This is a genomic window from Kitasatospora sp. NPDC048545 (assembly GCF_040651155.1).
Lineage (GTDB): Bacteria > Actinomycetota > Actinomycetes > Streptomycetales > Streptomycetaceae > Kitasatospora.
This window is the reverse complement of sequence record NZ_JBEZIQ010000067.1, coordinates 1-49,946: the sequence shown is the minus strand read 5'-3', so window position 1 is coordinate 49,946 and position 49,946 is coordinate 1. Positions and strand designations below refer to the sequence as shown.

Here is a 49,946-nt window from a genome sequence, read left to right as displayed (position 1 = left end):
GGGCCGAGCAGGGCGGACCCGGCCCACGGCAGCGCGGGCGTGCCGCGGGAGGCCACGTACTTCGGGATCCGGTTGAACAGCTCGGCGAACCCGCCCTCCTGGTGCGGCCAGTGGGCGGCGAAGATGTCGTACGTCCGCCGGCCGAGCAGAAGGGCGTCGGTGCCCTCGTACGCGGCGACGATCTGCGCCCCGGTGGTCTCGTTCAGCAGGGGTACCTGCCAGCCGCCGAACGGGAACCCGACCGGATCCTCGTCGGGGCCGCCGGGCGCCTGCCCGACCAGGTCGAGGGTGGTGAACAGCTCGATGTGGATGAGGCCCATGTCTGTACTCCCGATGAGTCGGCCGTACCTGTCGGGATGTAGACCGGCCGGGGCCGCAAAACTCATCGCCCCGCGGGCACCCGGTTTTCGCACCTGGCGTCCGCCTCGCCCGGCACGCCGCCGCACGGGCCCGCGCCCCTCACGGAACGAGCGCCGTTCGCATGCCTTCCACTGCGAGCAGGGCCGGTCGCGCGGTCCCACGACCCGGCATCGATCAGCTCACGGAGCGCCGCCGCATCGTGGTGCCGAACTCGGGGCGGACCGGCCGTCCCGCCCGCACGGGAAGGGGATCGCGCAGCCTGGCCACGTACCGCCGGTACGCCCGCGCCTCGGCCGAGACGCCCTCGACGGCGGCGAGGCGGTCAGGGAACATCACTCCTCCCGCGTGCAGTCGGGCATCCGTCCCGAACCGGTTGCCGTGCAGACGGCCGGTCACCAGCCGGCCCTGGGTCCGGGGAAGCAACTTCGACCGGCCCGCCACCACCGGGCCGCGGGCGACCTGGAACCAGACCTCGCGCCGGTTGCCGAACAGCACGACACTCTCGCGCAGATCACGCACGTCGGTGTACACGTCGAAGTCCCAGTCGCCCGGAGCTCCCCCCGAGCCGTAGCACCCACGAAGGTGGTGCATGAACCGGGGCAGGCCGACCGGGGCACCGAACGGAATCACCGCGTCGGCAAAGGGCTCACCGGCGATGAAGTAGATCCTGAACTCCAAGCCGTACAGGCGCCCGCGGACCTTGTTCCTGATCCACAGCGAGAACGTCTCCGCGTCGCCGTAGCCGAACCGGTCCTCGGCGCGGACATGCCGGCTCAGGTGCCTGAACGACAGTGTCTCCGGATCGGCCGACAAGCCAGGGATCCGTTCGACCGAGCCGTGCAGCAGATAGAGGCACATCAGGTCAACCGGATGCGTGTCGTGCGCCAGCCGCGTAAGGAATCCGTCGGAAAAACTGTCCCGCAAAGGTGTCTCCAGCCCGTCCCGCCCTCTGCCACATCGTGGGCCCGGGGTGAATCTACGGCCTTCGGGGCCAGCGGAACAGCAGGTATCGGCACACCGTCTGTCTCCCTCTGACGGAAACGCGAAAGCCGTCGCCGGACTCACTGCCCACGATCGCTGGTTGTCGTCACTGCAGGTCCGCGTTGGGTGGGAGTCCGCGGGGGGTGCTAGAAATCCCTGGTGGATGTTTCCCCCGAGTCGCCGACGTTGCGTGTGTTCGTGGCGTTGGCTCCGCCCGATGACGCCAAGGAGGAGTTGGCCCGCGCCCTGCAGCCCGCGTACACGATGTATCCGGGGCTGCGGTGGAACCGGATCGAGGACTGGCACATCACCTTGGCGTTCCTCGGTGAACTGCCGCGTACGGCAGTGCCGTTGCTGCAGTCGGTGCTGGCGGGCCAGGCGGTGTCGCGCCCTGCTCTGCGGCTGGGCCTGCGCGGGGGAGGCCACTTCGACGGGCGACTGCTGTGGAGCGGGATCGGCGGGGACCTGGAGGGCCTGCACCTGCTGGCCGCCGACGTCCGGAAGCTGGTCCGGTCCTGCGGGATCGACTTCGCCGAGCGCCCGTTGCGCCCGCATCTGACGTTGGCGCGGTCGCGCCGTGAGGATCCGGTCAGCGTGCCGCGGGCGGCGGCCGGGCTCGCCGGGTTCGTGGGTCGGCCGTGGCCGGCGGAGCGCCTCCACCTGGTCGGCAGCAACATCGCCCGGGGCCCGGGGACGATCCGCTACCGCGACATCGAGGCCTGGCGGTTCGGCACCGCGGCGCGCGCCGCGGACGACAGCGCCTCCGCCGGGTCGTAGCCCGCGGACGGGCCCCCTCGCCCGCCTCGGCCCGGCCCGGCCCGAGCCCGATCCGTCCGGCGCGGGCCGTTCATCGGTGGTCCGTTGCCGCGCTGGTGCGGGCTCCGCAGGGCCGACCCCCCGCCGGAGCCGGGTCGGGTGCCGCACGGGGCGGGCGCGGGCCCGGACGCGGGCTCGCCGTGTGCGGCACGGGGCGCGGGGGCTATCCGATGGCGATGACGGGGTGGTCGGCGGGGTTGATCCAGCGCATCGTGCGGTTCATGAAGGCGGCGGGGACGGCGACGCAGCCGGCGGTGGGGCCGGCCTGGGGGCCGAGGTCGTGGAGGAAGATCCCGGCGCCGCGGCCCTTGACGGCGGGGGAGGTGTTGAAGTCGATGACCAGGGCGTTGTCGTACTGGACGGGGTAGTTGATGAGGTGTTCGCTGCCGAGGGGGCCTTGTTCGGTGAGGTGGAAGCCGCCCTGGGTGTCGGTGCGCATCTGGTTGTAGTGGGCGGAGGTGGGGTCCTGGACCCACCAGTCGTGGGCGGTGACCTGGTGGTAGGGCATGGTCGTGCCGGGGTCGGGGGCGATGCCGAAGGCCTGGGTGAGGGTGTAGGTGCCGGTGGGTGTGGTGCCGGTGCCCTGGACGCGGGTGGGGCCGTCGTGGAGGCCACCGGAGCCGACGCGTGCGTCGGTGGTGGAGTCGAGGGAGTGCCAGAGGCCGTCGCGTCGTTCCCAGAGGGTCACGGTGGCGCGGGTGCCGTCCGCGTGGACCGTGATCACCTGGTCGGCCGGGCCGGCCGCCACGGGTACGGGGAACGGGGCGTCGTCGGCCCACGCCTTGGGGGCGGTGCCCGCGCTGCTTGCGGTGAGGGCGATGCCGATCGAGAGGGCCACGCTCGCGCAGCGGAGTGCCGTGGCACGGCGGGCGGCGGACGGTGTCCGTGAGACGGCCATGAAGGGGTCCTTCCTGGTGCGGACGACGGGGGCGATGGGGTGCACGGGCCGGCGGCGGGCGGCAGGTGCCATCGGTCGGTGCACCGACCGGCTGACCCGGCTCGGGGCGGGGCGGGGCCCCGGCACTGGCCGGTACGGACCGTGCCAGCGCCATGATCGGCTTGCCGGGGCAGCGGTGCCAGTACCGACACCACCGGGCCCGGGCGCAGTGTCCACCGTCGACCCGCAGTCCCGGCACAGCCACGGGACCGGCACCCACCGCCAGGACGGATACGGGGCCCACCCCGCCCTGGAGCCAGGGACCACGATCTGCACCGACGCCGCACTGACCCCCGGTCACGGCGACGACCACCACGAGGCCACCGTCGCACCCGGCCGGGGCGGGCGGACGCGGAGCGAGCGCGGTCGTGGTCACGGCCTGCGAGTCGTGAGCGAGGGGCGGCAGGTCGGCGGCGCACAGGATCAGCAGTGGGGTGGCGGGTAGCCTGGACGCTCGTTCGATGAGGAGTACGGCGAATGACGTTCTGGAACCAGTGGCGGGTGGTCGTCGACGAGGCCGACCGGGCCCAGTGGGTGTGGGAGCCGTTGAGGAGTGTGGGCCCGCTGCGGTTCGGTATGGCGCACGACGACGCCACGGAGGCAGTCGCAGGCTTCCTGGAGCCTTCCCTGCGCAGCACGAACCACTACGGCGACGTGGTGAGTTACGAGTTCGCCCTCACCCACGCGCCGGGCGGCCCCGCGCTCACGGCCTACTACGACGCGGGCCGCCTGACCTGCGTGGCCGTCAACGCACGGCGCGGGCCCCAGGTGGCCCTCGACGGGCTCCGGCTGGTCGGCCGCGTACCGTCCGAACTCGAAGCCGCCTTCATCGAGTACACGACCACTCACGGCCACGAGCTGCGCTACGGCCCGCACGCGGACCCCGGTACCGAGACCCTCGGGGTGGTCCTCCGCGCCCAGCGCGCCGGAGATGTCGTACTCAGCCGGCCCGTGTTCGTCGCCCACGACTGGGCCGATCGATGCGTTCACGTCCCGGAAAGCCGCATCCCTGACAGCGAATGGACCGACCGCCACTACTGACTGGCCCTGCCCGGAGCCGAGAACCGGTGGGACGACGAGGGCCGGGACATCAGCCGCCGTGCCGACGACCTCACCAGCGGGTGATCACCCGGCGACCCCGTACCCTCAGGCGGTGCCGACGGTCTCGGTCCGGACGTCGTACGGGCGCAGGCCCCGGTTCTCGTAGTTGCGCAGGGCGTTCGGGTGATCGTCGGTGTCGGTGTGCAGCCGGACCCGCCGGACGGACTCGGCGCCGAGCGGTTCGGTGGCCCATGCCTGGCGCAGCGCGAGCGTCAGCGCGTAGCCGCCGAGGCCGCGGCCGACGTGCTCCGGGACGAGCCCGAAGGTGGTGATCTCCACGTCGCCGTCCGGGTGCGGCTCCAGGTTTGCGACGCCGGCGGGTTCTCCGTCGTGCGTCAGCAGCCAATACCGGCGCCGGGGGTGCTCGGCGAGGTGTGACGCCCAGTCGGCTGCGGTGCGGGCGGTGCTGCGCCAGCCGTGCGGAATCGCCCGGACGGCCATCGAGCTGTGGCACCACCCCGGGCGGTCCCGCGTCCGTAGGACCGCGACCGAGCGGTTCAGTCCGCGGGTGAGCGGGTGAGCGGGTGAGCCGGCGGGGCGGGTGTTCGGCGTCGACGGGTGCGGTGCGTTGCCTCGGGTGGCTGGAGCACGGCAGGGGGCGCTCAGCCGTCCGCGGAGCGCGCGGCCGTGCCGGAGGTCAGCCGCCAGAGTCCGGCCACCTCGTAGTAGATGCCGTTCACCACCTGCAACAGCAGCAGCGTGACCGGCCAGAGCAGCGCGCCGAGGCCGGGCACCACGTCCACCGGCAGGGAGTAGGCCATCACGACCCGCGCGGCCGCATCGAGCAGCATCGCCACGCCCCAGATCGCAGTCGAGACCCGCCAGATCCGCCGGAAGGCCGGCTCGCGTTCCCACAGCACGTCCCAGGAGGTGCCGTCGGAGCGGAACCGCCCCTCCAGCAGGGGGCGGCCGCCGTGGAAGAGCAGCGGGCGCCTGGCCCTGATCGAGATCAGGAACCAGAGCCCGGCGACACCGGTCAGCCAACCGTCCTTGGCCAGCAGGAACCGGGGGCTGCCGCCGACCAGTGCGGCTGCGACGCCGAGCAGCATGGTCCCGGCGACGAAGCCCGCCATGCCCTCCAGGCTGCGGGTGTGCAGCCACTGCACCGCTGTGGTGAGCGCCGGCAGGAAGGCGCCGGCCAGCAGCGCGACGAAGACGCTGACGCCGGCGGCGCGCAGGCCGTAGTACAGGGCGATCGGGACCACGATGTCCCGGACGACACCGAGCAGCAGACGCCGGCCGCTCGGCCGTGGCGGTACCTCGGGGGTCGTCACCGCGGGCTCCTTCGTGTGGTCATGACGTCCTCCGGGTCGCGGGAAGGGCCGGAGCGGTGATCTCACGGACGCAGCCGTCCGGGTTCGGGCGGGGCGGCTGCGCCGCATCGATTGCCACGTGTCACTTGCACGGGTGACTTCTTCCGCGCTGGATGACGACTGAACCCGAGGCCGCGTCCAACCGCTCGGGATGACGGCGTCCAACGCGACGCACGGGAGCCGCGGGGGCGGAGTGCAGCGGGTCGGTGACGGTGCCCCGGGAGCGGGGTGACGGGGTTCCGGCACGGGAGGAGAGCCCACGGACGGGCGCGTCAGGCGCAGCCGGGCCCGGCCCGTCCGCCACACGCCGCCAGGACGGTGAACAAGCCGCTCCGGCGGGGCCGTCTGCGGGGGCGCGCCTCCGCACCGTGTTACCGATTGCTCCGGGGCCGCCCCCGCCGGGGCCGCTCGGACACCTCAGGATCGGAGTGCACGTCATGGAATCGAACGTCGGTCTGCTGGCCCGCATCGAAGCCCGGCCGGAGCATGCGGACGCCGTCGAGACGCTCCTGCGCGGAGCCCTGGACGCGGCCCGCTCCGAAGAACGGACCGTGACCTGGTTCGCCTTCCGGGAGAGCCCGACCGTCTTCGGGATCTTCGACACCTTCACCGACGAGGCGGGCCGCACCGCCCACCTGAACGGACCGATCGCCGCCGCCCTCATGGAGATCGCCCCCACCCTGCTGGCAGGCGCCCCGGACGTCCGCCCCGTCGACGTCCTGGCCGTCAAGTCCGGGTGACACCGCGGATGCGGATGCCTGCGGCAGGGCAGTGCCGACCGCCCGGGCACGCGAGGGGCGAGCGCGCCCGCGCGCCCTCGTGGATCGTCCGGTGCTTCGCCGTCGGTCACAACCCGGTGGCGCCCTCGGTGATCAGGAGCGTGCCGATCACCGCGAGGATCCGTGCAGGAGTGTGCGCAGGGTGTCGAGGCAGGCGGTGATCGCGGGTTCGTCCGCCGTGTCGTGGCGGGTGGCGATCCCGATCGTGCGGGCGAGGGCGGTGTCGGTCACCGGCAGCGCGGTGAGGGCGGGCGGCAGGTGGGCGGCCGCCATGCGGGGGGCGAGGACGGTGTGGCCCCCGCTCGCGGCAAGGGCGATCATGGCGGTGAAGTCGGTGCAGACGTGTCGGACCCGGGGAGTGAACCCGGCGGAGCGACAGGCGTGGAGTACGGCCTCTCCGCACGCGCTCTGCGCCGGGGCAGTGATCCACGGCGTGTCGGCGAGCTCCGCCAGGTCGACGGGGGCGCGGTCCGCCCGGACGGCCGGGTGGTCGCGGGGCAGGACCGCGACCAGCGGGTCGGTGCACAACGTCCGGGTTGCCACGCCCGGTAGCGGGGGAGCGGCCAGGTTGTCGTACCGGTAGACGAGGGCGGCGTCCGCGCGGCGCTGGAGCAGCAGGCGTACGGCGGCCTCGGGTTCGGCCTCGGTGATGTGGAGCTGCAGGTCCGGGTGGGCGGCCTCCAGGGCCGTGGCGAGCGGGGCGGCCACCGGGGCCAGGGCGCTGGGGAAGCAGGCGAGGCGCAGGGGACCCGCGGGGTGCCGGGCCGCGGCGAGCAGGCGGACGCGGGCGTGTTCGAGTGCGGCGAGCACGTGCTCGGTGTCGCTGGTCAGCCGACGGCCTGCGGCGGTGAGGTGGACCGAGCGGCCGGTGCGTTCCAGTAGGCGGGTACGGGTCTCCTCCTCCAGGAGCCGCAGCTGCTGCGAGACGGCGGAGGGGGTGACGCCGTGGAGGTCGGCGACGGCGGTGACCGTGCCGTGCACCTCCAGGTCACGGAGCAGGACGAGGCGCCTCACATCGAGCATCAGTCCATCTTAAGGCCAGGTTGTAGGAGATGTAGCTGGACGCGAGTGTCCCCGCCCGGCGACCCTGGCTGTCGTCTTCCCGTCGTCGAGCAGTGCCAGGAGTGCTTCGTGCGTGCCACCGTCATCCACGGCCCCCGTGACGTCCGGATCGAGGAGGTGCCGGACCCGGTGCTCCGGCACCCGACCGACGCAGTGGTGCGGGTGGTGAGCGCCTGCATCTGCGGCAGCGACCTGTGGGCCTACCGGGGTGTGGCGTCCCGGGTGGCCGGCCAGCGGATCGGCCACGAGTTCCTCGGCATCGTCGAGGAGACCGGCTCCGAGGCGACCGGGGTCACCCGCGGTGACTTCGTGGTCGCGCCGTTCGTCTGGTCCGACGGTGTCTGCGACTACTGCCACGACGGCCTGCACACGTCCTGCCCGCAGGGTGGTTTCTGGGGCGAGGTCGGGTCCGACGGCGGCCAGGGCGAAGCCGTCCGCGTCCCGTTCGCCGACGGCACCCTGGTCAAGCTGCCGAAGGAGGCGGCCGGTGAGGAGAAGCTGCTGCCCGGCCTGCTCGCGCTGTCCGACGTGATGAGCACCGGCCACCACGCCGCCGTCACCGCCGGTGTCCGGCCGGGCAGTACCGTCGTGGTGGTCGGCGACGGCGCGGTCGGCCTGTGCGGGGTGCTCGCCGCGCAGCGCCTCGGCGCCGGCCGGATCATCGCGCTGGGCCGCCACGAGGCGCGCACCGCGATCGCCCGTACCTTCGGCGCCACCGATGTGGTGGCCGAGCGCGGAGAGGCCGCGGTCGAGGCGGTCAGGGAACTGACCGGCGGTCAGGGCGCGCACGCCGTCCTGGAGGCGGTCGGCACCGAGGAATCGATGCGCACCGCGATCTCCGTCACCCGTGACGGTGGCGCGGTCGGCTTCGTCGGCGTGCCGCACGGCGGCAGTGCCGGTGTCGACATCTCCCGGATGTTCGACGGCAACATCTCGCTGCGCGGCGGCGTGGCCCCCGCCCGTGCGTACATCCCGGAGCTGCTGCCCGACGTGCTGTCCGGTGCGATCGATCCGGGTCTGGTCTTCGACCGCACCGTCGGTCTCGACGGAGTGCCGGACGGCTACCGGGCGATGGACGAGCGAACCGCGCTGAAGGTGCGCGTCACCTTCTGAGGGCCGGCCACCGGGCGCATCGGCGACCCGGGGTGTCCCGACACACCGCGCCGGGTGCGATCCGGCCGGTGCCCGGGTGGCGTGGTGGACGCGCAGGCCGGGCCGTCGAGCGGGTGGCCTTCGGGTGCCGATGTGGCGGTGGGCACTGCTCGACCACCGGTGGTACCAGGCCGGCACGGCCGGGACACGGCTCATGGGACCGTACGGCGTGCGTGACGCCGACGGGTTCCTCGGGGAGGAGGCGGGCGACGCGCCCGTCACGGTGATCCGGCAGGTCGTGGCGGACACACGCTGAGCCGTGACCGACGCCACCGGCGAACCGGCGCAGGCGTGTGCAGGCCCGCCGGGGTGACACCGGTGGTGTGTCAGGCCACGTGGCACCGGCGACCTGCGCTTCCTGGCTCAGGGCGGAGGCGGCAACTTCCTGCCGACAAGGTCCCCTCCTCGTCAGGGAGCAGATTGTGACGTCCACACTGCCGTCTGCCGTCTGCCGTCTGCCGGCGGTCCGCCGGGCTCGGGCGCAGGCGTGCCCCGCACCGGTTCGGTGGCCCGCCGGAGCCGGGCACTGGCCATCGCGGCCGGCCTGTTCTGCACGGCTGGAATCGCTCCGCTGGCGCTGACCGCGCCCGCCCACGCGCAGGGCACCTGCACGGTGTCCGGCCCCACCACCACCTGCACGTTCGTGTTCACCGGCGCCGAGCAGACGTTCACCGTCCCAGCCGGTGTCACGCAGGCCGACGTCACGGCGACCGGTGCCGCCGGCGGCCTGGAGGACAACGGCGTCGGCGGCGGCCGGGGTGCTCAGGTGTCCGGCACGCTCACCGGGCTGTCCGGCGGACAGACCCTCTACGTCGAAGTCGGCGGCGCCGCCGCCAACACCAGTTCGTGCGCCGACGGCGCGCCGCCTCCAGGAGGGGCCGGGTCCCGGCGAGCGGGGCGAGCAGGCGGGCGGGGTCGTGGTGGCCGAGTGCGTCCAGCAGGCGTTGCACGGCGAGTGCCGCCGAGGTGGCGAGGCCGTCCAGGGCGCTGATCTGTCCGGCGAGGCGGCGCAGGTCCGCGGCGTTGTCGCGGGCCCGGGTGGTCACCGCGCGGTCGGCGGCGCGCTGGTCGCGTGCGGCCCGGACGCGCTGCTCGCCGGTGCTGCCCACCTCGGTGCCGGCGTCGCTGTCGGGGCGCATGCGCAGGTAGCGGCGCTCGGCGGCCTGTCGGCTCCGGACGCCCATCGGTTCGGCGAGGTCGGTCCAGGTGGCGCCGGCGCCGCGGGCGGTCTCGATCAGGCCGGTCTCCCAGCCTGCGAGTTCCTCGCGGAGGTGGCGCAGCATCAGGAGCGCGGACAGGGCCTGCTGCGGGTCGCGCTGGTCCGCGGTGTCCGCAGGCGCGTGGCGGGCCGTGCGGGCGGTGGCGTCCATCATGCGCAGCGCGGCGGCGGCCAGGAACGAGGCCGGCCCTGTCCCGGCCGCCACCGCCTCGGCCGCCGGTCCGGTCGGCCCCCGGGGGACGGACGCCTCGTCGTCACACGAAATTCACGGGCCGGGGTCTACTCGCATAGACGGTGGTGGGTCATCCTGGTGCGGTACCGGTCCTCGAAGCCCGCTCCTCGCGCAGGATCTGCGGGCGGGGGCGCTGCGCGGATCGTCCCTCGCGCCGGAGCACTGCCGCGTCACCGCACGTCGCACGACCCCGTGGTCCGGGGCCGGTCCTTTTTCGTCCGGTGCCGGGCTACCCGTCCGCCTGCCGAGGCCCCCCGGATCCGGGGGCCGGGTCGGAGGTCCACCATCGTCACCGGGAGATGCAGATGAAGCCACGCACCGCAGCCGTCGTCGTTGCCCTGGCCCTGGCCGGCCTCGCCGTCTCGGCGCCCACGGCCGGCGCCAGCGGTACCAAGCTGTCGCAGTCGACGGCCGCCGGTCAGTTCAGCAGCGCCGGCATCACGTGGAGTTCCAGCGGGGGATGTACCACCAGGTCCAACTCCACCTGCACCTCGTTCGAGCAGATCAACTCGGGCACGGTGAGCGCCATCATCACCCTCAAGCGGGCCAGCGGCTGTGCCATCAACATCACGGGCGGGACCGAGGTGGGCCACGCCTCCGGCACCTACAGCCACTACAACGGCTACAAGGTCGACATCGCCCGCAGTTCCTGCATCGACGGCTACATCCAGAACAGCTTCACCTACATCGGCTACCGGGGCGACGGCTACCCGCAGTGGAAGGCCGCCTCGGGCAACCTGTACTGCAACGAGGGCAGCCACTGGGACATCCTCGTCTACTGACGCCGACCCCCGGGAGCCGGCCACCGCGCCCGCACCGGACTCCCGCGAACGTCGCGCGCCGCGCCGCCGCCCGCATGCGCCCTTGGGGAGTGCGTGCCGGGATCCGGGGACCGCGCTCCCGGCCCGCCTCGGGCCGGGACGCGCTGACCGTGACGGAGCAGCGCGTGGCCGAACTGGTCGTGCAGGGGCTGTCCAATCCCGACATCGCCGCGATGCTGCTGCTTTCGCGCCGCACGGTGGAGACCCATGTCTCCCACATCCTCGGCAAGCTCGGTGTCCGCTCCCGCCGCGAGGTCGCCGCAGTGACCGCGGGCACCGGGGTGGAGTCGCCGGTCCGCGGTCCGGCGACCGTTGCGGGGCACGTTCCGCGCCGGCCCCGTCCGCGCGGCCGGGAAGTCCACCGAGCCCCTCTCAGAACCGCAGCTGACCCCGGCACCTGCGGGGAGGGCGCCGGACTGGCCGGGGGGCGTAATCCCACGGACTTACGTCGCGCACGAGGTTTCGCCGCCGGGCCGATGCCGGGAAGGTGCCGGCCACGGCACGGTGGTCCCATGGCTCGTACCGAGAAACTCACGACACATCAGCAACGCTCGCAGATCGAGCGGTTGGCCTCCGGGGTGGCCGCGCTGTGCCTGGCCTCGGTCATCGCGGGGCTGTTGCCGGCGCCCGCCTCCGCGGCCGGCGCGGCCGGCGCGGCCGGCGCGGACGGTCCGACGGCGGGCGGCGACGGCTACAGCGCGCAGATCCGCCGGACCGAGTACGGCATCCCGCACATCCAGGCCCACGACTTCGGTGGCCTCGGGTACGGCTACGGCTACGCCTTCGCCCAGGACAACCTGTGCGAACTCGCCGACCAGGTCGTGACACTGCGAGGCGAACGCTCCCGCTTCCTCGGCCCCGACGCGTTCTACCAGGGCAGGACCACCAACCTGGAGAGCGACACCTACCACCAGGGCCTGCGGCAGGCCGGCACCGTCCGGCACCTGCTCGACCGGCCGGCCCCGCTCGGCCCGACGGCCGAGCTGCGGCAGATGGTCGAGGGCTACGCGGCAGGCTACAACCGCTACCTGCACGACACCGGCGTGGAGCGACTGCCGGACGCCTCCTGCCGGGGCCAGGCCTGGGTCGGTCCGATCACCGCCGAGGACATCTGGAGCCTGGTCTACGAGCTGAACACCAGCTCGGGGATCAGCAGCCTCCAGCAGTCCATCGCCACCGCGATCCCGGGCGCCCAGGCCGAGCCCTCTGCAGCCCCCGACGCCGCGGCCGCGCCGGCCGGGGGCCCCGGGCACGGCCCGGACCTCGGCAGCAACGGCTGGGCACTCGGCCGGGACGTCACGCAGAACCAGGACGGGATGCTGCTGGCCAATCCGCACCTGCCCTGGTCCGGCGGCATGCGCTTCTACCAGGTGCAACTGACCATCCCGGGGGTCATGGACGTCTCGGGCGCGGGCCTCTACGGCACGCCGGTGGTGGAGATCGGCCACACCCGGGGGCTCGCCTTCACCGAGACCTCCAGCTTCGCGGACCATGCGACCCTGTACCGACTCCCGTTGGTGCCCGGCGATCCGACCAGCTACCTGGTGGACGGCAAGGCCGTACCGATGGACAGGAAGGACGTCCGGGTCACCGTCCGCGGCGCCGACGGCACGCTCTCGACCGTGAGCCGCACCCTCTACAGCTCCCGTTTCGGCCCGGTGCTGGCCGACCACTGGTCGGGCACCTACGCGTACGCCGTCCGCGACGCCAACGCCGAGAACCTGCGCTCGATGAACCAGTGGTTGGCGCTCGACCGGGCGCAGAGCCTCGGCGAGCTGAAGCAGGCGGCCAACACCTACCAGGGCGATCCGTGGAACTACACGGTCGCCACCGATGCCACCGGGGAGACGTACTTCACCGACGCCTCCAACGTGCCGCACGTGACCGACGAGCAGCTCAAGCAGTGCAGCCTGCCCGAGCTGCACGACCTGCCGACCGTCCTGGACGGCTCGACGGCAGCCTGCGACCCGGGCAGCGACCCGGACGCGGTGGTGCCCGGCATCTTCGGCCCGGCGAACCGCCCCGAGCTGGCGCGGACCGACTACGTCGCGAACTCCAACAACAACCCGTACCTCGCCAACGCGAGCGCCCCGCTCACCGGCTATCCGAGCATCTACGGCACCGACCGCGGGCTGGCGCCACGCCCCCAGCTCGGGCTGCAGATGATCGCCGACCGGCGGGACGGCAGCGACGGGCTCGGCGCTCCGGGCTTCACCTTGCCCAGCCTGCAGGCGACCATGTTCGGCGACCGCAACCACAGCGCGGAGCTCGGCCGGGACGACGTGGTCGCGATGTGCCGGGCCAACCCCGTCCTGCCCGCCGGCGACGGCAGCTCGGTCGACGTCGGCGCAGCCTGCGACGTGTTGGCCGGGTGGAGCACGCGGGACGACGCGGACGGTCACGGTGCCGTCCTCTGGGAAAGGTTCTACCGCGGGCTGTTCCGGCGCTACGTGGACCCCTTCGTGCGGGTGCCGTACGACCCCGCCCAGCCGCTCACCACCCCGCGCGGTATCAAGGGCGACAGCGTCACCGCCCGACACGCCCTGGCCGACGCCGTCCAACAGCTCGCGAAGGACGGGACGGCGCTGGACGCCACCATCGGCGCCGTCCAGCGGTGGGCAGGCGTCCCACTGCACGGTTGCGACGGGACCGAGGGCTGCTTCAACGCCGTCGAGGCCTCGGCCACTTCGGGCACCACCGGCGCCGTCCGGCCCGCAGACCTCACCGGCGCGTACGGCACCAGCTTCGTCATGGCCACCGAACTGACGCCGGCGGGCCCGCGCACCCGCACCCTGCTCACCTACGGAGAGTCCGTGAACCCCGGATCGCCGCACTACACCGACCAGACCGCGCTGTTCTCGAAGAAGCGCTGGGTCACCGAGCGGTACACCGAGGCCGAGATCAAGGCCGACCCGTGCCTGCAGATCACCAGGCTGCACCGCTGAGATCGCCAGTGCTGTTCTCGGTGTGCCCGCCGCCGCATTTTCGCCGAGAGCACCGAGGCGCGCGACCGACTCGCCGGCAGATATGCCGAGTGGCTGCCATCGACTCGGCAGGGGACGTGAGCTGCAGCAGCGTCAGGAAGACGAGGCTGACTCCTGGCGGCCGGCCGAACCGGTGTGGTTCCTCGGCGAGGAGCCGCACCGGTGGCAGCCGTGCCGGAGGTGTCCGGCCCGGGCCCGGTGCGGGTGCCGTCCTCGCGCCCTGCGGGTTCCGTGCCCGGGCGGGTCTGCTTCAGCTGGTCTTCCAGGCAAGGGGCTTGTTGTCCTTGTCGAGCCACACGAGGTACTGGAGGGGCTTGTCGGCCGGGGCGAGGTAGATGGCGCACTCGTGGTCGCTCTGGCCCTTGACGAAGTCCTTGCCGCCGTGGGGGACGTCGCTCTCGCACTTCGGGAAGGCGCTGAGCAGGTCGACCTTGCGGGCTTGGGCGGTGTCGCTGACCATGGCGCGCAGGCGCAGGTTGAAGTAGGGCTCGTAGATCCCGTTGCCGCCGGTGTGGGTGTAGGTGACGCGCACGTAGTACGGCGTCTTGCCGGCCATGTCCTCCGGCTTGAGGAAGTCGGCGAGGTCGGCGATGTCGCCCTTGACCACGCTGGTGGGGCCGATGCTGAGGGAGATGTCGCCCTTCTGGCTGTCGGTGAAGGTGCCGTTCGCGGTCCCGGCCGGCGGGAGGGCGTCGGCGAAGCGGCTCGGGGCCGTCGGGGTGGCGGTCGGCGCGGCGGCGGTGATGGTGGGCAGTGCGGTGGCGGCCGTCGAGGGCGAGGCGGTGCCCGGGCTCACGGTGGTGGTGGGCGCCGCGCCGGTGGATGCCGCGCCGGCGGGGTTGTCGCTGTTGTCGGGGCCGCAGGCGGTCAGGAGGAGGGCCAGTGCGGCGGCGGCCGGGATGGCGGCGGAACGGAGTACGGATGCGGAGCGCAAGGGAAGTCCCCCGGGAGAATCACGGTCGGCCCAGCTGAGGTGGATGTCCCTCGTCGGTGCGGGCGAGCCTGGCGGCGGCCGTGTCGTACGGCCCTCAGGGATCCTCCATCGGATTGCCCGGGCGCCACATGAGTACGCGTACTCACATTCGGCGCGCACCGGAACCTCCGCTGTCGATGCCCGGGGAGATGGCTCAGTGCCTGTTCGCCGCCCGGGACGACGGGGCATCCGAAGCCGACCGGGTTGTCGTCCTCGCCGCCGGCCTTGTCCAGCCGATGGCGGAGGAGCTGGAGCTGCTTGCCGACGATGCCGATCCGGCCCGGCACATGACAGCCGACGGAGTCGTCTCCGCCGATGGGTAGTCCCGCTGCCCGCCGCCCGGAGGGCAGCGGGCGACCGAGGCGGTTGCTGTCAAACGGGGTTCGCTCAGCTGTGGTTGACGCTGGGTGCGGCCTCGCGGGTCATCCGTACGTTTGGCAGCCTTCCTTGCCAGAGCTCTCGCTCGCCCGTGATCTCGAATCCGTGGCGCTGGTAGAAGCGGACCGCGCTGTCGTTGTAGTCGGTGGCCCACAGACAGATGGGTGCGGCTGCGGCCCAGGTGAGGAACTCGGTCATCATGCGGCCGCCGAGTCCCTGGCCCTGGACGTGGTTCAGCAGGTACATCGGTCCGAGGGTGACCACCTCGCTGCGGCGCCCGCAGAGAACGCCGACGATCTCGGTGTCAGAACGGACAACACGGCAGAACAGCAGGTCCGGTTGCCGGTTTGCTGCCTCGATGAACTCCCGCCACTGGTCGATGCCTTCCGCGGTGGCTGACGAGCCGCGATGCGCACGGATCCAGTCCTCGTCGATCCCCGCCTCCGGGTTGGGGTAGGTCTGCAGCCAAGCCCTCAGCAGCAACGGCCCCAACCATGCGGAGTCGTCGGGACGAGCAGCTTCGATCACGTAGGTCATGGCGACGATCCTCACCGATCATCCACTGCTTCGGGCCGCCCAGTCGGAAGAACGTGGAGCGCCTGGTACCGGACGAGTGGTGGGAGCTGTTCCAGCCGGTGGTGCCGGCGGCGCCGACCCGCCCCCGGGGCGACGGGTGGGCGGGATCGGCACCGGTGGAAACATCGAGCGGCACCGACGAGCCGGAGCCGTCAGCGAGGAACTCGTCGCCTCAGCCCGTTCACCGCCGCAGTGCTCAGGGTGTCGAGCTGGTCGCCGGGTTGTACAGGTCGACCATCGTGCGTACGGGGAGCGGCAGCCAGTCGCCGGTCGACGGGTTGCGGGAGAGCAGTTCGAGGACCTCGGTGGCCGTCGGACGGCGCCGGGGATCGTGGTCGAGGCAGCCGGTGATGACGTCGACGAACCGGGAGGGCAGCAGGCTGAGGGCGGACGTCAGGGATTCGCCGTCCGGCAGTGGCACGGCTCCGGCGGCGTGGCACAGCACCATGCCGAAGGCGTAGAGATCCACGGCATGTGTGATCGATCCGCCGGTGAGCTGTTCCGGGGCGAGGAACCCCTGGGTGCCGACAACGTAGTTGGTACTGGTGAGTCCGGTGCTGTCGAGGGCGCGGGCGATGCCGAAGTCGATGATGCGGGGTCCTGCGCCGGAGACGATGATGTTGCCGGGCTTGAGGTCGCGGTGGATGATGCCGCAGGCATGGATGCGTTCGAGTGCTTCGGAGACGCCGACCGCGAGGGTGTGCAGGGTCCTCGGGGGCAGGGCGCCTTGTTGCCTGAGAACGTCGTGCAGGGACGGCCCGGGGATGTATTCGGTGGCCAGCCATGGCGGGTCGCCGTGGGGATCCGCGTCGACCACTGACGCAGTGTGGAACCCGCCGACGAGACTTGCGGCTTCGATCTCGCGGGCGAACCGCCTCCGGAAGGTCGAATCCTCGGCGAGTTCCGACCGGATGACCTTGACCGCGACCAGACGATGCCCGGGCGAGCGGCCGAGATAGACCGTGCCCATCCCGCCCTGCCCCAGCACCGCCGTCAGGCTGTATCGGCCGATGCGGCGAGGATCGTCCTGGCGCAACGGACGGTGCCCGGGGGCCAGTCCGGCCCGTACGGGCGGCTGCCGTGTGCCACGCGCCCCTCCGTTTCCGCCGGCCGGGACGACGAGGCTCTCATGCCGGTCGGCGCCAACCTGCTTCGCTGCCGGGCCCGGGACGGAGGTGCGCGGTGCGGTCGCCTTGCACTCGACGCGGTGGACCAGGACACCCCACCGGGCGGTGTCCCGGTCGAACGCACCACGCAGGGCCGCGATGATCTCCTCGCGGGAGGTCAGGACCTGCTCCAGGTCCATGCCGTCGACCGTGCCGCGCAACGTGGCGACAGCGAGCTGCTCGACTGCCTGGACGTAACTGGTGACGTCGTAGGTCGCGGCCCTCGCATCGGACACCCGGTAGGAGACGGCGATGTCGATGTCGACGCACCGGTTGTCCTGCGTGACCACCTGCTGCTGCGGCACCTCCATGACCTGTTCACGCAGGTCGACCCGGAAGCGAAGAGTGTCGATGAACGGAATGACGAAGTTCAGCCCGGGTGTGAGCGTACGGGTGTAGCGCCCGAAGCGTTCCACGATGGCAGCGCTGGCCTCCGGAACGGTCTGAATCGCTTTGACCAGGGCAATGAAGACCAGCACCACCAGAATGACCAGAACGATCAAGATCGGTTCCACAGCGCCTCTCCCACCCCTCCGGCTCCCCGACCCTGACACCGGTTCGCACCGGTCAGCAGTCTTCCAGATCCACCCCGTGACGGAACTGCGTTCACCGCCACCGAGGGACGGGGCCGCCCAGGACCTCGCCGCCGGCCGCTGCTCCCGCTCCGGCTTCTGCTGCGCCGGCTCGGCAGGTGGGATCGGTGGTGCACGGCGTCAGCCTGCGGCCCGTTTCGCGGGGAAGTCGGTGCTGAGAGTGACCTCCCGCAGCCGTCGAAGGTGGCTTCGAGCGAGTCGAGTTCGGCGGTGGCGGTGGCGGTGGCGGTGGCGGTGGCGGTGGCGGTGGCGGTGGCGGTGGCGATGGCGATGTCGTATGCGGCCTTGCCCGGCAGCAGGCGCAGCGGTGGCTGTTCGACGATGACGGCGTCGATTACGGCCTGGGGCGGCGCGTGCCGGATCGTCGTGCCCGACAGGCTGCCGATCCCGGACCTGGTGGTCGCCGACGCGGCCGCCGCCGTCGAGGCCGGCACCATCCTCGGCGCGCACCACATCGGCGTCGCCGTCGAGATGGTCTCGCCGTCCACCCGGGCCTCCTACCCGGCCGCGCCGTCCGCGACGACCTCCTGTGCGTCGGCGACGTGCCGGCTGGCGCCCTGCGCGAACGTCGCCAGCTCCTGCGGGTGCGCCGCGATGTACTGCCGGTCGTAGGCGGCCTGGACGGCGACCGCGATCCCCATGAAGTTGGTGGACCGCTTGCAGGCGTCATCGGCGGCCGCGGTGGCGAGCTCGGCCGGGGTGTGGCCGGCGGGCGTGGTGGCGCCCTGCGTCCGGTCGCGCCAGCGCGGGTCCATGTAGGCGTCCGCCGGGGTGGCGTAGGTGAAGCCGTGGTCCTTCATGCAGCTGCTCCACTGCCGGTCGGCGGCCACCACGCGAGGATCCGTCAGGGGCTCCTTCGGCCCGCCGCCGGGCAGGGCGGAAGGGTCGGAGCTCAGGAACACCGCTCCGCCGACGGCGTTCAGGCCCTCCTGAAGGCATCCGCCCTTGGGGACGGTCCGGCCCTGGAAGTCCGTGACCGGGGTGCCGGCCGCGTCCCGCCCGGTGAGCACCTGCAAGGTGGCCGCGGAGGTCGGCTGCCCGGCGCCCGTGGCCACGACGGCGTCGTAGCCGGTGGTCGCGACGCGGTCGGGCGCGAAGTACCCGTAGAGCTGGGACCGGACGTCCCGGTCGGCGGGCTCGGCCCGGGCCGGGTCCGGCCCGGGAGGCTCCGAGATGCCCAGCCGTCGCAGACAGAGGGCACTCGTCAGGTAGGCGGCCCGTTCCACGGTCCGGGTCTGCGCCGCGGTGGGGAGGTAGACGTCGATCGGGCGCACCACCTGGCCGACGCCGGTGATGGTGGGGATCTCGCCCAGCTGCGGGGGAGCCGGGCGGGTGCCGCCCGTGCCGCAGCCCGCGAGGGCCGTCAGCAGGACGAGCGTCAGGGCCGAGGTCGTGGAGCGCTTCATTTCCGTCCTCCGGGAGCGGGCGCGGCGGAGCGGCACCCGCCACGGGCGACCGAGGGTCGGTGGCGGGTGCCGGATTCACGGACCGGTGGGGCCGGGGATCACGTCCAGTTCGGGTTGTCGATCTCCAGCGCGTAGGTGATCACGCCGCCGAGGTTGCCGGTGGACTGACCGGGCTTCAGCTTGATGACGCCGCTGGAGTTGTAGAAGGCGGCCCAGTTCCACTGGGTCGACTCGTAGATGACGTGGTCGATCTGGCCGATCCCGAACAGGCTGCTGGTGTTCTTGTAGCCGATGGAGCCCGCGGCGCAGTAGTTGCCGTTGCCGCTGGTGGTGACCGTGAGCCCGTTCGTCGGGCAGCCCACTCCGCCGATGGCGTTCGCCGGTGCCGCCACGGCCACCCCGGCCAGGGCGAGGCCGGCGGTGGCGGTGAGGGTGAGGAGCTTCCTGCCGATCTGCATGGGGAATCCTTCGATCGCGGTTCGGGATGTCGAGGCGCCGGGGTGATCGCGGCCCATGAAGAGAATCGCCGACGGGCGCAACGGCGGCGCGAGCCGCTCAGCCGGAGCCGAACAGCCGCGAAACCACCCCGAAGTTGTACGGAACACGACATGTTTGCCACCGTCGGCCCCCGGCCCGCCGGGGAGAGACGGATGATCGAATTGCGCCTCACCGTGTAGGGCCCGGCCCGTGCCGGGGCGTCGAATACTCACCACTTGAGGCGGGACAGACCGCCGGGCCTCCCGAACGAGGGAAGACCCCGGATGAGGCCCAGGTGGCCACCCAGCCCAACCAACAGGACGCCGCCGCTCCTGAGGCTGGGGTGGTGAAGTTGCCAGGGTCCCGCAAGCCGAGGCGGTCAGCAGCCGAACAGCCCTCGCAGGCTGCGGCGTTCGGGTTTCTGCGGCGGCTGCGAGCGCCCGGACGGGCCGCCGGCGTCAGATGCCGTCCTTGTGGCCGTTCGCGACGATGAGCTCCTCCATGCTCGTGCGGGTGGGGGTGGCCTTGGTGTTGCTCTCGTCGTGGAACGTCCTGAGGTACTGGAACAGTACGCTCACGCACTTGTCCCGCCCGTCGTACTCCGCGTTGTCGACGAGTCGGCAGTCCTTCGAGATCTCCTTCAACTGCCCGTCGGGAGCGGTGTACACGGGGTGCCAGATCAGCTTCACGTTCGGGTTCAGCTTCTGGACCAGGCGGAGTTCCGGCACCTCCAGCCTGATGAGGATGCTGTCCGGGGAGTAGGCCCGCAGGAAGACGTGCACGGGGCCGGTCGCGCGGGACACGAAGGCCTTGGACAGGATGCTCCACATCGGCCCGGTAAGCTTCCAGTTCGGGTGCAGCTCCAAGACGTTGAGCACGCTGCCGATCCGGGTCCGCCCCAGCGGTGTGTGGCCCTTCCCGTACGCGTAGTCGCTGGTCTCGATGCCGCCCGCCCGCAGGGCCATGGTGGGCGTCGCGATCTCCAGGTGCTCGGCCATGAGCTTGACGAACTCCTGGTACCAGGTGTTCGACGCGCGGAGTTCGCGCTGCTCCTGGCGGTCGATCGTCCTCGCCGCCGCCTCGTCGTTCAGCGCGCCCGGCGAGTCGACCCCGCCGAGGAGTAGTTGCCAGGGCGTCGGCCTGGGGTCGGGGGATGCCCGCGGCCGCCGTCAGCTCCTGGTACGGCTCCCACTCGGGGTGCTCGGTGGGCCTGGTGGCGTAATGCCCGTTCAAGTCGGCCTTCTGGCGCTGCACCTGGTGTGTCACCACCGCGTTCCCGACCTGCTGCTGGAGCGCTGACGGGCCCGTGGGACGTGCCGCGCGCCCTGGTCCGTTCGAGATTCGCCCCGCCGATCCAGGCAGCCACGACCCTGACCGCGGGGGTCAGCTCCGCAGTCAATCCGGCGGCGAGCCACGCGCCTTGCTGGTGGAGGCGCACCCAGTAGCCGCGCCCGTCGCGGAGGAGGTGCACGACCACGCGCCGGCCGCCGTCGCTGAACTCCGCGCGGCGTTCCCAGGTGTCCTCGGGCGCGGGAAGGGAGAGGCCGAGCCGGACGGCCGTGCGGCTCAGGGCGTCCACGAGGGTGCCGTCGGTTTCCGGTCGGTGGTGCGGCGCGGGGTCGGGGACGAGGTCCGGGGAGGAGGGGGTCATGGCCCCCAGTCTGCCGGTGGACGGGGGCGCCGATCCAGGAATTTCGCATGCCCGTCGAGGGCGACGTCGGCTCTCTTGCCCTGAGCCCTTGCGGCAGCCGCGCTCGGACGGATGCACGTCGCTCGACACCCGCGGGGCACCAACGGATGGCATCAACCGCCGAAACCGTCGAGGCGCCTTCGGTTGCCTGCTCCTCGTCGTCCCCGTCGTCCCCGTCGTCCTTGTCGTCCCCGCCGTCGTAGCCGTCGTGGTGTGGGCCCGGAACCAGCCCGGCGACAGCACCCCCGGCTACTGGCACTGACGCGGTATTCCCGGCACGGGGCGCGCCGGCGCCGGAAAACCGGTGCGGGCAGTGCCACCGGAACCGGCGCCCGCACCACCCGCACCCGCGCCCACAAGTGGGGATGTGTCCCCGGTTTGATAGGGTCGAGCCATCAACCGGGGAGCTATCCCCGCTTACAGGGGGAACGCGCATGCATGCTCCGACACTCCAGGAACTCTCTCCCGCAGGTCTCGACGTCACCGTCGACCCGTACCCCGTCTACGCGGCACTCCGCGAGCAGGGGCCGGTGCACCGGATACTCGTCCCGGGATCCGGCGAGACGTGGCTGGTCGTCGCCCGCGACGAGGCCCGCGCCGCCCTCACCGACCCCCGGCTGAGCAACGACATCCGGCACTCCTCCTCATGGGCCGACGACGGCGGCCACGCCCTCGGGGTCAACATGCTCCAGAGCGACGCACCCCAGCACACCCGGCTGCGCGGGCTGGTCGCCCGGGAGTTCACGGCCGGCCGGATCCGGGCGCTGCGCCCCCGCATCCAGGAGATCGCCGACACACTGCTCGACGCGCTGTCCGGCGCGCGCTCCGTCGACCTCGTCGCCTCCTACGCGCTGCCACTGCCGATGACCGTCATCTGCGAACTGCTCGGCGTACCGGCGGCGGACCACGGCAGCTTCCACACCTGGTCCACCGAACTGGTCGCGCCCAGCTCCCCGGAAGCCGCCGGCGCGGCGGCCGGCGCCATGACCGGCTACCTCACGGCTCTCGTCGAGGAACGCCGGGCCGACCCGCGCGGGGACCTGCTCAGCGCGCTCGTCACCACGCCGGCCGACGGGCTCTCCGCCGAGGAACTGCTGGGAATGGCCTTCCTCCTGCTCGTCGCGGGCCACGAGACCACCGTGAACCTCATCTCGGGCACGGTGCTGTCCCTCCTCGCCCACCCCGAGCAACTCGCCGCCCTGCGCGCCGATCCCGGGCTCGTCGACGGCGCGATCGAGGAGACCCTGCGCTACGACGGCCCGGTGGAAACCGCGGCCTTCCGCTTCGCCGCCGAACCGGTGAGGATCGGCGACACCACCGTCCCGGCGGGTGACAGCGTCCTCGTCTCCCTCGCCGCAGCCTCACGCGACCCGCGCCACTACCCCGACCCGGACCGGTTCGACATCCACCGCCACCGCGCGCCGGGAGGCCACCTCGCGTTCGGCCACGGCATCCACCACTGCCTCGGCGCCCCCCTCGCCCGGGTCGAAGCCGCCATCGCACTCCGCGCCCTGATCGAGCGCCACCCCCGCCTCGCCCTCGACGCCGACCCGGCTGACCTCGTGCGGCGGCCGAGCACCATGCTGAGGGGGCTGACGAGCCTGCCGGTGCGGCTCCAGGCGTGAACGACCACGTCCCGGCCACCGGCAAGGACCTCAGTGTCAGGTAGAGATCGCTGAACCGGGCCCACGCGCGACTCTGCTACCCGGTCGAGCGCGGCGTGGCCACTGTGAAGCGCTGGAGGATCCTCCGTGGCACACGCTGCAGCCCGAACCGGCTGACGTCAGCATCCGAAGCGGTCCTCACCCCGGAACTCCACAGCTGAAAGGCGCAGTGGTCAGATGAAGTAGTCGAACTCGGCCGGAGGCTCCTCAAGGCCTTCGGCCAACGGTGACCCCAGCTCGCGGAGCCTGCCGATGACACCCCAACGCGCGTGCGGCGTGAGCCGTGCGTAGCCGGCCCCGTCCAGCTCGCCCCTCGCCATCATGATCCGGGCGAAACTCTCGCCGACAGCCCGGCCGGCGAGTTCCGAGAACCCCCGGTCCGCATCGGCCTCGAAGAGAGCAGCGACGGATCTCGGATCGTCGCCCCACTCCGGGATGTCGAGTACCGCGTTGCGCTGGGAGCCGATTCGGGCCCCGTTGTCACGGATCTCGTTGATCAGCGCGAGCATGCGGCTGTCCTTCGCCAGTGGCCCTGACCGCCCGAGGGCCCTCAGGAATTCTTCCGGCGGCACGTATCCGTGCGCCTCGACGTAGTGGACGATCATCGTGGGCGCGGAGTAGCTCGATCCGTCCTCCGCGTAGACGTGGATCTCACCGTCTGCCCGTTCCGCTTCATTGCCCGGGCACAGTTCGCAGACGTGCACGCCCATGGTCCGACTACGCGGAGTCTTCGCCTGATCCGCCAGGATCAGCAGCAACGAGTTGTCAACGACTCCGGCTCCACCCTGCACCCCCAGCTGCCTACCGAGCCAGCCGACCGACTGCATCGGAATCGGCTTCCTGCTGTAGGTGAATTCGGAGAGATCGGCGAACTCGGCCATCCCATGACTCCTTGATGTCGGCGCAGGCCGACCGGTAGCAGATTCCCCCGCTCTGTGCCGGCAGGCATCGTCCTCGGCGGCACCGCGGGTTCGTTCGCGGACCCGGACGGGTTCGCCTGGGAGGCCGCGGTACCGGCCACCGCTGCCGGCCCGTCCGCCCGCTCCTGACCCGCCACCGGCGGGGTGAGTGCGAGGGCGGGGTGTTCGTCGCCTCCGGCGTCCGGGAGGACGGACCCGCGGCCGGCTCGCGCCCGTGGCCGTCGCGGGTCAGCGGACCGTGCCGTTGCGGTACAGCGCCGTGCCGGGGCCGGGGCCGGGGCCGGGAGCGGCGGCGTCGGGTTGCGGTGGCGACGCGTGGGGCGGCGGGGCGGAGGTCCCCGGCCGTACGTCCAGGCTCGCCGTCGTCGTGGCCGACGCGTCCGGCCGCGGCGACGCCGCGCCGATGCTCAGCCGGAACGGCCGGGTGCGCCAGTCCCATCCCCGGCTCAGGACGAGGGCCGCGAAGTCCATCCAGTCGGGGCGTTGCCCGGCGGCGGACACGACCTGCGACCACCCCAGCACCGTTCCGTCGGCCAGCAGCGGGCCGATGAGGTCGGCGAGGCGGGGGTCGGGCCGGTGTTCCTCCAGCAGGGTGCGGGTGCGGTACCCGTCGGTGACCAGGAGGCCCCAGCCGCGTTCGCGGCACAGCTGCTCCAAGGCGTGGTGCTTGGCGCGATTGACGGCGGTGGCCATCTCGAAGAGCGCCTTGACCTCGATCAGGACGCAGCGTCTGTCGGTGGTGGCGACGAGCAGGTCGGGGAAGTAGGTGCGGGCGCGTCCGTCGAACTCGTAGCCGATGGCCAGCGGCTGTTCCTGGTAGTACGCGACCTGCGGGGCGAACGACAGCAGCTGGATCAGGTGGCGTTCGGGCTCCGACTCGTAGGCCACCGCGCGGCCGAGCTTGGGGCAGTGCCACGATCCGGAGCGGGGGTCGTCGTCCTCGGCCTCGCGCAGTGCGGTCAGTTCGCCGAGCGGTGGGGCGCCCCCGGGGGTGCCGAACCACGTGATCCGGTCCGCCAGGCGCTGCCACCTGGTGGTGGCCCGCTCGACCCGTCCCTGGCGGGAGGCCTCGCGACGTTCCGCGTCCTGGCGCAGGGTGCGGATCGTCACGGCCTGCGCCGAGAGGCCGTCAGCCGGCACCTTGCGGACCCCGGCGAGGGTGGCAAGAAGGGTGACGGCCTGGCGCGGTGCCATGGCCGGGAGCAGGACCTGCGCGAGGTCGAGCAGTCGTTCGGCGCTGGAGGACCCGTCGTCGTCCGGCGGCGCCTGGTCGAGGTGCCCGAGTTCGGAGACGAGCGTGCGGAGCCTGCTGGTGGCGGGGGATCCGGTGCGGGCCATCGCGCGTACGGCTCTGTTCTGAAGTTGGCGGATGCGTTCGCGGGAGAGGCCGACGATCTCGGCGATCCGCTCCTGGGTCCGGGCGTCGTCGTCGCCCACGCCGAACCGGAGGCCCATGATCCGGCGGTCGCGCTCGCCGGGTATCTCGTCGACGGCCGCGGCCAGGAGCTCGCGCAGGAGCAGCGCGGTGTCGTCGTCCCGTTCGGCGATGGCGTTCCACGACGGTGTGAGCGTGGCGGCGCCCGGGCAGCGGCACTCCAATACCCAGTCGTCCAGGAGCAGCTGCCCGATCTCCTGCCAGAGGCGTCGTCCCGCGTCCCGGCGCACGGCGGGATCCACGGCGGCGAGGGTGCCGACCGTCGTACGGGTGAGGAAGAGCGCCCGACGCTCGGTGCTGAGGGCGTGTCCGGTCAGCCGCTGCCACTCGGCGAGGACGTCGGCCGGGCCGGTTCCCGGGGTGAGGGAGGCGGGAAGGGCATCGTCGCCGGGGTCGGCGTCGAAGCCGGGGGCCGGGTCGTCGGTGGGACCCGGGGTGTCGGCGGGGCCTCGGGCGGTGCTGCCGCTGTCGTGCGTAGCGGCGGACCTCACCCACTGCAGCAGCCGCTCGTCGGCGGCATCGCTGGTATCGGTGGCGTCGGCGAGTGGAACGTGACGGGCCAGGCGGGAACGGATCGCCCCGACGGTCCGGCCGTGCCGGTCGGCGAGTCCGTCGAGGCCGAGCCCCTGCCGGACGCCCTCCAGCAGCCGGACGTCCTCGGCCTCGGTCCACGGTCGGCCCGACCGCGGAGCAGGCGAATGAACTTGCACAGTCCCCCCATGGCTTGTGACAACAGGGTGGAGTATGCCCGGGTCCGCGTCACGGGATGCAGAGGGGACCCCACCGGCATCCGGCCGCCGCCGCACGCACCGCCGCACGCACCGCCGCACAGAGAACCGGCGTTCAACGGGGGACGTCCGTACTGCGGCTGCGGCTGCGGCTGCGGCTCCGGCTCCGGCTGCGCAGACGCGTCACACGAGCCGGTCGGGGTGCGGCCGAAGCCGGGCGCCGAGGACGGTCCCGGCGAGGAGGCTGGTGAGGACGGAGCCGGACCAATCGTTCTCCCCGAACACGCCGATCGGCAGGGCGAGCACGCCGTGGTCGTGCAGGAGCGTCTCCGCCGGGATGTCAACCGGGAAGAAGTAGTTGCCGGGACACGTCCGGCTCGCCGGGGGGATCGCCCCGAGCACCTCGCCCGGCAGTCGTTCGAACAACTGCTGGGCCCGTACGGCCAGTTCGTCGACGACCTGCTTCGGCGCGGCACTGTGCTCGGTCAGCAGGCGGTCGGCGAGCCTCAGCTGTGCCGGCGTCGGCGGATCCGCCCGGAACGCTTCGGCCAGTGCGGCTTGTTCGTCCTGTTCCGGACCGAGCAGGACCACGCCGAAGGTGCGTGGCCACAGCCACCCCTTGGTGACCGAATGCAGCAGCACGGTACGACCGGTGCCCAGCAGCCGCCGGGTCCCGGCGGCGAACGGGGCTCCCAGGTCGTAGACGCTGTCGATCAGCAGGCGGCGGCGCGGTGATTCCTCCAGCCATGCCATCGCCGCGGCGCACTCGGCATCGGACAGGTACCGGCCGAGCGGCTTGCTGGGGTTGGCGAGCAGCAGGTACTCCGGCCGGTCCTGCGTAGGCGACCCCGGCAGGGCCGGCACCGGCAGCGTCGGGTAGGAGGAGGGTGCCAGGCCCGCCGCGCGGGCCAGTTCGAAGTACACCGGGTACACGTCGCTCGGCAACCACAACTGCGCTTGTACGGCGTGCAGCCACCGGAACACCACACCGAGCCCGTGCCGGACCCCTCGGCAGACCATGGCGCGGCGGGACCACTCCTCCGGCAGCTCGAACCGCCGCAGCCAGGCCCGGGCGAGATCGCACCGGTGCACCGTGCTCATGACGGTCGGCGGTTCCGGTCGGATCGGAGCGAGTGCCCGGTACAGGTTGGTTTCGGCGGCGTCCAGGAGCGACGGGGACGTGCCGAGTTGCCGCTGCCGGAAGTCCTGGAACTCGTCGAACCTCATGCCGTCGCACCTTCCGCCACGATCTCGCTGGCCCGGTCCTCCAGGGAGGCGTAGCAGCGTCCGTCGGCCAGGACGTTCCAGCTGCGCGCGATCCCGTTGGTGCGTTCCCAGAGCAGGCTGGGCTCGGTGTAGGCGGCGATCCGCATCGGCCGGCCGTTCCAGCTGCCGTGGTAGACCGGAGCGCCCCAGGGCAGGCGGCTCGCCGGTTCGAAGCCGTGCTGCTCGGCGAACCGGGTGACGACGGACAGCGAAACCTGGTGCTCCCGGCTCCAGACGTTGGCGGCGCGGTCGAAGTAGAGCGATTCGGTGCTGGTGGAGACGTACAGCTCCTTGAAGCAGACTTCCTCGACGCCGAGGTCCGCGGCCCACGAGAGGTAGTCGGCGACGCCGGCCGCATCGGCCACGCCGCCGCGCTGGAGGACGCAGATCAGCCTCGTCCGCAGGCCCGGCCAGCGGTCGCGGTCCGTGCGCCAGGTGTCGATCACCGAGCCCACCGGCGTGCGCAGCATCATCAGCCGCTCGCTGACGGCGTCGTCCTGATGGTGCCGGGAGAGCGCCAGCACGTTCAGGCCTGCGGCGCCCAGGGCGGCCAGCCGGCCGGCCCGGTCGGCGTGCTGCCCCTTCGCCAGGGTGTGCGCGTTGGTGATCAGGACGACCTTCGGGAACGCCGCCGAGCAGGCGGACACCAGCCGCAGCTGCTGGTCGAACGGTATGAGCGTGGGTTCCCCGCCGCCGGTGATCACCGCCCGCTCGGCACCTGCCGCGCGGGCGCGCTCCAGCCAGTGGGCGACCGCGTCCCACGGGACCCGTGCCGGCGGTTGGTCGCTGGAGATCGACGCCGAGGAGAAGCAGAAGGAGCACCGGGCCTGGCAGGCGGCGGCGACCGGTAGGACCGAGACCGAGCGCGGTCGCAGGTCGGCGTAGTGACGCCCGGCCGATCCGTGCAGGCGCAGGGAGCCCGCCATCGCGTCCTCGACGGTCGTCGGGCGCAGAGTGAACTCGTCGCCCACGTGGTCGAGTTCGTGGATCGCTGACAACCGGATGCGGGCCTCGTGCAGCTCCGTGCCGAGGCCGGTCGACACGTTGGGCGCCAACGCGTCGGGGTCCACCGCGGTTTCCAGCACCAGCAGCCGGTCGCCCGGAATGGCCAGGCGGTCCAGCAGGCGTCGCGCCTTGGTGATGCCGATGCCCAACTCCGAACGGGTCAGCAGGTGGAACCGGTCGGGAAAGGTACTCTCCGGGATCCCCGCCTTACCGTAGGTGAACGCGTACTTGTCGAAGCCCTTCGCGAAGTTCGACAGCACGATGACGTGGAAGCGCTGGTCACTGCGGTTCATCCCGTCATCATATGAACGGACCCCGCACTGATCGTTCCTCCCCGGGAACCCTGCTCCGGCATCACGGACTCGACGACCGTGACCTCCGTCTGCCAGGACGCCGATCGGCCCGTCCGTCGCCGTCCCCGCTGTCCCCGCCGTCCCCGCCGTCCCCGCCGTCCCCGCCGTCAGCGGTGCAGCGCCTGCCGAAGCCCGGCCTCCAGTGCCGCGCGCGGCGCGTCGGCGGCGTGGACGGAGCGCCAGGTCACGACGCCGTCCGGCCGGACGAGCAGTGCTCCGTCCTCGTCGATGCCGCAGCGGTCGGCGAAACTCGCACCGGGTGCCAGTGACGTCGGGGCAAGGACGACGGCGTCCAGGAGAGCGCCGTCGGGGTCGAGGCTCCGGGCCGCCTGCGCCCAGGCCCCGCCCCGCCGGCCCGTCAGGAGGGCGTGGCGTCCGCCGCGGACCAGATCGAGGGTGGAGGAACACCCTTCCGTGCCCCCGGCGAGCGGGATGTGCGGCAGTCGGGTACCGGGTTCGCCGTGCCAGCGTCCGGGTTCGTCCGCTGCCGGCAGCGGCGCCTCGGTGCCGGCGGCGGGATAGCGGTAGCCGACCGCCACGGCGGCCTCGCTGAGCAACCCGCTCTCCTCGGCCGACCGTCCGCGTACGCCCGCCAGACGCCCGACGGCTTGTCGTACCGTCAGTTCGGCGACGGGGCGGCGTTCCGCCTCGTACCGGTCGAGCAGTGGCGCTCCGGCGTCCCCGCGCAGGAGCGACACCAGTTTGGCCGTGAGGTTCCAGGCGTCCTGGATACCGGTGTTGGCGCCGAACCCGCCCACGGGCGGGCAGACGTGGGCGGCGTCGCCGACCAGGAACACCCGCCCCGCGCGGTAGGTGTCGGCGACCCAGGCCGCCATCTGCCACGGGCGGGCGCCGGTGATCCGGAAGCTCGACGTGGGGAGCCCGAGCACCGCGGAGACGATGGCCCGGCAGCGGTCGGGGGTGAACGCGGGGTCCGGATCCGTGGTCGCGGGGTCGTAGCCGACGGAGACGGCACCGGCGTCCAGGGCCGTGGACCAGGAGATGAACGGGCGGCCCGGCCCGTCGGCGAAGGCCAAGGCCAGGGCACGGCCGTCGAGCAGCGGGCGCAGGTCCGCGGTGAACGTCAACTCCATGGAGGACGCGAGGGCCTGGTCACCGATCCGGGTGATGCCCAGGCCCTCCCGGATCGAACCGGCGCTGCCGTCCGCCGCCACGAGGTAGTCGGCCTCGACCGTGTAGGGCACGCCGCGGTCGTCGAGTACTCGGGCTGTGACGCGCTTCCCGGTCTGTTCACAGTCGACGAAGCGGTGCCCGAAGCGCAGGTCCGCGCCGCCGGCGGCCGCCCGTATCCGGAGCACGCGCTCGGCGTCGCCCTGTTTGACCATGGCGCTCTGGCAGGGGGAGACGGCGCTGAAGTCGTCCGCTGCGGGCAGCCGCCAGCGCCGGATCTCGGGGCCGGCCAGTGACTCCACGACGGCGGCGAACTCGCTGCGGGGACGCTCGCGCTCGATCGCGTAGATCTCGTCGGCGGCTCCCACGGCCCGGTACGCCTCCATGGTGCGGGGGTAGAACAGTTTGGCGCGCAGCCGGGGCGAGATGCCGGTGTGCCGTTCGAGGAGGATCGGCGTGACGCCCCGTGCGGCGAGGAAGAGCGCGGCGGAGACGCCCACGATGCTGCCGCCCACGATCAGGACCGACGTGTGGTCCGGGGCCGTGCCGTGTGTCGTCGAGGTCGACGTGTTCCCGTTCATGAGCCGATCGTCGGCCCACCGGTGCCACGCATCCATCCAGCCCGCCTATCGTGAACGGATCCGATGCGCTGAAGGGTCCTCATGATGCTTCCTGCCGGCTTCGACCCGCTCGACGTGCAGATCCTGCACGCGCTCCACCTCGACGGACGCGTGCCGTTCGCCCGGGTCGCCGAGGTCATCGGCGTGTCGGACCAGACCGTCGCCCGCCGCTACAGCCGCCTGCGGTCGTCGAACGCCCTGCGCGTGTGGGGCTTGGTGGACCGGACCAGGCTGGGCCACGTGGAGTGGCTCGTGCGCATCCGCTGCACCCCGGACTCGGCGCAGACGATCGCACGGTCACTGGTGCGGCGGAACGACACCTCGTGGATCAGCCGCACGTCCGGCGGCACCGAACTGGTCTGCGTGACGACCGCGGCCACCCCCGGCGAGAGCCTGCTCCTGCGGGAGCTGCCCAGGACGGCCCGCGTCCTGGACGTCACCGCCCACTGCCTGCTCCACGTCTACTCCGGCCGCGCCGCGGGGGTCGTCACCAAACTGAGCGCCCTCACCCCCGAGCAGGCCGCTCGACTACGCCCCGCGGACCTGCCGGCCACCGATGCGGCCCGACCCGTCGACCCCGTCGACCCCGTCGACCTCGATGACCTCGACCGGCAACTGCTCGGCCTGCTGCACGACGACGGCCGCGCCGCGACCGCCGAACTGGCCGCCCGGACGGGCGCCTCACGCTCCACGGTGCAGCGGCGGATCGCCGGCCTGCGCGCCACAGGAGTGCTCTACTTCCACGTCGACACCCGGTGGCCCCTGCTCGGCCTGGGCGTGCGCACCCTGCTGTGGCTCTCGGTCGGACCCGCGCGCCTGGAGCGCGTCGGGCTCGCCCTCACCGAGCACCCCGAGGTCGCCTTCGTCGCCGCCACCAGCGGGTCCACCAACCTCCACGCCTCGCTGGCAACGCGCGACATCCCCGCGCTGTACACCTACCTGAGTACGCGGGTCTCCACGCTGCGCGGTGTACAGACCGTCGACAGCGCCCCGGTGCTGCAGACCTTCAAGGGCGCCGCCGGCCTCCACGGCCCGGCCGCCGACGCGTGAGCGGTGCCCGACGGCCCGTGCCGGAACGTGGTTCCCAGGTGTCGCCGCAGGGAGCCCGGACATCGCACCCGCCGCCGGGCGCCCTCCGCTCCCGTGGCGCCCGGCGGGCCACTGCGGGCTCGGACCGGAAGCGGGAGGACGTCGACGGCCTGCGGACCCTTGGGGCGGCCCTGCTCGATCTCCAGCAGTGCCGTGCCCGCGCCGGCCACCGGTGTCCTGCCGGACCAGACGAGGAACCCGAGAGCCAGGTAGGTCAGGCCGGTCAGGAGCCCGCTGAGCGACCCCCCTGCCACCGAGGCCATCGCGGCGCGCCAGGCAGGCCGCCGCTGTTCGCGCAGAGCCCGGTCGGACAGTCGGCTGTAGCTGTCGACCAGGTAGTCGCCGACCTGGTGGACGCGGATCTCCTCCGCGCTCTCGCGGTCCATCATGTAGTAGGCGAGCAGGTCGAGGTTGCGCGTGTTCTCGATCCAGCGCACCGCCGACCGGTACCTGCTCCGCGCCGAGACGACCGCGCTGACTCCCTTGGGGACGGCGCTGACGCAGGCGAGGCAGAGCAGTAGCGGGTGCAACCAGCCCAGCGCCAGGGCGACCGCGGACAGCGCCGACCTCGCCATGGTGACGCCCTGTGCGCAGGCACCCTGCAGGCTGCGCGAACCGGCCCTGGCCAGCGCCATCGAGTTGTGGAACTCGGGATCAGGCGAGACTTCAGTCGCACGGGCGCCGCCGATTCAGTCCTCACCCCTCACTCTCACGCCCGGCCCCGGGCGGCGCGGCGGGTGCCCGCAGGGCGGCCCTGGCCGCCTCCGCGAGGCGGTGGGCGTCCGCCAGGGCCTGGTCCAGCGCCGGCAGCCGGGGTTCCACGTGCGGGCCGACCGCCTCGATGGCCAGCTCGGCGTCCTTCGCGGCCCGCGCCGGATCGTCGGCGAGGACGGACTCCCCCCGGAGGACGCGCAGCAGTGCCACGGCGTGGCGCCCCGCCAGCGTGCTGTCGTCGTGCGGGCCGAAGACGCGTTCCTGTTGGGGGCGCAGGGCCTCGGCGAGCTTCAGGGCACGTCCCAGTCGGCCTGCCGTGGCGTAGGCGTTGACGAGGTTGCCGGCGGAGATCAGGGTGTCCGGGTGGTCCCGGCCGAGGATCCGCGACCGCAGCGGTAGGACCCGCTCCGCGATCTCGACGGCCTCGTCGTGGCGCCCTGTCCTGCGGCACGACACCGCGAGGTCCGCGAGGGCCTTGAGCGTGTCGGGATGCTCCGGGCCCTGGACCCGTTCCCGGTCCGCCACGGCCTGCCGCCGCAGGGTGAGGGCCTCCTCGCCCCGCCCCGTCGCGGCGTACGAGGAGGCGAGGGAGACCCGGACGGCCATGGTGTCGGGATGGTCGGGCCCGAGGATGCGCTCGGAGACCTCCAGCACCTTCTCCTCGATCTCCAACGCGTCCGCCAGCCGCCCGGCCTGGGCGTAGCTGGAGGCGAGGCTCGCCAGTGCGATGAGCATCCGGGGGTGTTCGCCCGTGCCGAGCAGGTGCGTGAGTTCGACGACGACCTGTTCCTTCAGGGCGAGCGCTTCCTCGTACCGCCCGTTGATCTCGTAGGTGAGGGCGAGGTTGTTCCGCGAGTTCACGGTGTCGGAGTGGAGCGGGCCGAGCACCCGTTCCCTGGCGGCCAGGACGTGCTCCTTGAGCGTCACCGCGTCGCTCTCGAAGCCGATCTGGGTGTAGGAGCCGGCGAGGGAGCTGAGAACGGCGAGGGTCTCGGGGGAGTCGGCACCGAAGAGGCGCTCGTGCTCGACCGCGACCCGTTTCCGGAGGACGGCGGCATCCGTGGCTCGGCCGGCCTGCGCGTAGGCGGCGGCCAGGTTGGCTTGGGAGAGGAGGGTGCGCCGGTTCTCGGGGCCGAGTTCGGCCAGGTCGGCCTCGACGACCTCCGACCAGTGGTCGACGGCCTCGGCGTGCAGGCCGGCGCCGAGGAGGCTCAGCCCTGCTCGGTCCCGCAGCGCGAAGCCCGGGAAGAGCCGCAGGACCTCGGTCCCGACCGTGTCGCGCAGGGCCGCGGTGTTGGCCCGGAGGCTGGCGGCGAGGCGGTGGTCGAGGTGGTCCTCCTCCGGCCAGAGCTGGTGCATCGCGAACATCACCGCGGACTGGACTGGGGTCGGTTCCGGGGTGGTGTCCCGGGCCGCGCGGGCGGTCAGGGCGTGGATGGAGACCTCCCGGTGGGCGGCCACCGCGCCCCGGTGCGGGAGGTCGACCCCGGCAGGGTAGCTGCTGATCAGGTTGTAGGTGTGCAGGACGGCGAGGGCGGTGAGCGCCTCGTCGGCGCTGACCGGCGGGGGTTCTCCCGGTTCGGCCGGCTCCGCGTCCGAGCCGGTGCCGGGCGACAGGGGGCCTGCTCCCGTCGCTCCGGCGGCGCGCTGCTTCGCGAGGTACTCGGTCACCGCCCTGGTGGTCCAGAGTTCGCGGGGGTGTCCGGCCGGGTCGAGCAGGGCCGCCAGCCGGACGGCCGGGACGGCGAGGCCCCTGGGCTCGGTCTGCTGGGCGGCGTCCAGTGAGATCAGCAGCGCCGCGGCGACGGGCCGCCCGTACAGTTCGGTGTCCGCCTCGGGCGGCAGCACGGCGTCCAGGGCGCGGGTGCGCTCCCGGAAGAGTTCCAGGTAGGCCGTGCAGGTGCGCTGCTGGTTGACCATGAAGGCGGCGGCGTGGGCGAGGGCGAGCGGCAGCCGTCCGAGCGCCTCGGCGAGTTCCTCGGCCTGCGGGTCGAGCAGGTAGGGGTAGCCGGCGGTGGTGAGGCGTTCGCGGAGGTAGGCGACGGCCTCGGCCGCGTCGTAGACGTCGACCGGGACGACGGCCCGCCCGCCGCCGGAGGCGTGGGCGCCGCGCTGGCGGGTGGTGGCGAGGACCCGGCCGTTGCCACGGCGTGACCGCCCGGGCCACAGCGGCCCGGTGGCGGTGAAGTCGGTGACGTCGTCGAGGACCACCAGCCAGCTGCGCCCGGTACTGCTGAGCCAGTTCAGGAAGCGCCGGGCGTCCTGTTCGACGCGGTCGGCGGCGTTGGTGGCGCCGGGCAGCTGAACGGCGGCCGCGGCCTCGGCGTACGCGAGGAGGACGGAGACCGGGTCGGCGGCGGCCGCCCACACCACCACGTCGACGCCGTCCTCCAGGGCCTGCCAGGCGTAGTGCGCGGCCAGTTGGCTCTTTCCGACTCCGCCGCCGCCGGCGAGGACCTGGGAGAGCACCACCGTCTCGTTCCCGGCCCGCACCCGGTCGATCGTCTCCCGCACCGCGGTGCGCGGCTGGAAGGCGCTGGCCAGGATCGGGATGACGCCGATGGACACCGGCCATTCCGGTGGTGCGGGCGGCGGCAGGTGGACGGTGCCGCCCTGGACCACGTCGCCGTTGACCGTCGAGTTGGCGATCACGTTGACCACGTTCATGTCGCGGTCCGCCGCGGTGCCGTCCCCCGGTCGCCGCGGCGGCATCACTTCGTTCATGATCTGATCCTCCGTCAATCATTCGACGGTGCACATCCTTGCGCGGGTCACCGCCGACCGGCATCGCTTTGGCCGAACTCACCCACCGCACCGCGGCCTGCCGGGTATCCGCACATCCGTCCGCCCCGCACATCCGTCCGCCCCGGGCACACCCGGCCCGGGGTCGGCTTGGCCCGTGAGACTCCTTGTACCCTCGGCGGAGCACCGGCACGTCCTCCGCACCCGGGCCGGACGGTGGGCGCGCGGGCGGGAACGGGTGTGGACGACGGAACGTCCGACGGTGTGCAGGGATTCGCGGAAGCAGACCGGGCGGGAAGAAACGGGGGCGGAACATGGCACGTTGGGCGCTGGTCGTCGAGGAGACGGTGGGCATGGGCCAGGATCGGATCTGGGGGAGCAAGGTGCTCGCCGAGGTTGAGGGAACCCGCCAGGAGGCGGTCGAGGAGCTGAAGCGGCTCGTCCCCTCCTACACCCCGCAGCACCCCTTCAACAGCCGGCGGCGGACGCTGCTCCGTGACGGCGACACCTACCTGCTCATCGCGCAGGGGAGCATGCGCGACTACCACTGCGTGTTCAAGGTGTGGGAGCTGCTGTGGGACAGCAAGCGGCCGGAGGTGCAGGCGGAACGGCTGGCCGAGCTGCCCGGGGAGGGGTCACTGACGGCGGACGGATGACGGCCGGGCGACCAGCGGATCGCGGAGGCCCGACACCCCTGACAGGCTGTCGCACAGGCGGCACTCCAGCGGCTGCACCCGGCCCGGCGACGACGACCGCCCGCCCTCATGTCCCCTGGCGCGTCCTGGCCCGCCGACCCGGGCCCGGGTCGCGGCCCAGCTTGAGCAGTCCGTCGGGGTCTACACGCTGGGCCACGCCCTGGCCCAGGTCGGAACACACCCGGGCGCCGACGACACCGACGGCGCCGGGGGAACTGCGAGGGTACGGAGACGGCCGGTTGCGTGCTTGACCCCCTGCGGTCAGCGCGGTTGCCGTCGGCTCCCCGCCGTGGGCCTGCCGGAGTGCGAGCGGCCCCGGTTCCCCGACGCCGGGCAGTACGTGGTGAAACGGCCTCGCACCGTCCGCTACGAGCACCCCCGCCGCTCGCAGCGGACGGTGTGTCACCGCAGCTCGGAGCCGCCGGTCTTCGAGTGGACGGGCTCCACCCTCGTGGCGGAGCGGACGTGGCGGAGCGGACGGGCGGAGCGGCCCCGGTGCGCCCCCGGTGCCGAGGGGGACGGGGGCTGCCGCGGCGGCCCGCTGCTCGGCAAGCGGGCGCCGCCGGCCGCGGTGGCCGTCCGCCCCGGCGGGTGACCCAGGTCACGGGAACCCGCCCTCCTCCTCGGACAAGGCATGACGTGAACCATCCACACTCCCGGCTCCGGGCCGGGAACCCCGAAGCGTTCCGCGACCTCTTCCGGGACCACGCCTCCCTGGTGTACCGCCACGCCGTGCGCGTGACCGGAGACTGGGCACTCGCCGAGGACGTGGTCTCGCTGACCTTCCTTGAGGCCTGGCGCCTGCGCGGGAAGCTCCGCGACGAGGGCGACAGCCCACGCCCCTGGCTGATGGGCATCGCCGTCAACGTGCTGCGCAACACGACGCGCGCCGCCCGCCGCCACGCCGCGGCCATGGCCCGCACGCCCGCGGCCGACCCGGTCCCCGACTTCGCCGACGAACTCGTCGGCCGCATGGCCGACTCCGAGCGCCTCGCGGCCGCCCGAAAGGCCCTGGGGCGGCTGCGGCGCTCGGAACGCGAGGTCTTCACCCTCTGCGTCTGGACCGGGCTCGGCTACGCGGAAGCGGCAGCCGCCCTCGGCGTTCCCGTCGGCACCGTGCGCTCGCGGCTCTCCCGCGCCCGGACCCGACTGCGCAAACTCGCGGCCGAGGAACTGCGCGCCGCGAAGAAGAACACGGAACCGCTGAAGAAGAACACGGAACCGCTCCCGATCCCCGGACAAGTACCGGGCAGCCGCAGCACTGCGGCCCGGCCGCACAAGGAGACGCACCGATGATCCGCAACTCGCGGCGGCGCACCGAACCGCTCGACCACGCGGAACTGGCCCGTCTGCTGCCGGCGCCGGTCGAACCCCGCCTGGCGGCCGACCGCCAGGACCTGCTCGAGGAGTACGTGATGAGCGAGATCCACCAGTCCGACCACGTCCCCGCGGCCTCCCCGGTGCGGCGCCCGCTGCGCCGCGCCGTCCTCTTCGCGGCGCCCGTCGCCGCGGCCGCGGCGCTCGCCGTGGTCGTCTCCATGGGCAGCCCGGCCGGCACCGGCACGGACGCCTTCCCGCGGCCGGTCAAGGCACCGGTCGTGCAGATCGAGGAGGGGAGCACCGTGCAGCTCGCCTCGACGGTCCACGAGATCGCCGCCGCCGCGACCGCACGCAGCACGCCCCGGCCCGGCCCGGGCCAGTACATCTACATCAAGAGCCGGGTCTCCTTCATGACCACCAGCCACAACGCGGACACCGGGGAGTCCGCCACCTGGGTCCAGCCGCTGCACGACCGCGAGGTGTGGAAGTCCTCCGACGGCACCAAGGGCTGGCTGGACGAGCCGGGCTACCAGGCGAAGGGCGGCATCACACTGGACACCGACGAGCCCCGCAAGCAGCTGTCCTACCAGTGGCTGGCGGCCCAGCCCGCCGACCCCGACGCGTTGCTGAAGTCCGTCTACTCGACGGTCAGCGGCAGCCGGGACCACGACCAGCAGGCGTTCAACGAGATCGGCTCCATCATCCGCGAGCAGCTCGTCCCCTCCGACCTCGCCGCCTCGCTCTACGAGGCCGTCGGCAGGATCCCGGGCGTCGTCGTGGTCGAGCACGCGCAGGACGCCTCCGGCCGCGACGGAATCGCGTTGGCGCGACTCGACCCCCAGACCGGCGAACGGTCGGAGTGGGTCTTCGACCGGGAGACCCACCAGTACCTCGGCAGCCGTGGCGTGCAGGTCCGGGAGTTCGACGGCATCAAGCCCGGCACCGTTGTGGAGCGCACGGCCATCCTCACCCGGGCCGTCGTCGACGCGAAGAACCAGCGTCCCGGCGCCGGGCAGGCCACCGCCTGACGGTCCGACTCGGGCGAGGGTGCCCTCGCGGCCCGGGCAGAACCGCCGCCGGCAGCGAAGGCGGGCCGGTCCGCCGCCCTGGCCCCGTCGCGCCCGAGGAAGCGGTGTACAACCAGGGCCCGGGTTGAAGGAGCTGGGCGGGGTGCGGGATGGCGAGGGCGTCCGGCACGGTGCGCGGGACGTTCGGGGCCGGTTCGTCGGTGAGCACGGCGGGCCCGGCACCGTGCTCACGCGGACCTCGGGCGGCCGCCCCTGGCGCCCGCTCGGGGGGCGGACCAGCAGGCGCGCACCAGGCCGTGGCCGACCCGTCCTGGTGGTGCGCGTGGGCGTGTGCCGGGCAGCCGTCCCGCAACACGGTATCCAGCAGACCGGCGCTCAGGCCCCTGCCTGCTGGTAGAGCGTCACCAGGAGGCCGTGCACCGGCTCGCCCTCCGGGTCCTCCTCCGTCTCGTCGACCAGCCCGGCCAGTGCCTCGGCGAGCCGCGCCGCCTTGGCCGGGCTGAGCCGGAGGTGGCGCAGCGCCAGGAGGTGGTCGGCGGGGGAGCGGTCCAACTCCTGCGCGACGGCGCCGAGTAGCGCGGCGGTGCCCTCGGCCTGCGGTTCGGCGACGAGGAGCCGCTCGGCGGCCCGCCGGTAGTACTTCTCGGTGCCGCCGCGCACCCGTCGCGTTCCCGCGTCCTGGACCAGCCCCGCCTCGCACAGCACCCTGAGGTGGTGGGAGACGCTGCCCTTGTTCACTCCCAGCTGCGCGGCGAGCCGGCTGATCGTCGACGGCCGGCTGCTCAGGGCGAAGAGCAGGCGCTGGCGCAGGGGGTGGGCGAGTGCGGTGTGCTGCCGAGCGGTGCTGATCCGCTGGACGTGTTCGTCTGGTTGGTGGCTCACCTGATCAAGCATTAAGCGTGTTCGACGCGCTTTGGCAAGTCGCCGGCCTATGCCCTGCCCATGACCTCCACCACATCAGCACCTGCGTTGGACGCCGTTGCTGTTGCTGTTGCTGTTGCTGTCGCTGTCGTTGTCGCCGTCGTCGAGTCGATCGCGGGCCTGGTCTGCGAGAACCACGTCCTTCAGTGGCGCGCGATGGCGGCGATCATCGGCCGCAGGACCTCGGCGGCGGGGGTGGCGGTGAGGTAGGCGGTGAGGTGCTCGTGGTGGCCGGGCGGGATCCCGCGGGTGAGGCCCGCTGCGAGCAGGGCGGCCACGTAGGCCTGTGCCGCGATCGGGTGCGGAAACCGCTGCCGCAGGTCTGCGCGCAGGCGGTCGGCCTCGGTGTGCCGCTTCTTGCGGTCGGCCGTGAGGATGTCGGCGGCCAGTCGCACCGCGGGCAGTGCTGCGGCCAGCCGGAGCTGTTGCTCCGGGCCCGTGGTGCCGGTGCTGAGGAAGTGCGTCAGATGCGGGCCGAAGCGCCCGGCCGGCTTACGTAACTCCCTTGCGGCCACGGGGAGGTCAGGGCAGGGGCTGCCGGGATTGCACCATCCCGGCCGAGCCTGGTCCTGCCAGAACCGAGGCGGATCCTCGAACCACGCCCAACGCAGGACGGGGGCGAGCCCGGTCACCGGAAGCCCGCTGGTCCGGAAGCTTTGCGCCGGGCGGACGGTGAACTCGGCGCCGTCGTCGGCGCGGAAGACCAGGACGAGCTGCCAGGTGCAGCAGGTGCGGCGGATTTGCGCCTCTGGTGTCGTCGTTCACGGGAGGGCCGACAGAGGAACACTGAATCGAAGGCACCATTCGGATCGAGAGACCGCTCTCTTCCGCGGCCGCCGGACGGTGCCACCGTTCCGGGGGTACTTGGTCGGGCACCACCGGGCGAGGCCGGTCCTCGTCCGGTGGAGCCGGGCCGGGTGGCGGATCCTTCGGACGGTTGGCGGGATCTTGGCGGTCTTGGGCGTTTACGCCACTCGTGGGGTGGGGGTCGGCGGCCGGAGGATGGAGTCATCGCCGGTCGGGGAAGCCCGGGCTCGGCCGACCGTCCCCCATCCTGACCAGCAAGAACAAGAGGCGCCCCATGACTGCCACCGCTTCCGCCGAGATCTCCGGTGCTGTGCTGAGTGTGCCCGCCGCCGTCCCGGCCGAGGCCGCCGCACACTTCGCTGCTCGTCTGGCGTTCGAGGCGGATGTGTCGGATGTCCATGCCGATCTGGCGTCCGGTGTGTCGGGTGTCGTGGTGGTGGACACCCGTGGCGAGGTCGCGTGGGACCAGGGCCGGTCGTGGCCTCGGGGCGGGCCGGGAGCCCGGAGGCGGGGTCCGGGTCCGCCGTCGTGCCTGGGGCCCGGGCCGCCGGCGAGTCACGGTCCTTCGGGGCAGAGGTGGGTGTGGTCGGTCGCGTGGGCGCTGTACAGCGTCGGAAGGTCCGGATCGTCGTCGGTGGTGAAGATGAAGTCGACTGTCACGCCGGGGAGTTCGGCAATCGTGCTCCGCATGGTGAACTGCGGGAGGGAGTGTGCCTCGCGGTGCCGTTCCCAGTGCACGCCAGCGGCGGCGAAGGCTGCGGCCAGGTCCGGGAAGCCGGGTGGGCCCGGGAAGTCGCGGTACGTACCGGGTTCGTCGGCGGGGAGGGTGACGGTGTCGTACCACGTGCGGACGGAGACCTTGTTGACGATCAGGCACCGGCAGACGTCGGCCGACATGCACCCGTACTGGAACCACTGCGGCCACGGCAGGTGATCGGCTTGGCGGCCCGACTGCTGGGGCTCTCCGAGAGCGGCGACCGGGAACGCCCCGAGCGGCCGCAGGCCCCCGAGGTCCGCGGTCGCGCCGAATCGGGTCAGAGTGTCCAGCAAGCCCATCGTCTCCATGCGTTCATGATGCCACCGGGGCATGGTGCGGAATATCCGGCGGAGGGGGAAGGACGTTCCGGGAGGGTGCTTGGGCACTCATCGCCGTCATGCAGTGGTGAGCGTCAAGTCGTGCACCAGGAAGTGAAGTTGCAAGTCGTCGGTGGACTCCGCCCACAGCCCTTCGGCGTCGAGCACGGATGCTGCGACCATCCGAGCCTCGGCGACGAGTTCGGGGTGGTAGTCGAAGCCCGGCCACGGCAGGACGGGGTAGCCGCTCTCCTCGCCGAACTGCCGGACCTGCTCGATGTCGCCCAGGACTGCGGGCGGAAGCGACTCGTTCGCCCATGACCACAGCCAGGACTGCTGGGGGACGCTGACGCTGCCGACCAGCGTGAGTCGGCCGGTGAGGAACACCTTCCCGGAGCGCGACCACGTGATCTGCGCGTCGTCCATCGACCACTGGTACTGCACGTCGCCCGACAGTCCGAAGCGTTCGACCATGAGAGCCTGCCGACTGCGGGCGCGTTCGCGGGCCGCGCGTACGACCCCCTCCCAACCGGAGTGGTCATGCTTCGAGCGGTCGTCCACTACGTCTCCTTGCACCGGAATGATCGGCAAGATCCTCCCATCCGGCCTGGTGGTCCACTGCAGCGGGCCCGGACCTGCCTGTCCGGGCCGGGCCGCCCGTCGCACATCCTCTTCACCGGGACTCGGTGCCCGGCTCGTGATGGGCGGGCCGGGCGTACGCCCGGCCTTGGCGGCGCCGGTGCGCGACCACCGGAGCCGGGCCTTCCGTCCACGACCCGCGCGCTGAGCAGGTCCCCGACGGCCGGCCATCGAGGGCACCGTGATCCGCACCCGTCCGCGTGGGTCTCCAACGCCCTCCTCCAGCAAGACCGGAGCGAATTCGCCCGGTATCCAGTGGGTCGCGGTGATGTCGGGCAGTAGCCACCACGCCCGCAGGTCGGCCGGCAACGGCAGGCCGAGGTCCGCCTCGAACGCGTCCAGGCGCGCGCCATCGGGCATCGGCCTGCCTGAATCCGGCCGAACGTGGGCAGCGAGCCAGGTACGGATGCGGCTCCATGCGGTCAGGACACCGTGATCAGGCGCCGTCATGACGGGCGGTCTGGCCCATCCGACCAGGAAGGGGCGGCCGTCGGGACCGTCGACGATGTGGGCTGGAAGCAACGGGTCAGGCTGCGGTGAAGAGGTACCTGTAGCGCCGAACGCCGTCATACCGGGGTACTACAGCGGGACTTGGCACCCCGGTATGACGGTTTCCGCCCCTCCCCGCCCGTACCGTCGCCCGTGTCCGAGGGGGCCACGGAACCGAACGAGGGGGAACGGCGATGAACAGGCGAGGACGGGCCGTGGCGGCGGCACTGCTGGCGGCGACGGCGACACTGGGCGTGATCGGCGCACCGGGCGCGGCGGTGGCGGCGGTGGCGGCGCCGGGACGGGGCACCGAGCAGCAGGCCAGGGCCTGGCTGCCGCAGCCCACCGGTCCGTACCCGATCGGCACGACGTCTCTGCAGCTCACGGACGACCACCGGGACGACCCCTGGAAACCCGGACAGCACCGCAAGCTGATGATCAGCCTCTGGTACCCGACCACCCGGCCCGCCACCGGCGACGACCGCGCGCCGTACATGCTCCCCGCCGCCGCCGACCACTTCGGCAGCGCCGACGGCGTCACCCAGGGCGACAACCACTTCGAGCCCGGCCGCACCGACTGGGCAGGCATCCGCACCCACGCCCGCCCCGACGCGCCCGCCCGGCCCGGCGGCAAACGACCCGTCGTGCTGTACTCGGCGGGCTTCGGCGACCCGCGGACCTGGGGCACCGCCCTGGTGGAGGACCTCGCTTCGCGCGGCTACGTCGTCGTCACCGTCGACCACACCTACGACGCCTCCGAGGTCGCCTTCCCCGACGGGGACCTCGCCACCTCCGTCCTGCCCGCGCTGTTCGCCCAGCCCGGCCTCGACATGGGCGCCTTCCTGCGCAAGATCCTGCAGGCCCGGGTCGACGACACCCGCTTCGTCCTGGACCGGCTCGCCGGGCTGCGCCAGGACGCGCAGCTGCCGGCCGGCCTCGCAGCCTGCCTCGACCCCGACCGGATCGGTATGGTCGGCCACTCCGGGGGCGGCTCCACGGCCCTGCAGACCATGCACGACGATCCGCGCCTCAAGGCCGGCGTCAACCTCGACGGTCAGCTGCACTTCCCCGGTCCGGACGGCACCGACGTCCACCCGTCCCTGCCCACCGTCGCCGAGGACGGCCTGACCCGGCCGTTCCTGCTCATGGGCACCCAGGAGTCCGACTCCGGCAGCTACCACCGGCAGCCCGGCTGGGACGCCCTGTGGCAGCACAGCAGCGGCTGGCACGCCGACGTGACCCTCACCGGCTCCCGGCACGGCTCGTACACCGACGCGCAGTCCCTGCTCCCGCAGCTGGCCCGGCAGGGCGCGATCAGCCCGGAGAAGCTGGCCGAGGACGTCGGCGACGTCCGACCCGACCGCGCCGAGCTGGCCACCCGCAGCTACGTCGCCTCCTTCTTCGACCGCTGGCTGCGCGGCCAGGACGACCACCTCCTGGACGGCCCGTCGACGCGCTTCCCCGAGATGGTCTACGAGCGATAGAGCGGCAGTACGAAACCGAATCCACTCGCCCACGCGCCGGGACATGACCTGCGTGGGACACGGCGAGTGCGGCAACGAGCGTGACCATCGGGCGCAACGGGATCAGGTCGGCTCCTGCGGAAACGGCCTCCCTGGTCCGCCGGACCATCCCGCCCTTCGTCTCCACCGCCGGCTGAGGCACGATCCCTCGGTCGGGTCGTCAGCGGTGCGACCAGTACGGGTCGTCGGTGATCGGGGGCACCACGTTCAGCTGGTGCCGGTAGTCGTCCAGCCGTTGGCCGGGCTGGGAGGGGTTCATGCCGTACACCTCGGTGCCCGCGAAGTGGACCCCGTCCATGGAGGCCCGGAGGCTCACTCCCGGGGCGTCCATCTCCAGGGCGAGGAGGACGCCGTCGGGCGAGGTCGCGGAGATCTGGCGTTCGTCGGTCGGGAAGGTGTCGGTGTTGGCGCCGACGAAGTTCCGGAACGTGCCGACGGGGTAGCCGTGCGCCGTCCAGTACCGGGCGAGCTGGTCGGCGAGGACCTCGTACCTCGACCGGTCGACCCGGGTCCGGAGCGACCACATGCGGTAGACGGTGGAGGTCGGCATCGGCTCGCCGTCCCAGTGGTCCGGGTCGCGGACCACGTAGTACCAGCCGTCGGAGTGCGCGACCTGCGGGGTGATGGCGCCTACGGAGCGACACGCTCGCGCGGGCGTTCCGCCGCCGGCTCGGCATGACGCCCACGGAGTGCCGGCGCCGGTCCCGGACCGTCCGGGGGTGAACGGACGACGGACGCCCGCGGTCCGGGGACCGCGGGCGTCCTGGGTACCTCAGCGGTGCCGCGTCAGCGGCGGGCACCCCGACGGCGGGCGATCACCAGCGCGCCCCCGCCGACGGCGAGCAGCGCGGCGCCACCAGCGCCGTAGACGATCATCTGGCTGCTGTTGCCACCTGTGCTGGCCAGGGTGTTGGCCGGCGTGGTCGAGACCGGATTGGCGGTCGGCTTGCCGACCGGGCCGGTCGTGTCCGCCGGGGCGGACGGCGCCGGAACGACCGGGGCGGTCGACGGGGTGCCGCTGGACGGCGTCCCGGTGGCCGGCGCCGACGGCTTGGCGGTGGTGGAGGGCGAGGCGGTGGCCGTCGCGGTGGCGGTGGCCGAAGGCGTCGTCGTGGCGGTGGGCGTCCCGGTCGGGTGCGGGGTCGCGGTGGCCGTGGGTGACGCCGAGGAGGTCGGCACCGGGACGGTCGGCGTGCCGGTCGGGGTCGGCACGCAGGTCTTGCCGCCGTTCCAGGCCGAGATCAGGTTGTCCGGGAAGAGGCCGTCCGGGTACCTCGGCGCGGGGTTGGCGACGCCGTCGAACTTCTTGTCGCCGTTGTACAGGTCGATCTGGCCGTAGCACTTCGGCAGATGGGCGGAGACGTCCAGGGTCGCCTGGCGGTTCCCGCTGCGCAGGGTCGTGGTCGCCCAGCCGAGGAAGGTCTGCTTGCCCGAGGTCGCCCAGGTCGGGCCCTCGGTTTCGTAGGAGGCCAGCGAGACCCGGTAGTCGCAGCCGTCCGCGACGTCGCCGACCAGGCGGACCTGGATGACGCCGTGCGGCTGGGACATCCGGCCGTCGGAGATCCAGCCCTTGCCGCCGTCGACGGAGAACTGGACGTCGACGGCGCCGCACCCGTGCTCGGCGTGGGCCTGGGCGGTGCCGGCGGTGAGCAGCGGAGCGCCGACGGCTATGCCGAGGGCGGCGAGGGCCGGAAGGCTCCGGCGCAGGAGTTGGTGCACGAGGAAGCTCCCTAGGGTTGTACACGGTTTGGGTGGGACTCACCGCTCTTTTGGTGGCGATCCGGAGGGACCGTCACCGGACCTGAGCGGACGTGAGACCGCGACCGTACCCGATGGCCCGGCGGCCCCGGACCCCAGGGCGTGAACCTGGCAGCGAGGCAGCCCGCTAGCCTATCTGTCACCGGGGTGCCGGGGTGCCGGGGTGCCGGGGTGCCGGGGTGCCGGGGTGCCGGGCGGTCGGCGGCCTGGGACCGGCGTGTGTTCGGGTGGTGACGCCGCCGTGCCCGGCCGGGTTCGGCTACCGGGCCGGCCGGACCGGGGTCGCGTGGAGCGAGCCGAGCAGGCTGAGGGCCTGGGCGCTGGGGCTGCCTGGTTCCGCCTGGTAGACGACGAGTTGCTGGCCCGGAGCGGCGCGCACGTCGAAGGTCTGGTAGGTGAGCTCCAGGGGGCCGATGTCGGGGTGGAGCAGGTGCTTGGCGTCCTGGGTCTTGCCGCGCACGTCGTGGGCGTTCCACAGGAGGGCGAAGTCCGCGCTGTACTCGGTGAGCCCGCAGGTGAGTTCCCGCAGCCGCGGGTTGTCCGGGTCGACGCCGGCCGCCTCGCGCAGGTGGGCCACGGTGGCCTGCGAGGCGTGGCTCCAGCGGGCGTAGAACCGGCGGCCCGCCGGATCGAGGAAAGCCATGCGTGCCAGGTTGTCCGCCTGTTCGAAGGGGGAGTGGAGGGCCCGGGCCAGGGCGTTGGTCGCCAGGACGTCCAGGGTCCGGTTGATGACGAACGCCGGCGCCCCCGGGTAGCCGTCCACCAGTTGGCGGAGAGCGGGACCGACCCGGTCCGTGGTGGGGGCGGGCCTGACGGCCGGGGCGGTCCCCGCCAGGCGGTGCAGGTGTGCGTGGGCGTCGGGCTCCAGGTGCAGGGTGCGGCCGAGCGCGTCGAGCACCTGGGCCGACGGGTGGCGTTCGCGCCCCTGTTCCAGCCGGGTGTAGTAGTCGGCGTTCACTCCGGCCAGGACGGCGACCTCCTCGCGGCGCAGCCCGGCGACCCTGCGCCTGCCGTGGCTCGCGATGCCGACGTCCTGTGGTCGCAGGGCCGCCCTGCGTGCGCGCAGGTACTCCCCGAGGCGGTTGTCGTGGGTCATGTCGCCAGGTTAGGCCGGGACGGCGGTGCGGTGCCCGGGTGCGGTGCACCCAGGCAACGGGCGTCCTGGTCGGCGGTCGCGGTCCCGCCCAGACTCGGTCGGGCAGGAACCGATCCGCACAGCGAGAGGGAGCAGCAGGCATGACAGACGCAGGCAAGGTCGTGGCGATCACCGGAGCGAGCAGCGGGATCGGCGAGGCGACCGCCCGCCGGCTCGCCGCCGACGGCCACCGTGTGCTCCTCGGAGCGCGGCGCACCGATCGCCTCGACACGCTGGTTCGGGAGATCGACGCCGCCGGCGGCACCGCGGCGTTCCGGCGGCTGGATGTGACGGATGCGGCCGATGTCGCGGCGTTCGTCTCCGCGGCCCGGGAGCGGTACGGCCGCTTGGACGTGGTGGTCAACAACGCCGGGGTGATGCCGCTCTCGCCGCTCGCCGCCCTGAGGACCGACGAGTGGGACCGGATGATCGACGTGAACGTGCGGGGAGTCCTGCACGGCATCGCCGCCGCACTGCCGTTGATGCGCCTTCAGGGCGGGGGACACTTCGTGACCATCGCCTCGGTCGGCGCGTACGAGGTCTCCCCGACCGCCGCCGTCTACTGCGCCACCAAGTTCGCCGTGCGCGCGATCTCCGAAGGTCTGCGCCAGGAGTCCGCCGGGGACATCCGGGTCACCCTGGTCTCCCCGGGGGTGACCGAGTCCGAACTCGCCGACGGCATCGGCGATCCTGTCGCCCGGGAGGCCATGGCGGCCTACCGCGCCGTGGCGCTGCCGGCCGATGCGATCGCGCAGGCCATCGCCTACGCCGTCTCCCAGCCGTCCGGGGTCGACGTCAACGAGATCGTCGTCCGTCCCGCCGCGAGCGCCCAGTGACCCCCCTCCGCGAAGGAGCCGACATGCCGCACACCGCCGCCGACCGCGATGAACCGGTCCGCAGACTGCAAGTCCTGGAGGACAAGGAGGCGTTGCGCACCCTCATGATCCGCGGCTGGCGGGCGCTGGACCGCAAGGACTGGCAGACCTGGAGCGCGTGCTGGGCCGAGGACGCGGAGCTGGAGTTCGGGCCGTGGGAGACGATCCGCGGGAGGGAGGCGATCCGGGCGACGGTGGAGGAGGCGGAAGCGCCCTACGCGGCCATGCAGCACCACATCCTCAACCTGCACGTCGACGTCGAGGGCGATCGGGCCAGCGGCATCGGCTACATGTGGTTCGTCGCCGTCGCCGCACCGGGGAGTGCCGGCGCTCCCTACTCCATGGGAGGCCCGTACGACTGGGAGTTCCGCCGGGACGCGGAGGGCTGGCTCGTGGTCCGCCAGAGGCTCGGCGTCTGGTGGACCGACGGCGAGGACCCCTTGAAGGCCTTCGAGCAGCGCGGACACGTCGACGGGTGACCGGCGCGCGAACGGGCTCCCCGGTGGCGTCGACGAGGCGACGGCGGATCGCATGCCCGAGCGGTGGTGGTCAAGCTCGGGCCGGTCACGGATCTGTCGCAGCGTTCGGCGCGCGCGGGCGGGTGCGGGACGGCGGCGGGAACCGCCGTCCCGCCCGGCCTGCGGCGCGCACCGGCGCGGTGCGCGTGCTGCCGGTGCCCGTCGTGGGCGAACGCTCGTGTCACAGATGTGTCTTGAGGGCGGTTCGGGCGGAACGGTTCGTCCGGCCGGGCGGTCCTGCTCACCAGTAACACCCGGCCGCACCGAGCGGCCGGCGCAGCCACTCGAATCCGGGGAAGTCACGATGCGCGTTCACAAGCTCACCTTCGCGGCCCTGGCCGTTGCAGCGGGCCTTTCGCTCACGGCTTGTCAGAACGACGACGCCGACACGGCCCAGGCCAAGCCGTCGTCCGCGCCGACCGTGTCCTCCGGGGCCGCGTCCGGCGCGCCGACCGCGTCCACCGCGCCGACCGGGTCCGCCCCGGGTGCAACGGCTCCGAGCGGCGGGACGACTGCGGGCGGCGGGACGGTGGCCGGCGCGACGGCTGCCCCCGGTGCGAAGGGAACGGCTCCCGGGGCCGCCTCTGCGGCGGGCGGCAAGTGCCGGACCGACGACCTGGCGATCACGGCGGCGGACCGCACCATCGATGGTGACCGGGACCGTACGGTCGTGGTCGAGCTGAAGAACCGCAGCGGCCACGACTGCGCGATCTCCGGATACGCGGGCGTCGACCTGAAGACCGGCGCGGGGTCGCTGTCCGCCCAGCGGTCCGGTGAGCCGGTCGTCGCCGGCGTCCTCAAGGCCGGGAAGTCGACCTTCTTCGGGATCAGCTACCCGGCCAACACGTCGGGAGGGTCGGGTGTGCGGATCACCGGGCTGGTCGTGACCCCGCCGGACGAGACGACGTCGGTCACCCTCCCCTGGCCGGGCGCCGCTACCCTGCCCGTCACCGACGGTACCGGCTCGCCGGTGAAGATCGGCCCGATGGGCAGCGCCGGCCAGGGCAACTGAGCCGGGCAACCACCCCGCCCGCTGCGCCCGCTGCGCCCGCTGCGTCGCGGGCGGGGCAGCAGGACGCTCCCGTGGAGCGCGCGGCCGGTTACGGAGACACACGCCGATGGGAACCGAAGCCGCGCAGCGGGCCGCACTGGTGTTCCGTCTGTTCGACGCCAACGGGAACGGGGTCCTCGACGCCCAGGACTTCGAGCTGATGATCGAGCGGGTGCCGGCCGCCGCCCCCGACTCGGGAACGGGCGCCCGGAAGGCGTTCGCCGACAGCCTCCGCCGCTACTGGGAGGTGCTCGTCCAGGGGCTGGACACCAACGGTGACGACGTGATCAGCCCGGAGGAGTTCGAGCACCGGCACCTCCGCCACCGCGCTCGTCGTGGTGGACCTCCCGAACGACTTCTGCGCCGGGCCGACGGCCGCAGCCCGCTATCCCGGCGACCCGGCCCGCTTGACCGTCACAGCCGCCCGCTGCGCCGCGGCGGTCGACGCCGCCCGGGCCCGGGGCATCGAGGTGCTGTTCGTCCGCTTCCTCGGTGACCCCGCCTACCAGGGCGCCGCCTGGCGGCGACGCGACGCTGAGCTCGGCAAGCGGCCGAAGTGCCTGGAAGGGAGCCGGGGCGCGGACTTCCACGCGGTGAGCCCTCTGCCCGGCGAAGCCGTGTTCACCAAGCGGGCCTGCTTCGACGCCTTCCTGGACCCCGGGTTCGAGCCCCACCTGCGCCGGCGCGGCATCGAACACCTGGTGCTGGCCGGCCTGTTCACCGACGTGTGCGTGGACTCCACGGCCCGCACCGCGTTCCAACGGGGCTTCCACCTCACGGTGCTGCGCGACTGCACCACCGCACTGCACCTCACCGACGCCGACATCCTGCGTTTCATGGCCCGCGTCTACGGCGCCCGCATCACCACGCTCTCCGACCTCGCCTTCGCGCCGCCACCGCCGGCGGCCGGCTCGTCCGCAGCGCCGGCAGGCAACCGATGACCGCGCCCACCACCCCCGATCGGGGCATCACGGCCGGCGTCGGCCGCACCGCACTTCTCGTCGCCGCCGCCCGGGCCATCGAGAACCACCGGCCCGACGCGACGGCCCGCGACCCCTACGCGGAGCACTTCGTGCGGGCCGATCCCGGCTGCGCTGTCCTTCCCGGTCGCCTCCGGCGTCGCTCCGTTCGTCGCCTCCAGAATTAGCGTGCACCGCGCACGCTTTTTCTGCTACGGTAAATGCGTGCTCAAGGCACGCACTTCCCGCGTCGCGCACACACCGCGCGGGCACCGTCTGCAACCGGAGGAATCCCATGAACCGCACCGACGCACGCTCCGCCCTGACCGACCTGCTGCTCACCCCCGGGCTCGACCTCGACGAGGCCGCCGACCGGCACTTCGCCCCCGACTACCGCCAGCGCACCGACGGCGAGTGGGCCGACCGCACCGAGTTCCTCGACCACATCGCCCACCTGCGCACCGTCGTCGC

Annotated in this window: 45 protein-coding genes and 8 pseudogenes; 25 read left to right on the top strand and 28 right to left on the bottom strand. The window is 72.7% G+C overall.

All coding sequences use genetic code 11. The features are described 5' to 3' along the window. Both AB0D10_RS39490 and AB0D10_RS39485 read right to left on the bottom strand, forming a co-directional pair. Nucleotides 1–320 (bottom strand): annotated as a pseudogene (locus AB0D10_RS39490) (deaminase); the annotation flags it as partial. 214 nt (nt 321–534) lie between these two features. Next, nucleotides 535–1,218 carry a hypothetical protein gene (locus AB0D10_RS39485; protein ID WP_360265672.1) on the bottom strand — a complete coding sequence of 228 codons (684 nt, stop codon included), beginning with the start codon at nt 1,216–1,218 and terminating at the stop codon, nt 535–537. A gap of 282 nt (nt 1,219–1,500) precedes the next feature. Between AB0D10_RS39485 and thpR the strand changes: the two genes are divergently transcribed. Continuing rightward, nucleotides 1,501–2,118, top strand: coding sequence for an RNA 2',3'-cyclic phosphodiesterase (gene thpR / locus AB0D10_RS39480; protein WP_360265670.1), 618 nt, complete (start codon nt 1,501–1,503; stop codon nt 2,116–2,118). A 202-nt stretch (nt 2,119–2,320) separates the two neighbouring features. On the opposite strand, the gene AB0D10_RS39475 is transcribed toward thpR, so the two are convergent. Further along, nucleotides 2,321–3,055 (bottom strand): L,D-transpeptidase family protein, encoded by a 735-nt coding sequence (locus AB0D10_RS39475; protein WP_360265668.1) that lies wholly within the window; start codon nt 3,053–3,055, stop codon nt 2,321–2,323. A gap of 516 nt (nt 3,056–3,571) precedes the next feature. Between AB0D10_RS39475 and AB0D10_RS39470 the strand changes: the two genes are divergently transcribed. Further along, on the top strand, nt 3,572–4,135 hold the full coding sequence (locus tag AB0D10_RS39470) for a hypothetical protein (RefSeq protein ID WP_360265665.1): 564 nt from the start codon (nt 3,572–3,574) through the stop codon (nt 4,133–4,135). A 105-nt stretch (nt 4,136–4,240) separates the two neighbouring features. Here AB0D10_RS39470 and AB0D10_RS39465 read toward each other — a convergent pair whose 3' ends face one another. Both AB0D10_RS39465 and AB0D10_RS39460 read right to left on the bottom strand, forming a co-directional pair. Then, nucleotides 4,241–4,636, bottom strand: coding sequence for a GNAT family N-acetyltransferase (locus tag AB0D10_RS39465; RefSeq protein WP_360265662.1), 396 nt, complete (start codon nt 4,634–4,636; stop codon nt 4,241–4,243). 161 nt (nt 4,637–4,797) lie between these two features. Next, entirely contained in the window at nt 4,798–5,469 is a 672-nt protein-coding gene (locus tag AB0D10_RS39460; RefSeq protein WP_360265660.1) for a VC0807 family protein, read from the bottom strand. A gap of 476 nt (nt 5,470–5,945) precedes the next feature. On the opposite strand from AB0D10_RS39460, the gene AB0D10_RS39455 reads away from it, so the two are divergent. Next, nucleotides 5,946–6,248, top strand: coding sequence for an antibiotic biosynthesis monooxygenase (locus AB0D10_RS39455; RefSeq protein ID WP_360265657.1), 303 nt, complete (start codon nt 5,946–5,948; stop codon nt 6,246–6,248). A gap of 147 nt (nt 6,249–6,395) precedes the next feature. Here the strand turns inward: AB0D10_RS39455 and AB0D10_RS39450 are convergent, their stop codons facing one another. Then, on the bottom strand, nt 6,396–7,310 hold the full coding sequence (locus tag AB0D10_RS39450; protein WP_360265654.1) for a LysR family transcriptional regulator: 915 nt from the start codon (nt 7,308–7,310) through the stop codon (nt 6,396–6,398). Between the two features lie 108 nt (nt 7,311–7,418). Here AB0D10_RS39450 and AB0D10_RS39445 point away from each other — a divergent pair, with 108 nt between their 5' ends. Beyond that, entirely contained in the window at nt 7,419–8,462 is a 1,044-nt protein-coding gene (locus AB0D10_RS39445; RefSeq protein ID WP_360265651.1) for a zinc-dependent alcohol dehydrogenase family protein, read from the top strand. A gap of 818 nt (nt 8,463–9,280) precedes the next feature. Here AB0D10_RS39445 and AB0D10_RS39440 read toward each other — a convergent pair. Continuing rightward, a complete protein-coding gene (locus AB0D10_RS39440) occupies nt 9,281–9,874 on the bottom strand; it encodes a hypothetical protein (protein ID WP_360265678.1) in 594 nt (197 codons plus the stop codon). 383 nt (nt 9,875–10,257) lie between these two features. Between AB0D10_RS39440 and AB0D10_RS39435 the strand changes: the two genes are divergently transcribed. From AB0D10_RS39435 to AB0D10_RS39425, 3 genes and pseudogenes are all read left to right on the top strand, one after another. Continuing rightward, nucleotides 10,258–10,734 (top strand): hypothetical protein, encoded by a 477-nt coding sequence (locus AB0D10_RS39435; protein WP_360265648.1) that lies wholly within the window; start codon nt 10,258–10,260, stop codon nt 10,732–10,734. A 74-nt stretch (nt 10,735–10,808) separates the two neighbouring features. Next, nucleotides 10,809–11,024: pseudogene (locus AB0D10_RS39430) on the top strand (helix-turn-helix transcriptional regulator); the annotation flags it as partial. 261 nt (nt 11,025–11,285) lie between these two features. Continuing rightward, a complete protein-coding gene (locus tag AB0D10_RS39425; protein ID WP_360265675.1) occupies nt 11,286–13,718 on the top strand; it encodes a penicillin acylase family protein in 2,433 nt (810 codons plus the stop codon). Nucleotides 13,719–14,007: 289 nt separating this feature from the next. Here the strand turns inward: AB0D10_RS39425 and AB0D10_RS39420 are convergent, their stop codons facing one another. After that, nucleotides 14,008–14,691 (bottom strand): hypothetical protein, encoded by a 684-nt coding sequence (locus tag AB0D10_RS39420; protein WP_360265645.1) that lies wholly within the window; start codon nt 14,689–14,691, stop codon nt 14,008–14,010. A 188-nt stretch (nt 14,692–14,879) separates the two neighbouring features. Between AB0D10_RS39420 and AB0D10_RS39415 the strand changes: the two genes are divergently transcribed. After that, nucleotides 14,880–15,053, top strand: a complete 174-nt coding sequence (locus AB0D10_RS39415; protein ID WP_360265643.1) for a hypothetical protein — start codon at nt 14,880–14,882, stop codon at nt 15,051–15,053. Nucleotides 15,054–15,117: 64 nt separating this feature from the next. Here the strand turns inward: AB0D10_RS39415 and AB0D10_RS39410 are convergent, their stop codons facing one another. From AB0D10_RS39410 to AB0D10_RS39400, 3 genes and pseudogenes are all read right to left on the bottom strand, one after another. Continuing rightward, nucleotides 15,118–15,645: a GNAT family N-acetyltransferase gene (locus tag AB0D10_RS39410; protein WP_360265641.1), complete on the bottom strand. Its 528-nt coding sequence runs from the start codon at nt 15,643–15,645 to the stop codon at nt 15,118–15,120. 235 nt (nt 15,646–15,880) lie between these two features. Continuing rightward, a pseudogene (locus AB0D10_RS39405) lies at nt 15,881–16,675 on the bottom strand (serine/threonine-protein kinase); the annotation flags it as partial. 135 nt (nt 16,676–16,810) lie between these two features. Next, nucleotides 16,811–17,365: pseudogene (locus AB0D10_RS39400) on the bottom strand (SPFH domain-containing protein); the annotation flags it as partial. Between the two features lie 261 nt (nt 17,366–17,626). Here AB0D10_RS39400 and AB0D10_RS39395 point away from each other — a divergent pair. After that, nucleotides 17,627–18,055 carry a hypothetical protein gene (locus AB0D10_RS39395; RefSeq protein WP_360265638.1) on the top strand — a complete coding sequence of 143 codons (429 nt, stop codon included), beginning with the start codon at nt 17,627–17,629 and terminating at the stop codon, nt 18,053–18,055. On the opposite strand, the gene AB0D10_RS39390 is transcribed toward AB0D10_RS39395, so the two are convergent. From AB0D10_RS39390 to AB0D10_RS39380, 3 genes are all read right to left on the bottom strand, one after another. After that, nucleotides 17,941–18,849, bottom strand: coding sequence for a hypothetical protein (locus tag AB0D10_RS39390; RefSeq protein ID WP_360265635.1), 909 nt, complete (start codon nt 18,847–18,849; stop codon nt 17,941–17,943). The two genes, AB0D10_RS39395 and AB0D10_RS39390, sit on opposite strands and share 115 nt — an antisense overlap. Nucleotides 18,850–18,947: 98 nt before the next feature. Beyond that, nucleotides 18,948–19,307 carry a hypothetical protein gene (locus AB0D10_RS39385; protein WP_360265632.1) on the bottom strand — a complete coding sequence of 120 codons (360 nt, stop codon included), beginning with the start codon at nt 19,305–19,307 and terminating at the stop codon, nt 18,948–18,950. A 477-nt stretch (nt 19,308–19,784) separates the two neighbouring features. Next, complete coding sequence (locus tag AB0D10_RS39380) at nt 19,785–20,324, bottom strand: hypothetical protein (RefSeq protein WP_360265630.1); 540 nt, start codon at nt 20,322–20,324, stop codon at nt 19,785–19,787. Between AB0D10_RS39380 and AB0D10_RS39375 the strand changes: the two genes are divergently transcribed. Further along, entirely contained in the window at nt 20,323–20,625 is a 303-nt protein-coding gene (locus AB0D10_RS39375; RefSeq protein ID WP_360265628.1) for a hypothetical protein, read from the top strand. The two genes, AB0D10_RS39380 and AB0D10_RS39375, sit on opposite strands and share 2 nt — an antisense overlap. 825 nt (nt 20,626–21,450) lie before the next feature. Continuing rightward, the gene (locus AB0D10_RS39370; protein ID WP_360265625.1) at nt 21,451–22,641 is read left to right on the top strand and encodes a cytochrome P450; all 1,191 of its coding nucleotides are present in this window, start codon (nt 21,451–21,453) and stop codon (nt 22,639–22,641) included. 212 nt (nt 22,642–22,853) lie between these two features. Here the strand turns inward: AB0D10_RS39370 and AB0D10_RS39365 are convergent, their stop codons facing one another. The 5 genes from AB0D10_RS39365 to AB0D10_RS39345 all read right to left on the bottom strand — a co-directional run bounded on the left by AB0D10_RS39365 (nt 22,854) and on the right by AB0D10_RS39345 (nt 30,099). Then, complete coding sequence (locus AB0D10_RS39365; RefSeq protein ID WP_360265622.1) at nt 22,854–23,561, bottom strand: hypothetical protein; 708 nt, start codon at nt 23,559–23,561, stop codon at nt 22,854–22,856. Nucleotides 23,562–23,828: 267 nt separating this feature from the next. Next, nucleotides 23,829–25,745, bottom strand: coding sequence for a sigma factor-like helix-turn-helix DNA-binding protein (locus AB0D10_RS39360; RefSeq protein ID WP_360265619.1), 1,917 nt, complete (start codon nt 25,743–25,745; stop codon nt 23,829–23,831). A gap of 201 nt (nt 25,746–25,946) precedes the next feature. After that, nucleotides 25,947–26,990, bottom strand: coding sequence for an aminotransferase class I/II-fold pyridoxal phosphate-dependent enzyme (locus tag AB0D10_RS39355; RefSeq protein ID WP_360265616.1), 1,044 nt, complete (start codon nt 26,988–26,990; stop codon nt 25,947–25,949). Then, nucleotides 26,987–28,327, bottom strand: coding sequence for a radical SAM protein (locus tag AB0D10_RS39350; RefSeq protein ID WP_360265614.1), 1,341 nt, complete (start codon nt 28,325–28,327; stop codon nt 26,987–26,989). The genes AB0D10_RS39355 and AB0D10_RS39350 overlap by 4 nt, the downstream gene beginning before the upstream one ends. Nucleotides 28,328–28,494: 167 nt before the next feature. Further along, nucleotides 28,495–30,099, bottom strand: coding sequence for an FAD-dependent monooxygenase (locus AB0D10_RS39345; RefSeq protein ID WP_360265612.1), 1,605 nt, complete (start codon nt 30,097–30,099; stop codon nt 28,495–28,497). Nucleotides 30,100–30,180: 81 nt separating this feature from the next. Here AB0D10_RS39345 and AB0D10_RS39340 point away from each other — a divergent pair, with 81 nt between their 5' ends. Further along, the gene (locus AB0D10_RS39340; RefSeq protein WP_360265610.1) at nt 30,181–31,188 is read left to right on the top strand and encodes an AsnC family transcriptional regulator; all 1,008 of its coding nucleotides are present in this window, start codon (nt 30,181–30,183) and stop codon (nt 31,186–31,188) included. Here the strand turns inward: AB0D10_RS39340 and AB0D10_RS39335 are convergent. Together AB0D10_RS39335 and AB0D10_RS39330 are read right to left on the bottom strand one after the other, a co-directional pair. Next, on the bottom strand, nt 31,074–31,862 hold the full coding sequence (locus tag AB0D10_RS39335; RefSeq protein WP_360265609.1) for a hypothetical protein: 789 nt from the start codon (nt 31,860–31,862) through the stop codon (nt 31,074–31,076). The genes AB0D10_RS39340 and AB0D10_RS39335 overlap by 115 nt on opposite strands. A 61-nt stretch (nt 31,863–31,923) precedes the next feature. Beyond that, nucleotides 31,924–34,665 carry a tetratricopeptide repeat protein gene (locus AB0D10_RS39330; RefSeq protein ID WP_360265606.1) on the bottom strand — a complete coding sequence of 914 codons (2,742 nt, stop codon included), beginning with the start codon at nt 34,663–34,665 and terminating at the stop codon, nt 31,924–31,926. Between the two features lie 332 nt (nt 34,666–34,997). On the opposite strand from AB0D10_RS39330, the gene AB0D10_RS39325 reads away from it, so the two are divergent. From AB0D10_RS39325 to AB0D10_RS39310, 4 genes are all read left to right on the top strand, one after another. Beyond that, a complete protein-coding gene (locus AB0D10_RS39325; RefSeq protein ID WP_360265603.1) occupies nt 34,998–35,339 on the top strand; it encodes a hypothetical protein in 342 nt (113 codons plus the stop codon). A 328-nt stretch (nt 35,340–35,667) separates the two neighbouring features. Continuing rightward, nucleotides 35,668–35,973: a DUF5988 family protein gene (locus AB0D10_RS39320; protein ID WP_360265600.1), complete on the top strand. Its 306-nt coding sequence runs from the start codon at nt 35,668–35,670 to the stop codon at nt 35,971–35,973. A gap of 44 nt (nt 35,974–36,017) precedes the next feature. Continuing rightward, nucleotides 36,018–36,674, top strand: coding sequence for an RNA polymerase sigma factor (locus AB0D10_RS39315; protein WP_360265598.1), 657 nt, complete (start codon nt 36,018–36,020; stop codon nt 36,672–36,674). Further along, on the top strand, nt 36,671–37,726 hold the full coding sequence (locus tag AB0D10_RS39310) for a CU044_5270 family protein (RefSeq protein WP_360265596.1): 1,056 nt from the start codon (nt 36,671–36,673) through the stop codon (nt 37,724–37,726). Before AB0D10_RS39315 ends, AB0D10_RS39310 begins: the two co-directional genes overlap by 4 nt. 375 nt (nt 37,727–38,101) lie before the next feature. Here AB0D10_RS39310 and AB0D10_RS39305 read toward each other — a convergent pair whose 3' ends face one another. Together AB0D10_RS39305 and AB0D10_RS39300 are read right to left on the bottom strand one after the other, a co-directional pair. After that, on the bottom strand, nt 38,102–38,608 hold the full coding sequence (locus tag AB0D10_RS39305) for a winged helix-turn-helix domain-containing protein (protein ID WP_360265594.1): 507 nt from the start codon (nt 38,606–38,608) through the stop codon (nt 38,102–38,104). Between the two features lie 182 nt (nt 38,609–38,790). Further along, complete coding sequence (locus AB0D10_RS39300) at nt 38,791–39,162, bottom strand: hypothetical protein (RefSeq protein ID WP_360265591.1); 372 nt, start codon at nt 39,160–39,162, stop codon at nt 38,791–38,793. Nucleotides 39,163–39,728: 566 nt separating this feature from the next. On the opposite strand from AB0D10_RS39300, the pseudogene AB0D10_RS39295 reads away from it, so the two are divergent. Continuing rightward, nucleotides 39,729–39,926, top strand: a pseudogene (locus AB0D10_RS39295) (rhodanese-like domain-containing protein); the annotation flags it as partial. 83 nt (nt 39,927–40,009) lie between these two features. On the opposite strand, the gene AB0D10_RS39290 reads toward AB0D10_RS39295, so the two are convergent. Both AB0D10_RS39290 and AB0D10_RS39285 read right to left on the bottom strand, forming a co-directional pair. After that, nucleotides 40,010–40,519: a hypothetical protein gene (locus AB0D10_RS39290; protein WP_360265681.1), complete on the bottom strand. Its 510-nt coding sequence runs from the start codon at nt 40,517–40,519 to the stop codon at nt 40,010–40,012. An 87-nt stretch (nt 40,520–40,606) separates the two neighbouring features. Next, nucleotides 40,607–41,089 carry a DUF6882 domain-containing protein gene (locus AB0D10_RS39285; protein ID WP_360265588.1) on the bottom strand — a complete coding sequence of 161 codons (483 nt, stop codon included), beginning with the start codon at nt 41,087–41,089 and terminating at the stop codon, nt 40,607–40,609. Between the two features lie 761 nt (nt 41,090–41,850). Here AB0D10_RS39285 and AB0D10_RS39280 point away from each other — a divergent pair. Further along, nucleotides 41,851–43,140 (top strand): esterase, encoded by a 1,290-nt coding sequence (locus tag AB0D10_RS39280; RefSeq protein WP_360265585.1) that lies wholly within the window; start codon nt 41,851–41,853, stop codon nt 43,138–43,140. A 199-nt stretch (nt 43,141–43,339) separates the two neighbouring features. Here AB0D10_RS39280 and AB0D10_RS39275 read toward each other — a convergent pair whose 3' ends face one another. The 3 genes from AB0D10_RS39275 to AB0D10_RS39265 all read right to left on the bottom strand — a co-directional run bounded on the left by AB0D10_RS39275 (nt 43,340) and on the right by AB0D10_RS39265 (nt 46,033). After that, nucleotides 43,340–43,765, bottom strand: a complete 426-nt coding sequence (locus AB0D10_RS39275; RefSeq protein ID WP_360265583.1) for a hypothetical protein — start codon at nt 43,763–43,765, stop codon at nt 43,340–43,342. 200 nt (nt 43,766–43,965) lie between these two features. Next, nucleotides 43,966–44,898 carry a hypothetical protein gene (locus AB0D10_RS39270; protein WP_360265581.1) on the bottom strand — a complete coding sequence of 311 codons (933 nt, stop codon included), beginning with the start codon at nt 44,896–44,898 and terminating at the stop codon, nt 43,966–43,968. A gap of 298 nt (nt 44,899–45,196) precedes the next feature. After that, entirely contained in the window at nt 45,197–46,033 is an 837-nt protein-coding gene (locus AB0D10_RS39265) for a helix-turn-helix transcriptional regulator (RefSeq protein ID WP_360265578.1), read from the bottom strand. Between the two features lie 140 nt (nt 46,034–46,173). On the opposite strand from AB0D10_RS39265, the gene AB0D10_RS39260 reads away from it, so the two are divergent. The 7 genes and pseudogenes from AB0D10_RS39260 to AB0D10_RS39230 form a co-directional block, all read left to right on the top strand. Then, nucleotides 46,174–46,908, top strand: a complete 735-nt coding sequence (locus AB0D10_RS39260; protein WP_360265576.1) for an SDR family oxidoreductase — start codon at nt 46,174–46,176, stop codon at nt 46,906–46,908. Between the two features lie 23 nt (nt 46,909–46,931). Then, nucleotides 46,932–47,426 (top strand): nuclear transport factor 2 family protein, encoded by a 495-nt coding sequence (locus AB0D10_RS39255; protein WP_360265573.1) that lies wholly within the window; start codon nt 46,932–46,934, stop codon nt 47,424–47,426. 343 nt (nt 47,427–47,769) lie between these two features. Beyond that, nucleotides 47,770–48,477 (top strand): DUF4232 domain-containing protein, encoded by a 708-nt coding sequence (locus tag AB0D10_RS39250; protein ID WP_360265570.1) that lies wholly within the window; start codon nt 47,770–47,772, stop codon nt 48,475–48,477. 106 nt (nt 48,478–48,583) lie between these two features. Beyond that, nucleotides 48,584–48,673: pseudogene (locus AB0D10_RS39245) on the top strand (calcium-binding protein); the annotation flags it as partial. Between the two features lie 178 nt (nt 48,674–48,851). After that, complete coding sequence (locus AB0D10_RS39240; RefSeq protein WP_360265567.1) at nt 48,852–49,457, top strand: cysteine hydrolase; 606 nt, start codon at nt 48,852–48,854, stop codon at nt 49,455–49,457. Continuing rightward, a pseudogene (locus AB0D10_RS39235) lies at nt 49,454–49,609 on the top strand (SAM-dependent methyltransferase); the annotation flags it as partial. The gene AB0D10_RS39240 and the pseudogene AB0D10_RS39235, both read left to right, overlap by 4 nt. 161 nt (nt 49,610–49,770) lie before the next feature. Then, nucleotides 49,771–49,946: pseudogene (locus AB0D10_RS39230) on the top strand (nuclear transport factor 2 family protein); the annotation flags it as partial.

Excerpts from the sequence above, each read along its gene's own strand:
- AB0D10_RS39485 (WP_360265672.1), bottom strand. The coding sequence starts at position 1,218 with ATGTGCCTCTATCTGCTGCACGGCTCGGTCGAACGGATCCCTGGCTTG.
- AB0D10_RS39475 (WP_360265668.1), bottom strand. The coding sequence starts at position 3,055 with ATGGCCGTCTCACGGACACCGTCCGCCGCCCGCCGTGCCACGGCACTC.
- AB0D10_RS39470 (WP_360265665.1), top strand. The coding sequence starts at position 3,572 with ATGACGTTCTGGAACCAGTGGCGGGTGGTCGTCGACGAGGCCGACCGG.
- AB0D10_RS39465 (WP_360265662.1), bottom strand. The coding sequence starts at position 4,636 with ATGGCCGTCCGGGCGATTCCGCACGGCTGGCGCAGCACCGCCCGCACC.
- AB0D10_RS39455 (WP_360265657.1), top strand. The coding sequence starts at position 5,946 with ATGGAATCGAACGTCGGTCTGCTGGCCCGCATCGAAGCCCGGCCGGAG.
- AB0D10_RS39450 (WP_360265654.1), bottom strand. The coding sequence starts at position 7,310 with ATGCTCGATGTGAGGCGCCTCGTCCTGCTCCGTGACCTGGAGGTGCAC.
- AB0D10_RS39440 (WP_360265678.1), bottom strand. The coding sequence starts at position 9,874 with ATGATGGACGCCACCGCCCGCACGGCCCGCCACGCGCCTGCGGACACC.
- AB0D10_RS39435 (WP_360265648.1), top strand. The coding sequence starts at position 10,258 with ATGAAGCCACGCACCGCAGCCGTCGTCGTTGCCCTGGCCCTGGCCGGC.
- AB0D10_RS39425 (WP_360265675.1), top strand. The coding sequence starts at position 11,286 with ATGGCTCGTACCGAGAAACTCACGACACATCAGCAACGCTCGCAGATC.
- AB0D10_RS39415 (WP_360265643.1), top strand. The coding sequence starts at position 14,880 with ATGGCTCAGTGCCTGTTCGCCGCCCGGGACGACGGGGCATCCGAAGCC.
- AB0D10_RS39410 (WP_360265641.1), bottom strand. The coding sequence starts at position 15,645 with ATGACCTACGTGATCGAAGCTGCTCGTCCCGACGACTCCGCATGGTTG.
- AB0D10_RS39390 (WP_360265635.1), bottom strand. The coding sequence starts at position 18,849 with ATGAAGCGCTCCACGACCTCGGCCCTGACGCTCGTCCTGCTGACGGCC.
- AB0D10_RS39385 (WP_360265632.1), bottom strand. The coding sequence starts at position 19,307 with ATGCAGATCGGCAGGAAGCTCCTCACCCTCACCGCCACCGCCGGCCTC.
- AB0D10_RS39375 (WP_360265628.1), top strand. The coding sequence starts at position 20,323 with ATGAGCTTGACGAACTCCTGGTACCAGGTGTTCGACGCGCGGAGTTCG.
- AB0D10_RS39380 (WP_360265630.1), bottom strand. The coding sequence starts at position 20,324 with ATGGCCGAGCACCTGGAGATCGCGACGCCCACCATGGCCCTGCGGGCG.
- AB0D10_RS39370 (WP_360265625.1), top strand. The coding sequence starts at position 21,451 with ATGCATGCTCCGACACTCCAGGAACTCTCTCCCGCAGGTCTCGACGTC.
- AB0D10_RS39365 (WP_360265622.1), bottom strand. The coding sequence starts at position 23,561 with ATGGCCGAGTTCGCCGATCTCTCCGAATTCACCTACAGCAGGAAGCCG.
- AB0D10_RS39355 (WP_360265616.1), bottom strand. The coding sequence starts at position 26,990 with ATGAGGTTCGACGAGTTCCAGGACTTCCGGCAGCGGCAACTCGGCACG.
- AB0D10_RS39350 (WP_360265614.1), bottom strand. The coding sequence starts at position 28,327 with ATGAACCGCAGTGACCAGCGCTTCCACGTCATCGTGCTGTCGAACTTC.
- AB0D10_RS39345 (WP_360265612.1), bottom strand. The coding sequence starts at position 30,099 with ATGAACGGGAACACGTCGACCTCGACGACACACGGCACGGCCCCGGAC.
- AB0D10_RS39340 (WP_360265610.1), top strand. The coding sequence starts at position 30,181 with ATGATGCTTCCTGCCGGCTTCGACCCGCTCGACGTGCAGATCCTGCAC.
- AB0D10_RS39335 (WP_360265609.1), bottom strand. The coding sequence starts at position 31,862 with ATGGCGCTGGCCAGGGCCGGTTCGCGCAGCCTGCAGGGTGCCTGCGCA.
- AB0D10_RS39330 (WP_360265606.1), bottom strand. The coding sequence starts at position 34,665 with ATGAACGAAGTGATGCCGCCGCGGCGACCGGGGGACGGCACCGCGGCG.
- AB0D10_RS39325 (WP_360265603.1), top strand. The coding sequence starts at position 34,998 with ATGGCACGTTGGGCGCTGGTCGTCGAGGAGACGGTGGGCATGGGCCAG.
- AB0D10_RS39310 (WP_360265596.1), top strand. The coding sequence starts at position 36,671 with ATGATCCGCAACTCGCGGCGGCGCACCGAACCGCTCGACCACGCGGAA.
- AB0D10_RS39290 (WP_360265681.1), bottom strand. The coding sequence starts at position 40,519 with ATGGAGACGATGGGCTTGCTGGACACTCTGACCCGATTCGGCGCGACC.
- AB0D10_RS39280 (WP_360265585.1), top strand. The coding sequence starts at position 41,851 with ATGAACAGGCGAGGACGGGCCGTGGCGGCGGCACTGCTGGCGGCGACG.
- AB0D10_RS39265 (WP_360265578.1), bottom strand. The coding sequence starts at position 46,033 with ATGACCCACGACAACCGCCTCGGGGAGTACCTGCGCGCACGCAGGGCG.
- AB0D10_RS39260 (WP_360265576.1), top strand. The coding sequence starts at position 46,174 with ATGACAGACGCAGGCAAGGTCGTGGCGATCACCGGAGCGAGCAGCGGG.
- AB0D10_RS39255 (WP_360265573.1), top strand. The coding sequence starts at position 46,932 with ATGCCGCACACCGCCGCCGACCGCGATGAACCGGTCCGCAGACTGCAA.
- AB0D10_RS39250 (WP_360265570.1), top strand. The coding sequence starts at position 47,770 with ATGCGCGTTCACAAGCTCACCTTCGCGGCCCTGGCCGTTGCAGCGGGC.